The organism is Paenibacillus artemisiicola, from assembly GCF_017652985.1.
Lineage (GTDB): Bacteria > Bacillota > Bacilli > Paenibacillales > Paenibacillaceae > Paenibacillus_Z > Paenibacillus_Z artemisiicola.
The window spans coordinates 170,831-228,501 of sequence record NZ_JAGGDJ010000003.1 but is presented as its reverse complement, the minus strand read 5'-3'; the positions used below and the strand labels follow the sequence as shown (position 1 = coordinate 228,501).

At 61.8% G+C, this 57,671-nt stretch carries 55 protein-coding genes and 1 other annotated feature (2 of these 56 running past the window's edge); of the genes, 2 read left to right on the top strand and 53 right to left on the bottom strand.

The window, feature by feature from the left end; all coding sequences use genetic code 11:
• The 17 genes from I8J29_RS06935 to lspA all read right to left on the bottom strand — a co-directional run.
• On the bottom strand, positions 1-148 hold the 5' end (the start) of the coding sequence (locus tag I8J29_RS06935; protein ID WP_208846928.1) for an ABC transporter permease. Its footprint begins 2,786 nt before the window's first position; the window shows 148 of its 2,934 coding nt (coding positions 1-148); its start codon is at positions 146-148; its stop codon lies beyond the left edge, outside the window.
• A gap of 3 nt (positions 149-151) precedes the next feature.
• The gene (locus tag I8J29_RS06930) at positions 152-1,237 is read right to left on the bottom strand and encodes an efflux RND transporter periplasmic adaptor subunit (RefSeq protein WP_208846927.1); all 1,086 of its coding nucleotides are present in this window, start codon (positions 1,235-1,237) and stop codon (positions 152-154) included.
• Positions 1,203-1,967: an ABC transporter ATP-binding protein gene (locus tag I8J29_RS06925; RefSeq protein WP_208846926.1), complete on the bottom strand. Its 765-nt coding sequence runs from the start codon at positions 1,965-1,967 to the stop codon at positions 1,203-1,205. The genes I8J29_RS06930 and I8J29_RS06925 overlap by 35 nt, the downstream gene beginning before the upstream one ends.
• A 236-nt stretch (positions 1,968-2,203) precedes the next feature.
• On the bottom strand, positions 2,204-3,055 hold the full coding sequence (locus I8J29_RS06920) for an ABC transporter permease (RefSeq protein ID WP_208846925.1): 852 nt from the start codon (positions 3,053-3,055) through the stop codon (positions 2,204-2,206).
• Positions 3,039-3,878 carry an ABC transporter permease gene (locus I8J29_RS06915; protein ID WP_240545961.1) on the bottom strand — a complete coding sequence of 280 codons (840 nt, stop codon included), beginning with the start codon at positions 3,876-3,878 and terminating at the stop codon, positions 3,039-3,041. Before I8J29_RS06915 ends, I8J29_RS06920 begins: the two co-directional genes overlap by 17 nt.
• A gap of 5 nt (positions 3,879-3,883) precedes the next feature.
• Positions 3,884-4,873: an ABC transporter ATP-binding protein gene (locus I8J29_RS06910; RefSeq protein WP_208846924.1), complete on the bottom strand. Its 990-nt coding sequence runs from the start codon at positions 4,871-4,873 to the stop codon at positions 3,884-3,886.
• A 521-nt stretch (positions 4,874-5,394) separates the two neighbouring features.
• Positions 5,395-5,643, bottom strand: coding sequence for a hypothetical protein (locus I8J29_RS06905; RefSeq protein WP_090638245.1), 249 nt, complete (start codon positions 5,641-5,643; stop codon positions 5,395-5,397).
• Between the two features lie 221 nt (positions 5,644-5,864).
• Complete coding sequence (gene pyrE, locus I8J29_RS06900; RefSeq protein ID WP_276316259.1) at positions 5,865-6,512, bottom strand: orotate phosphoribosyltransferase; 648 nt, start codon at positions 6,510-6,512, stop codon at positions 5,865-5,867.
• Positions 6,513-7,241, bottom strand: a complete 729-nt coding sequence (gene pyrF / locus I8J29_RS06895; RefSeq protein ID WP_208847150.1) for an orotidine-5'-phosphate decarboxylase — start codon at positions 7,239-7,241, stop codon at positions 6,513-6,515. It abuts the gene before it with no gap.
• 108 nt (positions 7,242-7,349) lie between these two features.
• Positions 7,350-10,571, bottom strand: a complete 3,222-nt coding sequence (gene carB / locus I8J29_RS06890) for a carbamoyl-phosphate synthase large subunit (RefSeq protein ID WP_208846923.1) — start codon at positions 10,569-10,571, stop codon at positions 7,350-7,352.
• Positions 10,558-11,703: a glutamine-hydrolyzing carbamoyl-phosphate synthase small subunit gene (carA, locus tag I8J29_RS06885; protein ID WP_208846922.1), complete on the bottom strand. Its 1,146-nt coding sequence runs from the start codon at positions 11,701-11,703 to the stop codon at positions 10,558-10,560. The genes carB and carA overlap by 14 nt, the downstream gene beginning before the upstream one ends.
• A gap of 33 nt (positions 11,704-11,736) precedes the next feature.
• Positions 11,737-13,026 (bottom strand): dihydroorotase, encoded by a 1,290-nt coding sequence (locus I8J29_RS06880; RefSeq protein WP_208846921.1) that lies wholly within the window; start codon positions 13,024-13,026, stop codon positions 11,737-11,739.
• A gap of 25 nt (positions 13,027-13,051) precedes the next feature.
• Positions 13,052-13,954 carry an aspartate carbamoyltransferase catalytic subunit gene (locus I8J29_RS06875; RefSeq protein ID WP_208846920.1) on the bottom strand — a complete coding sequence of 301 codons (903 nt, stop codon included), beginning with the start codon at positions 13,952-13,954 and terminating at the stop codon, positions 13,052-13,054.
• Positions 13,955-13,967: 13 nt separating this feature from the next.
• Positions 13,968-14,498 (bottom strand): bifunctional pyr operon transcriptional regulator/uracil phosphoribosyltransferase PyrR, encoded by a 531-nt coding sequence (gene pyrR, locus I8J29_RS06870; RefSeq protein ID WP_208847149.1) that lies wholly within the window; start codon positions 14,496-14,498, stop codon positions 13,968-13,970.
• Positions 14,499-14,782: 284 nt separating this feature from the next.
• The gene (locus tag I8J29_RS06865; RefSeq protein WP_208846919.1) at positions 14,783-16,018 is read right to left on the bottom strand and encodes an LL-diaminopimelate aminotransferase; all 1,236 of its coding nucleotides are present in this window, start codon (positions 16,016-16,018) and stop codon (positions 14,783-14,785) included.
• Between the two features lie 111 nt (positions 16,019-16,129).
• Positions 16,130-17,038, bottom strand: coding sequence for an RluA family pseudouridine synthase (locus I8J29_RS06860; RefSeq protein ID WP_420831104.1), 909 nt, complete (start codon positions 17,036-17,038; stop codon positions 16,130-16,132).
• A 19-nt stretch (positions 17,039-17,057) separates the two neighbouring features.
• Positions 17,058-17,582, bottom strand: coding sequence for a signal peptidase II (lspA, locus tag I8J29_RS06855; RefSeq protein ID WP_208846918.1), 525 nt, complete (start codon positions 17,580-17,582; stop codon positions 17,058-17,060).
• Positions 17,583-17,762: 180 nt separating this feature from the next.
• On the opposite strand from lspA, the gene I8J29_RS06850 reads away from it, so the two are divergent.
• Positions 17,763-18,497 carry a TraR/DksA C4-type zinc finger protein gene (locus I8J29_RS06850; protein ID WP_208846917.1) on the top strand — a complete coding sequence of 245 codons (735 nt, stop codon included), beginning with the start codon at positions 17,763-17,765 and terminating at the stop codon, positions 18,495-18,497.
• Positions 18,498-18,610: 113 nt separating this feature from the next.
• Here I8J29_RS06850 and I8J29_RS06845 read toward each other — a convergent pair whose 3' ends face one another.
• The 35 genes from I8J29_RS06845 to mraZ all read right to left on the bottom strand — a co-directional run bounded on the left by I8J29_RS06845 (position 18,611) and on the right by mraZ (position 56,555).
• Entirely contained in the window at positions 18,611-18,943 is a 333-nt protein-coding gene (locus I8J29_RS06845; protein WP_208846916.1) for a DUF5665 domain-containing protein, read from the bottom strand.
• 125 nt (positions 18,944-19,068) lie between these two features.
• Positions 19,069-22,173: an isoleucine--tRNA ligase gene (gene ileS, locus I8J29_RS06840; protein ID WP_208846915.1), complete on the bottom strand. Its 3,105-nt coding sequence runs from the start codon at positions 22,171-22,173 to the stop codon at positions 19,069-19,071.
• A gap of 62 nt (positions 22,174-22,235) precedes the next feature.
• Positions 22,236-22,535, bottom strand: a binding site (T-box leader).
• Positions 22,536-22,607: 72 nt separating this feature from the next.
• On the bottom strand, positions 22,608-23,102 hold the full coding sequence (locus I8J29_RS06835) for a DivIVA domain-containing protein (RefSeq protein ID WP_208846914.1): 495 nt from the start codon (positions 23,100-23,102) through the stop codon (positions 22,608-22,610).
• 91 nt (positions 23,103-23,193) lie between these two features.
• Positions 23,194-23,976, bottom strand: a complete 783-nt coding sequence (locus I8J29_RS06830; RefSeq protein WP_208846913.1) for a YlmH family RNA-binding protein — start codon at positions 23,974-23,976, stop codon at positions 23,194-23,196.
• Positions 23,973-24,239, bottom strand: a complete 267-nt coding sequence (locus I8J29_RS06825) for a YggT family protein (protein WP_208846912.1) — start codon at positions 24,237-24,239, stop codon at positions 23,973-23,975. The genes I8J29_RS06830 and I8J29_RS06825 overlap by 4 nt, the downstream gene beginning before the upstream one ends.
• Before the next feature lie 7 nt (positions 24,240-24,246).
• Positions 24,247-24,699 (bottom strand): cell division protein SepF, encoded by a 453-nt coding sequence (locus tag I8J29_RS06820; RefSeq protein ID WP_090638293.1) that lies wholly within the window; start codon positions 24,697-24,699, stop codon positions 24,247-24,249.
• Between the two features lie 51 nt (positions 24,700-24,750).
• Complete coding sequence (locus I8J29_RS06815; protein WP_208847176.1) at positions 24,751-25,473, bottom strand: YggS family pyridoxal phosphate-dependent enzyme; 723 nt, start codon at positions 25,471-25,473, stop codon at positions 24,751-24,753.
• On the bottom strand, positions 25,470-26,321 hold the full coding sequence (gene pgeF / locus I8J29_RS06810; protein ID WP_208846911.1) for a peptidoglycan editing factor PgeF: 852 nt from the start codon (positions 26,319-26,321) through the stop codon (positions 25,470-25,472). Before pgeF ends, I8J29_RS06815 begins: the two co-directional genes overlap by 4 nt.
• A 96-nt stretch (positions 26,322-26,417) precedes the next feature.
• Entirely contained in the window at positions 26,418-26,693 is a 276-nt protein-coding gene (locus I8J29_RS06805; protein WP_090638300.1) for a YlmC/YmxH family sporulation protein, read from the bottom strand.
• A 208-nt stretch (positions 26,694-26,901) separates the two neighbouring features.
• A complete protein-coding gene (gene sigG / locus I8J29_RS06800; RefSeq protein ID WP_090573745.1) occupies positions 26,902-27,684 on the bottom strand; it encodes an RNA polymerase sporulation sigma factor SigG in 783 nt (260 codons plus the stop codon).
• Between the two features lie 178 nt (positions 27,685-27,862).
• Positions 27,863-29,101, bottom strand: a complete 1,239-nt coding sequence (locus I8J29_RS06795; protein WP_208846910.1) for a hypothetical protein — start codon at positions 29,099-29,101, stop codon at positions 27,863-27,865.
• An 11-nt stretch (positions 29,102-29,112) separates the two neighbouring features.
• Entirely contained in the window at positions 29,113-29,952 is an 840-nt protein-coding gene (locus I8J29_RS06790) for a hypothetical protein (RefSeq protein WP_208846909.1), read from the bottom strand.
• Positions 29,949-30,638 (bottom strand): ATP-binding cassette domain-containing protein, encoded by a 690-nt coding sequence (locus I8J29_RS06785; protein WP_208846908.1) that lies wholly within the window; start codon positions 30,636-30,638, stop codon positions 29,949-29,951. Before I8J29_RS06785 ends, I8J29_RS06790 begins: the two co-directional genes overlap by 4 nt.
• Positions 30,631-31,032 (bottom strand): GntR family transcriptional regulator, encoded by a 402-nt coding sequence (locus I8J29_RS06780; protein ID WP_208846907.1) that lies wholly within the window; start codon positions 31,030-31,032, stop codon positions 30,631-30,633. The genes I8J29_RS06785 and I8J29_RS06780 overlap by 8 nt, the downstream gene beginning before the upstream one ends.
• 199 nt (positions 31,033-31,231) lie before the next feature.
• Positions 31,232-32,089: a MetQ/NlpA family ABC transporter substrate-binding protein gene (locus I8J29_RS06775; RefSeq protein ID WP_208846906.1), complete on the bottom strand. Its 858-nt coding sequence runs from the start codon at positions 32,087-32,089 to the stop codon at positions 31,232-31,234.
• Between the two features lie 40 nt (positions 32,090-32,129).
• Entirely contained in the window at positions 32,130-32,795 is a 666-nt protein-coding gene (locus tag I8J29_RS06770; RefSeq protein WP_208847147.1) for a methionine ABC transporter permease, read from the bottom strand.
• Positions 32,796-32,800: 5 nt separating this feature from the next.
• The gene (locus I8J29_RS06765) at positions 32,801-33,805 is read right to left on the bottom strand and encodes a methionine ABC transporter ATP-binding protein (RefSeq protein ID WP_208847146.1); all 1,005 of its coding nucleotides are present in this window, start codon (positions 33,803-33,805) and stop codon (positions 32,801-32,803) included.
• 197 nt (positions 33,806-34,002) lie between these two features.
• Positions 34,003-34,725, bottom strand: coding sequence for an RNA polymerase sporulation sigma factor SigE (sigE, locus tag I8J29_RS06760; protein ID WP_090638315.1), 723 nt, complete (start codon positions 34,723-34,725; stop codon positions 34,003-34,005).
• A complete protein-coding gene (gene spoIIGA, locus I8J29_RS06755; RefSeq protein ID WP_208846905.1) occupies positions 34,704-35,708 on the bottom strand; it encodes a sigma-E processing peptidase SpoIIGA in 1,005 nt (334 codons plus the stop codon). The genes sigE and spoIIGA overlap by 22 nt, the downstream gene beginning before the upstream one ends.
• A gap of 322 nt (positions 35,709-36,030) precedes the next feature.
• Positions 36,031-37,170, bottom strand: coding sequence for a cell division protein FtsZ (ftsZ, locus tag I8J29_RS06750; protein ID WP_208846904.1), 1,140 nt, complete (start codon positions 37,168-37,170; stop codon positions 36,031-36,033).
• Positions 37,171-37,186: 16 nt separating this feature from the next.
• Positions 37,187-38,431 carry a cell division protein FtsA gene (ftsA, locus tag I8J29_RS06745; protein ID WP_208846903.1) on the bottom strand — a complete coding sequence of 415 codons (1,245 nt, stop codon included), beginning with the start codon at positions 38,429-38,431 and terminating at the stop codon, positions 37,187-37,189.
• Positions 38,432-38,662: 231 nt separating this feature from the next.
• A complete protein-coding gene (locus I8J29_RS06740) occupies positions 38,663-39,427 on the bottom strand; it encodes a cell division protein FtsQ/DivIB (protein WP_208846902.1) in 765 nt (254 codons plus the stop codon).
• A 93-nt stretch (positions 39,428-39,520) separates the two neighbouring features.
• Positions 39,521-40,801 carry a UDP-N-acetylglucosamine 1-carboxyvinyltransferase gene (gene murA / locus I8J29_RS06735; RefSeq protein WP_090638328.1) on the bottom strand — a complete coding sequence of 427 codons (1,281 nt, stop codon included), beginning with the start codon at positions 40,799-40,801 and terminating at the stop codon, positions 39,521-39,523.
• A gap of 15 nt (positions 40,802-40,816) precedes the next feature.
• Positions 40,817-41,722: a UDP-N-acetylmuramate dehydrogenase gene (gene murB, locus I8J29_RS06730; protein ID WP_090638331.1), complete on the bottom strand. Its 906-nt coding sequence runs from the start codon at positions 41,720-41,722 to the stop codon at positions 40,817-40,819.
• Between the two features lie 201 nt (positions 41,723-41,923).
• Positions 41,924-43,030, bottom strand: a complete 1,107-nt coding sequence (gene murG / locus I8J29_RS06725) for an undecaprenyldiphospho-muramoylpentapeptide beta-N-acetylglucosaminyltransferase (RefSeq protein WP_208846901.1) — start codon at positions 43,028-43,030, stop codon at positions 41,924-41,926.
• A 6-nt stretch (positions 43,031-43,036) separates the two neighbouring features.
• Positions 43,037-44,134: a stage V sporulation protein E gene (gene spoVE, locus I8J29_RS06720; RefSeq protein WP_208846900.1), complete on the bottom strand. Its 1,098-nt coding sequence runs from the start codon at positions 44,132-44,134 to the stop codon at positions 43,037-43,039.
• 46 nt (positions 44,135-44,180) lie between these two features.
• Entirely contained in the window at positions 44,181-45,617 is a 1,437-nt protein-coding gene (gene murD, locus I8J29_RS06715; protein ID WP_208846899.1) for a UDP-N-acetylmuramoyl-L-alanine--D-glutamate ligase, read from the bottom strand.
• Between the two features lie 577 nt (positions 45,618-46,194).
• On the bottom strand, positions 46,195-47,151 hold the full coding sequence (gene mraY / locus I8J29_RS06710; protein WP_208846898.1) for a phospho-N-acetylmuramoyl-pentapeptide-transferase: 957 nt from the start codon (positions 47,149-47,151) through the stop codon (positions 46,195-46,197).
• Positions 47,152-47,154: 3 nt separating this feature from the next.
• Positions 47,155-48,573 carry a UDP-N-acetylmuramoyl-tripeptide--D-alanyl-D-alanine ligase gene (locus tag I8J29_RS06705; protein ID WP_208846897.1) on the bottom strand — a complete coding sequence of 473 codons (1,419 nt, stop codon included), beginning with the start codon at positions 48,571-48,573 and terminating at the stop codon, positions 47,155-47,157.
• The gene (locus tag I8J29_RS06700) at positions 48,573-50,063 is read right to left on the bottom strand and encodes a UDP-N-acetylmuramoyl-L-alanyl-D-glutamate--2,6-diaminopimelate ligase (RefSeq protein ID WP_208846896.1); all 1,491 of its coding nucleotides are present in this window, start codon (positions 50,061-50,063) and stop codon (positions 48,573-48,575) included. The genes I8J29_RS06705 and I8J29_RS06700 overlap by 1 nt, the downstream gene beginning before the upstream one ends.
• A gap of 106 nt (positions 50,064-50,169) precedes the next feature.
• Positions 50,170-52,110: a stage V sporulation protein D gene (locus I8J29_RS06695; protein ID WP_208846895.1), complete on the bottom strand. Its 1,941-nt coding sequence runs from the start codon at positions 52,108-52,110 to the stop codon at positions 50,170-50,172.
• 259 nt (positions 52,111-52,369) lie between these two features.
• Complete coding sequence (locus I8J29_RS06690) at positions 52,370-54,622, bottom strand: penicillin-binding transpeptidase domain-containing protein (protein WP_208846894.1); 2,253 nt, start codon at positions 54,620-54,622, stop codon at positions 52,370-52,372.
• A 9-nt stretch (positions 54,623-54,631) separates the two neighbouring features.
• Positions 54,632-55,024 carry a cell division initiation protein gene (locus I8J29_RS06685; protein ID WP_208846893.1) on the bottom strand — a complete coding sequence of 131 codons (393 nt, stop codon included), beginning with the start codon at positions 55,022-55,024 and terminating at the stop codon, positions 54,632-54,634.
• 97 nt (positions 55,025-55,121) lie between these two features.
• Positions 55,122-56,057, bottom strand: coding sequence for a 16S rRNA (cytosine(1402)-N(4))-methyltransferase RsmH (gene rsmH, locus I8J29_RS06680; protein ID WP_208846892.1), 936 nt, complete (start codon positions 56,055-56,057; stop codon positions 55,122-55,124).
• A gap of 60 nt (positions 56,058-56,117) precedes the next feature.
• Positions 56,118-56,555, bottom strand: a complete 438-nt coding sequence (gene mraZ, locus I8J29_RS06675; RefSeq protein WP_208846891.1) for a division/cell wall cluster transcriptional repressor MraZ — start codon at positions 56,553-56,555, stop codon at positions 56,118-56,120.
• 293 nt (positions 56,556-56,848) lie between these two features.
• On the opposite strand from mraZ, the gene I8J29_RS06670 reads away from it, so the two are divergent.
• Positions 56,849-57,109: a hypothetical protein gene (locus I8J29_RS06670; protein WP_208846890.1), complete on the top strand. Its 261-nt coding sequence runs from the start codon at positions 56,849-56,851 to the stop codon at positions 57,107-57,109.
• Between the two features lie 55 nt (positions 57,110-57,164).
• On the opposite strand, the gene I8J29_RS06665 is transcribed toward I8J29_RS06670, so the two are convergent.
• A protein-coding gene (locus I8J29_RS06665) for a DUF4349 domain-containing protein (protein ID WP_208846889.1) crosses the window boundary here: on the bottom strand, positions 57,165-57,671 show its end. It continues 621 nt past the right edge of the window; the window shows 507 of its 1,128 coding nt (coding positions 622-1,128); its start codon lies off the right edge, out of view — the gene reads right to left on this strand; its stop codon occupies positions 57,165-57,167.

Below are 57,671 nucleotides of genomic sequence, written 5' to 3'. Positions count from 1 at the left end.
CCACCACCCGCTTCAGCGCCCCGTCCGCGTACATCGGGATGCTGGTCGCGAAGGCGACGGCGATGATCAGGCCCGCAAGGGAGCTGAGCGTCATCCAGCGCGTATTCCACATTTTGCGGAACAGAAAGCGAAATAGCTGGATCCCCATGCGCTACTTACCTACGACTTTCTGCCCCGGCGTCAACCCTTTGAGGATTTCCACTTCCGTCGCGGTTTGCTGGCCGACTTCCACGTCCACCTCGCGCTTGCCTTCCGCGTCGACGACTTGCACGTACGTGCGCGAACCGATGGAGCGCAGCGCGGACGGCGGGATGACGATGGCGTTTTCCTTGCGGTCCATGATGATGGAGATGGACAGCGGGGTGCCCCGGGTGACGCCGGCCGGCAGCGGCTTGTCGAGCGAGACGGTCAGAAAATCCTCCGGCCGTTCCGGACGCTGCGCGCCGCCGTTGCCCCCGTTCCCTCCGTTGCCGCCGCTTTCGTCCTCGTTCGAAACGACGGGAAGCTGCGTCACTTTGCCGGCGAATTCCCCGGCGTTGTTGATGTCGACGACGACCGGCATGCCGACCGCGACGCCCTCGAGATCTTCCGGCGCCAGCTTGGCGGCCGCCGTGAGCTTGCCCGTGTCGGCGATGATGCACACCGGGTCGTATGCCTTGATCGCGTCGCCCTTCGAGACGCTGAGGCTTACGATCGTGCCCGTGAACGGCGCCGTCAGCTCCGCTTTGGCGATCTCCGCTTCGGCGTCCGCGAGCGCCTGGCGCTTCTCCTCGAACGCGATCTTCGCCAGCTCGAACTCGATCGGGTCCATCTCGTCCTTCTTGCGCAGCGTGTCCTTCATCTGCAGCTCATCCTTGGAGAAATTCAGCTTGTCGGAGCGAAGCTGTTTGCGCATGTCATCGACGTCCAACGAGCCGATCGCCTGCCCGGCGGTCACCTTCTGGCCGATTTTTACGTTCAGGTCCTTCAGCCGTTTGCCGTCGAGCGTAAAATAAAGCGTCTCCTCCTGCGTGGCGATCATTTTGCCGATCTCCGTCCGCTTCGTCTCCAGCGTCGTCGTCGTCACCTCGTACTCCGGCTTCTTGGAGATTTGCGGCGGCGCGATTTCCGGCAGCACCTCCTCGCTCGCCTCGTCCGGCAGCAGCGAGCAGCCAGTCGACGCCAGCAGCACCGAACCGCCGATGACGATCGCGGCCGCCGCCTTAAATGAACTTCCCGTCAACCATTTCGTAAACATGATCGGCAACCTCCAAAATCGTGGGATCGTGCGTTGTCATACAAATCGTTACTTGCTCGGTACGGATAATCGTTTGGAAGACCGACATGATCTGCGCGGCCATCTGCGAATCCAGCTCGGCCGTCGGTTCGTCCGCCAGCAGAAGGCTCGGCCGGTGGGCGATCGCCTTGGCGATGGCCACGCGCTGCTGCTCGCCGCCGGACAGCTCGAACGGCCGGTGATGCATCCGCTTGGCCAGGCCGACGAGCTCGAGGCAATGCTCCACCCGCGGCTTCCACTCGGCGCCGGGCACGCCCGCCATGCGGAGCGACAGCTCGACGTTCTCGTAGGCGGACAGCAGCGGCATCAGGGCGAACGCCTGGAAAATAAAGCCCATGTCCTTGCGCCGCACTTTCGTGCGCTGGTCGTCGCTCATCGCGTGGAACGGCAAGTCGTTGAAAAAAATATGTCCTTTCGACGGCTGGTCGAGCCCGCCGATCATGTTCAGCAGCGTCGTTTTGCCGGAGCCGGAACGTCCGCGCAGCATGACCAGCCGCCGGGGCTTCAACTCCATATCAATGCCCTTCAGCACGTGCAGCGGTTGTCCGCCGGCCTGAAAGGTCCGTTCGACACCTTCGACGACGAGCAGCGGTTTCGCTTGGACGTCCGCGACCGCCGGCCCGGGTTCTTCCTTATGTACGTCGTTTCGGGCAGCTTCGGCCGCGATTTGCTTGCTCTTCCTCCATCCCATTCGACCGCGAAACCCCCTTCCCATGAGAAAACTCTAATCTTACTACCGAATAGACGGTGCATGGGAACAAAAGGTTACACTGGAAAGCGCCTTTAAAAGAAATTAATGTACTAAAAAAGCGCCCGTCCGCCGCGGCCGTGACCGGGCCGCGCGAACGGGCGCTATCGTTAGCGCTTTTTTTCGACATTTCGGGCGCGAGGCTGCGGATCGGTTTCGGCCGAGCCGCGGGCAGCGCCTTATCCGCGGAGCACGATGGCGTTGCCCGAGGCGTACCGCTTCAAGCCGAGCCGGAACGCGAGGACGGCGGCCGCGCCGAAGAAGAGCGCGGCGGCGACGGCCTTCCACGCGAACGCGGGATCGGCGTCCCGCATCAGGCCGATCGGCAGGAAGCTGATGAATCCCGCGGGCAGCGCCGTGAAGAGCAGCGCCTTCGCCAGCCCTTTGAAGATGTCGGACGGGTACGTCGACAGCGCGACGAAGCTGTTGAACACCTGCTGCGCGAAGCCCTCCGCGTTGCCCATGAAGAAGGCGAGGCTGCCCGCCAGGACGACGACGCCCATGAAGATCGTGCCGCTGATCAAGAGCGCCGCGGCGAACAGCAGCACGCCTTTCGCGGAATGGTCGCCGACCCAGGCGTAGACGACGAGCCCGAACGCGAAGTCCCCCGCCGCCGTCAGCGACATCCGGCTCGCGAGCACGTGCAGCAGCACCGGCTTCGGCTGCGACAGGTAGACGTCCAGCTGGCCGCTCGCGACGATCGGGGCGATGCGGTTGAAGTTGCCGAACAGCAGGTTCGCCCAGCCGAAGCCGCCGGCCCCGACCGCCCACATCAGCATGACGTCGTTCAGCCCCCAGCCGTTCACGACCGGAAACTTCCCGAAGAACAGGCTCCAGAAGAACAGCCACATGAAGTTATTGATGAACATCATCCCCGCCATCAGGAAGAAGCTCGCGCGGTATTCCATCGCGGAGGCCAAATTCACCTTCCAGCAGGTAAGCAGGAAAGCGAGCGTGCCCGCCGCCCGTCTCGCCCATGACGGAGGGTTCTCCGCGCCGAACCGCGCCCGCTCGTTATCCGCCGTTGACATGCAGCTTCGACACTCCTCTCCTGTAGATCAACAGCACCGCCGCCGTCAGTACGGCGATCCACGCGGCTTGAATCGCGAACTGCTCCCCGAGCGGCGCAGACCCGAAATGGACTGCCGTCCGCGCGGGGAAATACAGCATCGCCTGAAACGGCAGCCAGGCGCACGCGCGCCGCAGCGGCTCCGGCATCAGGTCGAGCGGCAGGAGCATGCCGCCGACGGTGAACTGCAGCTTGTGCAGCACGAACTCCATCCCCCGCGTCTCCTCGACCCAAAAGGCGCACAGCGCGACGATCATGTTCAGCATGAACGCGATCGTGAGCGCGCCGAGCGTGAGCGAGAACAAGCCCAGCCAGCCGAGCCCGAACGCCGGCGGACCGACGCACAGCCAGGCGACGGCGCCGCCGACGGCGAGATGGACGAAGAAACGGAAGACCGCTTCGGCCATGTACGCGGCGTAATGATAGCCGACGTACGACAGCGGCCGGATCAGCCGGACCGCGATATCGCCGCTCTTCACTTCGTTCTCGATCAAGCCGCACAGCGCGGGCACGCCCATCGTGATCGCCTCCGTGAAGACGAGGTACCAAATGATCTGCTTCAGCGTATAGCCGTCGATGACGCGCGTCCGGTCGCCGCCGTACGCCGCGGACCAGAGCTGGACGAACACGAACAGGATGATGAACATGAAGCTCGCGCGCATCAGAAAATCCGTCTTGTACGCCAGCTGCTGCCGCATCGTGATCCGGGCGACCGCGGCGGCCTTCAAGCCTCTGGCGGACAGCAGCCTCGGCCGGTTATCCGCCAAATCGTTCGCGATGCTCATGGCCGCTACCCTCCCGTTCCGTAAATATGGGTGATGATTTCCTCCATCGGCGGGTCTTCGACGGTGACGTCGTCGAGCCGGTACGCGCCGATGACCGCGCCGAGCACGGCTTCGATGTCGGTCGCCGCCAGATCGACGGCGAGCTTGAGCCGCCGGCCGTCCCGTGCGATAACGCTCGTGCCGCGGAGCGGCGGCAGCGCGGACGCGTCGGAGCCCGCGGCCATCGTGAGCGAGATGATTTTGCGGTTCAGCACCTCCCGCTTCAGCCGGTCGACGGGCGCATCGAGCAAAATGCCGCCGTGGTGGATGACGACCGCCCGCGAGCACAATTCCTCCATGTCGCCCGCGTCGTGCGAGGTCAGGAACACCGTCGTCCCCTCCGTCCGGTTCGACTCGCGGATCAGCTCGCGAATTCGCTGCTTGACGACGACGTCCAGCCCGATCGTGGGCTCGTCGAGGAAGAGCAGCTCCGGCCGGTGAAGGAACGACACCGCGATTTCGCAGCGCATCCGTTCGCCCAGCGACAGCTTGCGCACCGGCGTGTGCAAATACGGGCCGAGCTCGAAGCGCGCGATCAGATCGTCGCGCCGGCGCCGGTAGTCGCGGCGGTCGAGCTCGTAGATCCGGCTGACGAGGTCGAAAGTGTCGATCGGCGGCAGATGGTACCACAGCTGCGATTTCTGGCCGAAGACCGCGCCGATGCGGTAAGCCAGCTTCTCCCGTTCGCGCCACGGCGTGAAGCCGAGCACCTTCGCCTCGCCCGAGGACGGATGCAAAATGCCCGTCAGCATCTTGATCGTTGTCGATTTGCCCGCCCCGTTCGGCCCGAGGAACGCGACCATCTCCCCCTGCTGCACCGTCAAATCGATGCCGCGCACCGCGACCTTCTCTTCCCATGCCGGCTTCAGCAGCGACCGGAAGCTCCCGGCCAAGCCGGCGTCCTTGCGCTTGACCGCGAACACCTTGCGCAGCGCCTGCGTCCGAAGTGCGACCACGCGTTTCCCCTCCTTTGTCCTTTGTCCGCGGCGCTTCGACGGAGTAAAGCAAAAAAGACCTCCGCGCAAGCGCCGCCCAGTCCTGCTGGGTGGAACTTGCCGAAGGTCTTTTATCCCTACGGTGTGGCGGACTATCGTCCATGCCCGGTTTCGCTCGGTTCGCCTCGAAGCGGATCCCTAGAAACCCTTCCATTTAATGTAACATATTACCATCGCCTCCGCCGGCTGGCAAGAGGTTTTTTCTTTTTTCCTTCCTAAATTTGCTCCGCGCAGGTTTCGACGGGGGACGGGAAAATGACCGGAGGGATGTGCGGGCGCGAAGCAGCTTCAGCGTATGCTTACGAAGCCGGTGAATGCCGCATAATCATACGTGTCAACAAGAATGCATGCCATTCACCTTGAGCGTTCGCCTTTGTAGTCTAACATCAACCGATTCATCCGTTATCTAATCAAGATGTCAGACTACAACAGCGAGCGGAGCCCCACGCATCCCGCAGGTCATTTTCCTCTTCCGCCCCCGTTCAAGCCGCGTGCAGCAAGTCCTCCATCATCGTGATCAAGCGCTGCCGCATCTGCTGCAGCTTCGCCGCCACGCGCTCCATCGCGGATTCGTTGCGCGAATCTATCGCATCGAAGGCTTGGCGCAGCTGGCCGTACGCCTCGTCCATCTGCAAAATTTCGTCGCATTTCTTCAGCTCCCGGTCGTAAATCCGCACCCGGTACAGGAGGTCTTCCGTCGAATCCATCAGTCGTTTGTAGAATAGGTTCATCTTCGCTTCCTCGCATTCTAGTAATCTATTTGGCGAAACAATCCATTGTATGCTGCAAGTTAGCTAAATATAACCCGTCGGCGGAAGAATGAAACACGGAAGCTTGGCGACGCAAAAAAAACAGGACCCGCCATGATGGGCGGATCCTGTCGGATGGAGCGGCTTCTACGCGCGATATGCCCGAATCTCCGGCAAGCGGTCACCTGTCAGCGGATGGCCGCTTACGCGCCGAACGCTTGCGGGTTTTCCCGCCACGCCTGCAGCAGGGCGACGTCGCTCTGCTGGACGATGCCGTTCTCGAGCGCCACGTCGATGAGCGCCGAATAATTCGACAGCGTCGCGAGCGGGATGCCCGCTTCCGCGAACGCCACGGCGGCTTGCGGGAATTGGTAGGTGAAAATCGCCACGACGGCCTGCACCTCGCAGCCGGCGTCGCGCACCGCGACCGCCGCCTTCAGCGAGCTGCCTCCGGTAGAGACCAAATCCTCGATCAGCACGACCTTCTGGCCGGGCTCGAAATGGCCTTCGATCTGATTCGTTTTGCCGTGGCCCTTCGCTTTGTCGCGGACGTAGAGCATCGGCAGGTTCAGCTTCTGCGCCACCCAGGCCGCGTGCGGAATGCCGCCGGTCGCGATGCCCGCGACCGCCTGGCAGTCCGGATACTGCGCGCGGATGATCGTCGCGAACCCTTCCGCGATCAGCTCGCGGATCGCCGGGTACGACATCGTCAGGCGATTGTCGCAGTAGATCGGCGATTTCATGCCGGACGTCCAGGTGAACGGATCGTTCGGGCGCAGCGCGACCGCGTTGATTTGCAGCAGCCCTTTCGCGATGTCTGTCGGCAGTTGTTCCAGCGTGGATGTTGTCATCTACATCAGCTCCTCGATAATGGTTTCCAAAGCTTCTCTCGGGCTCGGCGCCGCCGTGATCGGCCGGCCGATGACCATGTAATCCGTGCCTTGCGCCAGCGCCTCGCGCGGCGTCATGATGCGGGACTGGTCGCCGATGTCCGCGCCCGCCGGACGGATCCCCGGCGTAATCGTACGGAACGACGGCCCGCAGGCTTCCTTGATGAGCCGCACCTCCTGCGGGGAGGCGACGACGCCGCCGAGTCCCGCTTCCCGGGCCAGCCGGGCGTAACGGACGACCGCGTCCGCGACGGAGCCGTCGATGCCGATCTCGTCGTTCAGCACCGCTTGACTCGTGCTCGTCAGCTGCGTCACGGCGATGACGAGCGGCCGGCGCAGGCCGGGCTCGGCCGCGAGGGCGGCTTCCACGCCTTCCATCGCGGCCTTCATCATGGCCGTCCCGCCGGCCGCGTGCACGTTGAACATATCGACGCCGAGCTTCGCGATGCTGTTCGCGCCGCCTTTGACCGTATTCGGGATATCGTGCATCTTCAGGTCGAGAAACACCTTGTACCCGCGCGCCTTCAGCTCCGTCACGAAGCCCGGCCCGGCCGCGTAGAACAGCTGCATGCCGACCTTCATGTAGCACGGAATGCCCTCCAGGCTCCGCACCAGCGCTTCGGCCGAAGCGGCGCCCGGATAATCGAGCGCCACCATGACGCGGCCCGCGGCTTCTTCTCTGCTTAGCATCAACTGCTCCGCCTCCTTCGATTCGCTTGCTCTATGCATGGCGAAAGCCTGCTTGGGGGCAGGCTTTCGCGGCCGTTTGGCGGCCATGGCGATCGGTTCGACCGCCGGTTATTTTTGCGCCGACAGCACCGGCATCGGACGGGAGGAGAAGTTGATCGTCTCCAGCATGTTCAGCAGGGCGCGGACCGTATCGAGCGAGGTCATGCAGACGACGCCGTTCTCGACCGCTTCGCGGCGGATGCGGAACCCGTCGCGCTCCGGCGTCTTGCCTTTGGTCAGCGTGTTGACGACGAAGTGCGCGCGGCCGTCGCGGATCAGATCCAGGATGTTCGGCGAGCCTTCGCTCAGCTTGTTCACGCGCTTCACGCGCAGTCCCGCTTCCTCCAGCGCCGTCGCCGTGCCGCCCGTGGCGATGATGTTGTAGCCCAGCTCGTAGAAGCCGCGCAAAATGTCGATCGCTTCCGGTTTGTCCTTGTCGGATACCGTCGCGATGATCGAGCCCGTCGGCGGAATGCGCATGCCGGCGCCCACGAGGCCTTTGTACAGCGCCTTCGCGTACTGCTCGTCGCGTCCCATGACTTCGCCCGTGGACTTCATCTCCGGCGTCAGCGTCGGATCGACGCGGCGCAGCTTGGCGAAGGAGAAGACCGGTACTTTGACCGAGACGAAATCCTCTTCCGGCCACAGCCCTTCGGTGTAGCCAAGGTCCGCCAGCTTCTTGCCCAGAATCGCCTGCGTCGCCAGGTTGGCCATCGGAATGTTCGTCACTTTGCTGAGGAACGGCACCGTGCGCGAGGAGCGCGGGTTCACCTCGATGACGTACACCTCGTCCTGGAAGATGACGAACTGGATGTTCACGAGGCCGATGACGTTCAAGCCGCGCGCGATCTTGATCGTGATGTCGATCATTTTTTGCTGCAGCTCTTTCGAGATCGCCTGCGGCGGATACACCGCGATCGAGTCGCCGGAATGCACGCCCGCGCGTTCGACGTGTTCCATGATGCCCGGGATGAGCACCGTCTCGCCGTCGCAGATCGCGTCGACTTCCGCTTCCTTGCCCAGCATGTAACGGTCGATCAGGACCGGATGCTCCGGATTGATCTTCACGGCTTGCACCATGTACGTCAGCAGCTCCTCGTCGGAGTAGACGATTTCCATGGCGCGGCCGCCGAGGACGTACGACGGACGCACGAGCACCGGATAGCCGAGGCCTTGCGCGGCGGCGACGGCTTCGTCCACGGACGTGACCGTCGTGCCCTTCGGCTGCGGAATGTTCAGCTCGCGCAGCAGCGCTTCGAACTTTTTGCGGTCCTCTGCCGCGTCGATGCTCTCGAGGCTCGATCCAAGGATGCGCACGCCGGCTTTCGTCAGCGGCGCCGCCAGGTTGATCGCCGTCTGGCCGCCGAACTGCACGATGACGCCGATCGGCTTCTCCTGCTCGATGACGTTCATGACGTCCTCGAAGAAGAGCGGCTCGAAGTACAGCCGGTCGGACGTGCTGAAGTCGGTCGAGACGGTTTCCGGGTTGTTGTTGATGATGACCGCTTCGTAGCCGGCTTTCTGGATCGCCCAGACCGCATGCACCGTGGAGTAGTCGAACTCGATGCCCTGGCCGATCCGGATCGGGCCGGAGCCGAGGACGAGCACCTTCTGCTTGTCGGTTTCGGTCACTTCGTTCTCGACCTCGTACGTCGAGTAGTAGTACGGCGTCGTCGCTTCGAATTCGGCCGCGCACGTGTCGACCATCTTGTAGACCGGCTTCAGGCCGAGCTCCAGACGGTACGCGCGGATGTCGTATTCATTGGTGTACGTCGATTGATTGCCTTCCCGGCGGATCTCCGCGATGGAGCGGTCGGAGAAGCCTTTGCGCTTCGCCTGGTAGAGCAGCTCCTTCGACAGGACGGCGGCGCCGCGAAGCTGCGCTTCGAATGCGACGATGCCCGCGATCTTGTCGAGGAACCACCAGTCGATCTTCGTGAGATCCTGCACGTCCTGCAGCTCGCAGCCGCGGCGGAACGCTTCGGCCACGAGGAACATGCGCTCGTCGTCCGGCTTCTGCAGCCGCAGGCGCAGCGTCTCCTCGTCCAGCTCCGCGGCATCCTTCAAGTGGATGCGGTGCGTGCCGATCTCGAGCGAGCGGACCGCCTTGTGCATGGACTCTTCGAACGTCCGGCCGATCGCCATGACTTCGCCGGTCGCCTTCATTTGCGTGCCCAGCTTGCGGTTGGCCGACGTGAACTTGTCGAACGGCCAGCGCGGAATCTTCGAGACGATGTAGTCGAGCGTCGGCTCGAAGCAGGCGTACGTCTGGCCCGTGACCGGGTTGACGATTTCGTCGAGCGTGTACCCGACGGCGATCTTCGCCGCCATCTTGGCGATCGGATAGCCCGTCGCCTTGGACGCCAGCGCCGAGGAGCGGCTGACCCGCGGGTTAACCTCGATGACGTAGTATTGGAAGCTGAACGGGTCGAGCGCGAACTGCACGTTGCAGCCGCCTTCGATGTTCAGCGCGCGGATGATTTTGAGCGAAGCCGAACGGAGCATCTGATACTCGCGGTCGGACAGCGTTTGGCTCGGCGCCACGACGATGGAATCGCCGGTATGTACGCCGACGGGATCGAAGTTTTCCATGTTGCAGACGACGATGCAGTTGTCGTTCGCGTCGCGCATGACTTCGTATTCGACTTCCTTCATGCCCGCGATCGATTTCTCGATGAGGCATTGGCCGATCGGGCTGTAGCGGATGCCGGACGCGACGGTTTCGCGGAGCTCCGCTTCGTTGGCGCAGATGCCGCCGCCCGTGCCGCCGAGCGTGTACGCCGGGCGCACGATGATCGGATAGCCGATTTCATTGGCGAAGTCCAGCGCCTCTTCGAGCGTCGTGACGATGACGCTGTCCGGTACAGGCTGCTCGAGCTCGCGCATCAGATCCCGGAACAGGTCGCGGTCTTCCGCTTTCTCGATCGCCGTCAGCTGCGTGCCGAGCAGCTGCACGTTCTCGCGCTCCAGCACGCCCGCGCGCGCCAGCTCGACCGCCATGTTGAGGCCGGTCTGGCCGCCGAGCGTCGGCAGCAGGCCGTCGGGGCGTTCCTGGCGGATGATCTGGGTTACGAAGTCGAGCGTGATCGGCTCGATGTAGACTTTGTCCGCCATGTTCGTGTCGGTCATGATCGTGGCCGGGTTGCTGTTGATGAGCACAACCTCGTAGCCTTCTTCCTTCAACGCTTGGCAGGCTTGCGTGCCGGCATAGTCGAATTCGGCCGCCTGGCCGATGACGATCGGGCCGGACCCGATGACGAGGATTTTTTTCAGCTTGTTATTTCTGGGCATACTGCAGCTCTCCTCTCAATGATGCCGCCATTTGCGCTTGACGCGATTTCTGCGGGTTGTTTCGTTTCGTGGTGCGGATCATGTCCAGGAATTGATCGAACAGGTAGCTGCTGTCGTACGGGCCCGGCGCCGCCTCCGGATGGTACTGCACGGAAAAGGCCGGGTATTCCGCATGCTTCAAGCCCTCGATCGTCCGGTCGTTGTTGTTGATATGCGTCACGACCAGCTTCGTGCCCGCGACGGATTCGTCGAGCACCGTGTAGCCGTGGTTCTGCGACGTGATATAGCAGCGGTTCGTCTCCAGCTCTTTAACGGGATGGTTGCCGCCGCGATGGCCGAATTTCAGCTTCGACGTATCCGCGCCGCACGCGAGCGCGAACAGCTGGTGGCCGAGGCAGATGCCGAAAATCGGATATTCGCCGAGCAGCTCTTGAATCATCTTGACGGCGTGCGGCACGTCTTTCGGGTCCCCGGGGCCGTTGGACAGCTGGATGCCGTCCGGATTCAGCTTGCGGATCTGTTCCGCCGTCGTGTCGTGCGGCACGACGACGACGTCGCAGCCGCGCTTCGTCAGCTCGCGCAGAATGCCGCTTTTCGCGCCGAAGTCGACGAGCACGATCCGTTCGCGGTCGCCGGGGCTCGTGAACATGCTCTTCGTCGACGTGCGCGCCACTTGGTCGCGCATGAGCGGGGAGCCCGACAGGCGTTCCTGGAGCTCTTCCACGCGTTCGGCGCCCGTCGTCAGGATGCCCTTCATCGTGCCGTGGTGGCGGAGGATACGGGTGAGCATGCGGGTATCGATATCGCTGATGCCGATGATGCCGTGCTCTTTCAGGATGCCGTCCAGCGTATATTGCGCCCGCCAGTTGCTCGGAACCGGCTCGTGGCGGCGCACGACGAAGCCGTGGATGAACGGCGCCACCGTCTCGAAGTCGTCGCGCGTGATGCCGTAGTTGCCGATGAGCGGATACGTCATCGTCACGATCTGGCCGCAGTAGGACGGATCCGACAGCACCTCTTGGTAACCCGTAATGCCTGTATTAAATACGACTTCGCCGGTCGACTGCCCTTCGGCGCCGAAGCCGAGGCCCGTAAACAGCGTGCCGTCTTCCAGTAACAATCTTGCTTGCATCCGTATCCACTCCTGTCTCAAGTTGCGTGCTCTTTAGCGTGCCGTCCAAACGATCTTGCCGCCGACGAGGGTCGTCTCCGGCCAGCCGTACAGCTTCCAGCCGCCGAACGGCGTGTTCTTGCCTTTGGAAGCGAAGGTTTCCGGATCGACCTCGCGTTCGCGTTCCAGATCCACGATAGTAATATCTGCAGGAGCCCCGGCTTTCAAAACCCCGCTTGCCAGCCCGAACACGCGGGCCGGGTCCGACGTCATCCGGCGCAGCAGGAAGCCGAGCGTCCATTTGCCCGTGCGGACGAATTCGGTGTACAGCAGCGGGAACGCCGTCTCGAAGCCGACGATGCCGAACGGCGCGAGCTGCATGCCGCGAGCCTTCTCCTCCGCGCTGTGCGGCGCGTGGTCCGTGACGACGATGTCGATCGTGCCGTCTTCCAGTCCTTCGATGACCGCTTGCACGTCGCGCGGCGAGCGCAGCGGCGGGTTCATTTTCCAGTTGGCGTCCATGCCCGGGATGTCTTCGTCCGACAGAACCAAGTGATGCGGGCATACCTCGGCGGTGACGTTGATGCCGAACTGCTTGGCGTGCCGGATGAGCCGCACCGACTGCTCGGTGCTGACGTGGCAGACATGGTAGTGCACGCCCGTCGCTTCCGCGAGCAGGATGTCCCGGCCGACGTGGATCGCTTCCGACTCGTTCGGAATGCCCTTCAGGCCGTTCGCCGCGGCGAACTTGCCTTCCGTCACCGCCGCGCCGACGACCAGCGAGTCGTCTTCGCAGTGGGCGATGACCGGCATGCCCATCGAAGCCGCCAGCTTCATGGCGTCCTTCATCATCTGGGCGTTCTGCACGCCGACGCCGTCGTCCGTGAAGCCGATCGCGCCCGCTTCCTTCAGCGCCGCGAAATCGGTCAGCTCGCGTCCCAGCTCGTTCTTCGTGATCGCCGCGTACGGGAGCACGTTGACGATGCCCGCCGTCGCCGCTTTATCGAGAATGAACCGGACGGTATCCGGCGTGTCCGTGACGGGACGCGTGTTCGGCATGCAGGCGATCGTCGTGAAGCCGCCCGCCGCCGCGGAGCGCGCGCCGCTCGCGATGTCTTCTTTATATTCGAAGCCCGGCTCGCGCAGGTGGACGTGCATGTCGATGAACCCTGCGGATACCAGCTTGCCCTGCGCGTCGATCGTGTCGTGCCCCTGCGTGTCCGGCAGGCCCGCGGACGCGTCCGCGATCTCGGCGATGACGCCGTCCGCGATGCGGATATGCTTGGTCTCCGTCTCGCCCGTCGCTTCGTTCCAGACCAATCCGTTCAAAATCCATGCTGCCATGTCTGTTCTGTCTCCCTTCGAACTTTTAAGTCAGTGCCCGTTCGATGACGGCCATCCGGATCGGCACGCCGTTTTGCATTTGCGGAAAGATGCGCGATTGTCCGTGCTCCACCAGCTCGTCGTCGATCTCCACGTTCCGGTTGATCGGCGCCGGGTGCATGATGATGGCGTGCGGCGCGATGCGCGATGCCCGGTCGACCGTCAGGCCGTATTGCTCCCGGTACGCTTCCGGCGTGCTCATCATACCCGCTTCGTGGCGTTCCAGCTGCACCCGCAGCATCATGATGACGTCGGCGCGCAGCGCTTCCTCCATCGTGACGAGCGGCGCGTCCAGCTCCGGCGCCGCCATGCTGGCCGGCGCGCAGAACTGCACGTTCGCGCCGAACTTGCGCAGCGCGTACAGGTTCGAGCGCGCGACGCGGCTGTGCAGGATGTCGCCGACGATGGAGACCGTCAGCCCGCGCAGCTCGCCGAACTGCTTGCGCATCGTATAGAGATCGAGCAGCGCCTGGGTCGGATGCTCGTTGTTGCCGTCGCCCGCGTTGATGAGCGGCACGTTGATTTTGGCCGCCAGCTCGGCCAGCACGCCGATCGGCTTCAGCCGGATGACGCCGGCGTCGATGCCCATCGATTCCAAGGTGCGCACCGTATCGTAAATCGATTCGCCCTTCTGCACGCTCGAGACGGCGGCGGAGAAGTTGAGCACTTCCGCGCCGAGCCGCTTCTCCGCGACTTCGAACGAGAAGCGGGTGCGGGTGCTGTTCTCGAAGAACATGTTCGCGACGAACTTCCCTTGCAGCACCGGATCGATCTTCGTCGCGTGGTGCTCCCAGTGCGCGGCGCGGTCGAGAATCGACTCGATCTCGTCCCGGCCGAGCTCTTTCAGCCCGAGCAGGCTTCGGTCTCTCGTTAGCGTTGCGGTCGTCATGCGTCCGTCCCCCTTAGTGGATAATCGTCACTTGATCGTTCTCGTCGACTTCCTGCAGAGACACTTCGATCTGCTCTTGTTTCGAGGTCGGCACGTTCTTCCCGACGTAGTCCGGCCGGATCGGCAGCTCCCGATGCCCCCGGTCGACCAGCACGGCCAGCTGGATCGCTTGCGGCCGTCCCAGATCCATCAGCGCGTCCATCGCCGCCCGGATCGTTCTGCCGGTATAGAGCACGTCGTCGAAAAGGATGACCCGTTTGTCCTTTACGCCGACCGACGAGCCCGCCGCGGGACGTTCGGCGCTGCCCTTCTCGCGATCGTCGCGGTACTGCGTGATGTCGAGCTCCTGCACCTCGACGGGGCGTCCTTCGATTTCCCGGATTTGCTCGGCGATCCGCTGCGCCAGATAGATGCCGCGGGTACGAATGCCGACGATCACGCAGTTGTCGATGCCTTTGTTCTTCTCGACGATTTCATGGGCAATCCGCGTGAGCGCGCGCCGGATCGCCGTTTCGTCCATGATGACGCGATGCTGCTCATCCATTGGTTTCATGCGCCTCCTTGCTTGACTGCGAAGTTCCATGGCCACAAAAAAACTCCTTGCGGCATGCGCAAGGAGTTCGTCGTTTTGGATAGTCAATCTTATCGGGTTGGACAAAACGCCACCGCGAGCGAGCGTCAGTGGGTAGGGTTGTCCCCGGATTCGATTGATAAAACGATTCACGTTACCTTGCCAGCCTCTCTGGACTGAGTTAAAGGTACTACGGTTTATCAAAAGAATTATGTCACATTCGACAAGCAATGTCAATCGGTCGGTTGCCGATCGAATTACAGGCTCAGCTTGGTGATCCGTTCCACCGCTTTTTCCGTGTTTTCGCGGCTGCCGAACGCCGTCAGTCGGAAGTAGCTTTGACCGGCTTGACCGAAGCCGACGCCCGGCGTGCCCACGATGTTCGCTTCCGACAGCAGCTTGTCGAAGAACGCCCAGGAGTCCAGGCCGCTCGGCGTTTTCAGCCAGATGTACGGCGCGTTCACGCCGCCGAACACTTCCAGGCCGAGGGAAGCCAGACCGTCGCGGATGATGCCGGCGTTCGTCATGTAATAATCGATGATGGACGCGATTTGCGCTTTGCCTTCCGGCGTGTAGACCGCCGCCGCGCCGCGCTGCGTCACGTACGAGACGCCGTTGAACTTCGTCGTGTGGCGGCGGTTCCACAGGTCGTTCACGAGCACGGCGTTGCCGTCGGCGTCCTTCGCCTTCAGCTCGCGCGGCACGACCGTGTACGCGCAGCGCACGCCCGTGAAGCCGGCCGTCTTGGAGAAGCTGCGGAATTCGATCGCGACTTCCTTCGCGCCTTCGATCTCGTAGATGGACCGCGGCACGTCCGCCTCGCGGATGAACGCTTCGTACGCGGAATCGTACAGGATGATGCAGTTGTTCGCCTTGGCGAAATCGACCCAGCGCTTCAGCTCCGCTTTGGAGAGCGTCATGCCGGTCGGGTTGTTCGGATAGCAGAGGTAGATCAGGTCGACCTTGCGGTCCGGCAGGCTCGGCGTGAAGTTGTTCGACGCGTCGCATTTCAGGTACACGATGTTTTCGTATTGGTTCGTTTCTTTATTGAACAAGCCGGATCGGCCGGCCATGACGTTCGTGTCCACGTAGACCGGATACACGGGATCCTGCACGGCGACGACCGCGTCCTGGCTGAAAATTTCTTGAATGTTGCCGACGTCGCATTTCGAGCCGTCGCTGACGAACACTTCGTTCGTCGCGATGTCGATGCCGCGCGCCTTATAATCGTTCTCGATGATGGCGTCGATCAGGAAGTCGTAGCCTTGCTCCGGGCCGTAGCCGCGAAACGACGACGGATTCGCCAGCTCGTCCACCGCGCCGTGCATCGCTTTGGTGATCGCGTCCGGGAGACCGCGCGTCACGTCGCCGATGCCGAGGCTGATGATTTGGGCGTTCGGATTTTCCTGCATGAATTTCGTGCGTCGTTTCGCGATTTCGGAGAACAGGTAGCTGCCCTGAAGATTCGTATAGTTGTTATTGATTTGCGTCATGCTCGATTTCTCACCCTTCGATTCGAAGTTTTACGATTTGGTTCCATCATAGCGCAAGGCAGGCGGGTGCCATATATAGAATATGGTGAAAAGTTTGCACTAATTTCGGAATCAGCGCTGCCGCAATATCGTCAGCTCATGCTCCATGTCGGCCGGAATCGGCGCCTGGAATTCCAAATACTCGCCGCTGCGCGGATGCACGAACCCGAGCACGGCGGCATGCAGCGCCTGGCCTTTGAGGCCGATCGTCTTGCTTCGCCCGTACACCGGGTCTCCCGCGAGCGGATGGCCGACGTACTTCATGTGGACGCGGATTTGATGCGTCCGCCCCGTCTCCAGCTGCAGCTCCAGCAGCGTATAGTCGCCGAAGCGCTCGAGCACCTGGAAGTGCGTGACCGCTTCCTTACTGCCCTTGTGCGTGACCGTGAACAGCTTCCGGTCCTGCGGATCCCGGCCGATCGGCGCGTCGACGGTGCCGTTCTCGTGCGGCATGTTGCCGTGGACGAGGGCCATGTATTTGCGCGTGACGCTATGCGCCTTCAACTGCTCCGCCAGCGACAGATGGGCCAGGTCGTTCTTCGCGGCCATCAGGAGGCCCGATGTGTCCTTGTCTATGCGGTGCACGATGCCCGGGCGCAATACGCCGTTGATGCCGGACAAGTCCTTGCAGTGGTGCATCAGCGCGTTGACGACCGTGCCGGAATAATGGCCGGGCGCCGGATGAACCACCATGCCCCGCGGCTTGTTAAGGACGATGACGTCGGAGTCCTCGTACGCGACGTCGAGGGGGATGTCTTCCGCGGCGAAGACCGCTTCCTCCGGTTCAGGCACAATAACCGTGACCACGTCGGCCACGGCTAGTTTGTAATTCGCTTTCGCTTCGCGGCCGCCTACCAGCACCGCGCCGCTCTTGATCCAATCCTGCACTTGCGTGCGCGATACCGCGCCGTCCTCCATGCTTTCGGTTACGAATTTGTCCAGCCGTTCGCCAGCCGACGATTCGCCGATTTCGAAGACCATCGCGTCCTGGTCTTGCTCATCACCGGATAAATTGATGGTTTTCGGATCCATTGCTTTCTTGTCCATTGGAATTGGAATCTCCGTTCTCTTTCTTGGATGACAGCAGCGCATCCAGCAAAATCAGCGCCACGCCGACGCAGATGCCGGAATCGGCGATGTTGAATACCGGGAAGACGTAGCTGCCGAACGTGAATTGCAGAAAATCGACGACTTGTCCGTACAGCGCCCGGTCGACCAGGTTGCCGACCGCGCCGCCGAGCACGAGGCCGAGACCGGACAGCAGCAGCGCTTTACCGGAGTTGCGGTTCTTCGCTATATACCAGACGATCCCGATGACGACCACGAGCGTGATGCCGATGAACAGAAGCCGCTGCTCCTGCAGAATGCTGAACGCCGCCCCCTTGTTGCGGATCGAGGTGATGACGAAGAAGTCGCCGATCACGCTTCTCGTCTCGTTCAGGACGAGACTGTGTTCTACCCATTTCTTGGTTGCATAATCCACCACAAGCACGAATACGGCCAGCCAATAGTAGTAAAATTTCACGGCGTCTGCCCCCTTATCCCCCACATTGTAGCATATTTCCGCGATGCCGGGCCAGCCGAATCCGCCCGCGACGCTGCCAGCGCAACCATGATTGCCCGCCTCTAAAAACGGCCCCCGCTGCAAAAGCTAACGGCACGACAACAACGTCAATCCGTTCCGAGGAAAGAGGGGGTACAACCGATGACGACGACGCATCTGACGAACGCGCAGCTGCGCGGCCTGCGCAGCCGGCTGAACGTGGACAAGGCGGCGGCCGAACAGCGCCTCGCCAGCAGCCAGCATTACGGCTTGGGCGATTCGCTGCGCGACGAATCCGGCGATTTGTCCGCCTACGACAACCATCCCGCCGACGCCGCCACCGAGACGTACGAGCGCGGCAAAGACATCGCGCTGCACGAGCAGGAAGAGCTGCATCTGAACCGCATCGAAGCGGCGCTGGCCGCCATGGACGACGGGAGCTACGGCGCTTGCCGCGTCTGCGGCGAACCGATTCCGCTCGCGCGGCTCCAGGCGATTCCGGACACCCTCTATTGCGTGGCGCATTCTCCGAGGCAGGACGTCTCCGACCGACGGCCGGCGGAAGAGAGCTTCCTGCAGCCTCCGTTCGGCCGGACGAGCCTGGACGATCACGAAGACGGGTATAACGGCTTCGACGGCGAGGACGCCTGGCAAATCGTCGAGAGCTGGGGCACGTCCAATACGCCGGCGATGGCCGAAGGCCGGGATATTACGTCGTACGACCAGATGGCGATCGAGTCGGACGAATCGGACGGTTACGTGGAGCCGTTCGAAAGCTTCGTCGCCACGGACATCACCGGCAACCGCCGCTTCATCGTCCGCAACGAGGCGTACAACCACTACTTGGATAACGAGGAAGGCGAGCCTCTGCTCGACGGGGAACAACAACGGGAATAGAAACGGCCAAATAAAGCAGCGACGCCGGGCGGATATGCGCGGCGCCGCTGTTTTTCGTACTATTTCCGCCGCTTCGTCGTCCCGGTATCCGCCCAAGCCCCCGCGGCCCTCGCCTAATACGTCTTCCCTTCCAGCTGATGCTGCACGATGCGCACGATGTCCGCGATGTAATCGCCGATGATCGGGAGATTCAACGCCCCGAGCACCTGAAGCACGTAGAGGATGGTGGACGCGAATATCGTAAAGCCGACCGCGATGCCGACGCCCCGCGACAGGCCGCCGAGCGCGTTGCGCCAGAACAGCGAGAACGGCCGGTTCAGCAGCTGCACGTAATCGGCGATCTGGGTGCGCTCCATCTGGGCCGTCAACGTTTCAAGCCGCTTCTCCAAGGCATCGAGCGAATGGCGGACGCCGTTCAGATCTTCGTGGTTTTCGGTCGTTGTCATGACGATCCTGTCCTTTGCTTGGCATTCGGTAAACGAAACGACGCCCACGCCGCGTGCGGCCGAGCGGCAAAAAGCCGTCGGCCGCCCGCGCGTGAGCGTTCGGTTTCTTTGCTGCTATGCCGTTATCATGCCCCCGCGATCGCGATTCCAATCTCGCGGTCGCCGAGCGACACCCGCTCCGTCTCCGCCGCGGCGCCGTACTCCACGCCGCTCAGCAGGACGTTCTCGAACAGGACGTTCCGGAACGCGTCGAGCGCCGCGCGCAGCTCCGCGTCGACGTCGAGCGTGAGCTTCACGCGCAGCTCGATCGGCAGATCGAGCTTCTTGCGCGTATCCTGCACCGCGCGGATGACTTCGCGGACGAGGCCTTCCTGCTCGAGCTCCGGCGTGATGTCCGTGTTGATCGCGACCGTCAGCTGGTAGCCGGAAGCGGACGCGAAGCCGGACTTCGCCTGCTTCTCCACGAGCAGCTCGTCGAGCGCGATGACGAAGCTTTCGCCTTCGAGCGACGTATACGACAGTTCGCCCGCTTTGACGATTTCGCTCGTCTCGTCCGGCAGCAGCGATTTCAGGTACGTCTGGATCGGGCCGACGTGCTTGCCGTATTTTTTGCCCGCGACCTTCAGGTTCAGTTTGAACGTGAAGTCGACGAAACCGCTGTCGCCGCTCGCGATCGTGATCGTTTTGACGTTGATCTCGTCCTTGATGATGTCTTCGTACGGCGCGAGGTCGAATTCGTTGTCCAGCGCCACGATAAGCTCGGACAGCGGCTGCCGCGTCTTGATGCCGGTTTCGTTGCGCACGTTGCGGGCCAGCTCGACGATCTGCCGCGCCGTCTCCATGTCGCGCTCGAGCTTCTCGTCGATCGCGTGTTCGTCGGCCTTCGGATAATCGGCCAGGTGCACGCTGCCGCCTTCGCCGAGGTTCGTGTACACGTCCTCCGCCAGCATCGGCGCGAACGGCGCGATCAGGCGCGCCAGCGTCGTCAGCACCGCGCGGAGCGTGCCGTACGCGTCCAGCTTGTCGTCCGTCAGGCCGCTGCCCCAGAACCGGTCGCGCGAACGGCGGATGTACCAGTTGCTCATCTCGTCCACGAAGCCCTCGATCGCCTTGGCCGCGTTCAGGAAGTCGTACGACGCCAGACTCTTGTTGACGTTCGCGACGAGGCTGTTCAGCCGCGACACGATCCAGCGGTCCAGCTTCGCCGACGATGCGCGGGCCGGCTGGGTCGCCGGGTCGTAGCCGTCGATGGACGCGTAGAGCGCGAAGAAGGCGTGCGTGTTCACGATCGTATCGATGACCTTGGACTTCGCTTCGCCGACGATGCCGCGCGAGAACCGCTTGCTGTTCCAAGGCGCGCTGTCCGCCAGAAGCGCCCAGCGGAACGCGTCCGTGCCGTACTCGTCGATGATCTCCCAAGGGTCGATGACGTTGCCTTTGGATTTGGACATCTTTTGGCCGTTTTCGTCCAGGATGTGGCCGGTCGAGATGACCGCCTTGTACGGCGCGCGGCCGTTATACAGCGTGGACACCGCCAGAAGGCTGAAGAACCAGCCCCGCGTCTGGTCGATGCCTTCGCAGATGATATCGGCCGGATATTGCTCCGCGAACGTCTGCTGCTTCTCGAACGGCTGATGATATTGCGCGAACGGCATGGAGCCGCTGTCGAACCAGACGTCGACGACTTCGGACGTGCGCGTCATGACGCCGCCTTCGCAGTGCGGGCAGCGCAGCTTCACGTCGTCCACGTACGGCTTGTGCAGCTCGATGTCCTCGGAGATCGGCGAGACCGACCGCGCGGCCAGGTCTTTCCGGCTGCCCGGCGCATGCTGCCCGCCGCACTTCTCGCAGATCCAGACGTTAAGCGGCGTGCCCCAGTACCGGTTGCGGCTGATGTTCCAATCGACCAAGTCCTCGAGGAACTTGCCGAAACGGCCTTCGCGGATATGGGACGGGTACCAGTCGACTTCGCTGTTGTTCTTGATCAGTTGGTCCTTGACCGCGGTCGTCTCGATGAACCAGCTGTCCGTCGCGTAGTAGATGAGCGGCGTTTTGCAGCGCCAGCAGAACGGGTAGCTGTGCTCGTAGCGTTCCTTCGAGAACAGCAGGCCGCGCTCGCTCAGCATTTTGACGATATCGACGTCGCATTCCTTGACGAAGCGGCCGGCCAAATCGGTGACGGCTTCGACGTAGCGGCCGGCGTTGTCGACGACGCTCAGGAAGCTGACGCCGTTCTGGCGCGCCACCTTGTAGTCATCGTCGCCGTGCGCGGGCGCGATGTGGACGATGCCGGTACCGCTCGAATCGCTGACGAAATCGCCGGGGATGATGAAGTGCCCGTTCTCGACGGCCGCGTAGCGGAACGGCGGCTCGTATTTCAAGTTCAGCAGCTCCGAGCCCTGCAGCGACGACAGCACCTCATAGTCGCCCTTCACGCCCTTCATGACGCTCTCGACGAGCGCTTCCGCCACGATGTACGTCTCGCCGTCCTTGCGCACGCGCGCGTACGTCAGGTTCGGATTCACCGCCAAGGCCACGTTGGCCGGCAGCGTCCATGGCGTCGTCGTCCAGGCGAGCACGAATTCGTCGCGGCCGTCGAGCTTGAATTTCACCGTCGCGCTGAGATCCTTGACGTCCTCATAGCCCTGCGCGACTTCATGGGAACTCAAAGTCGTCTGGCAATGCGGGCAGTACGGGCTTACCCGGTGGCCCCGATACAGCAGGCCCTTGCCGTGGATGGCGGACAAAATATTCCACACGCTCTCGATATAATCGTTGTTCAGCGTGATGTACGGATCGTCCATGTTCGTCCAGTAGCCGATCGCTTCGGTCAATTCGCGCCATTGGCGTTCGTACTCGAAGACGCTGCTTTTGCATTTGTTGATGAACGCTTCCACGCCGTATTCCTCGATGTCCTGCTTGCCGGAGATGCCGAGCTGCTTCTCGACGCCCAGCTCGACCGGCAGGCCGTGCGTATCCCAGCCGGCTTTGCGGACGACGCGGTAGCCGTCCATCGTCTTGTAGCGGCAGATGAAGTCCTTGATGACCCGGCCGAGCACGTGCCCGATATGCGGGGCGCCGTTCGCGGTCGGCGGTCCTTCGTAGAACACGAAGTTCGGCTTGCCCTCCCGGTTGTCGATCGACTGCCGGAACGTCTGCTCCTCTCTCCACTTGCCGAGCACCCGCAGATCGCGGCTTCTCGCTTTTTCTTTCACGTCGATGCGCTGCATGCTTCATTTCCCCTCTCATGGTTTTCATCGTGTCTTGGCAAACAAAAAAAGCCCCGCCCCCGCAAAGGGACGAGACTTGGCTCGCGATACCACCCTTGTTCCGATCGCCCGTCATCCTCGCCGCGTCCGGGGACAAAGCGAAGGAAGCCGAAGAATCGGCACCTTAGTCACGGATGCAACCTGCCATCCGCGTTCCGGGTAACGGCGGAAATCCGGCGGGACTTACTGCTTGCATCCATGCGCAAGGTTCGGCGCCGCTTCTCGGAGAGGATCTTCCGCAATCGTCCGAACGCCGGCTTTCAGCAAGCGCCGGCTCTCTGGGGAACGTTCGAATGCGTACTCGTTCTCGTCAACGAAATCGTCGTATAAATCGATTATTACCATATATACGCCATTCCGATACATTTGTCAAACTTCCGCAGCGAAAAATCGTATTATCCGCGGCTGCTCTCGCTTGCGAGCGACGGCGGGCTATCCAGGGAATCCCAGCCTTCCTGGGACAGGAGCTCGAGCTGCGCTTCCACCAGCGTCCGGAATCGGGCCCGGTAGATCGACGCCTGCTTCTTCAGCTCTTCCACTTCGAGCGCGACCTTGCGGGACTTGTTGAGCGAGTCGTTGATAATGCGGTCCGCGTTCTTCTCCGCTTCCTTCACGATCAGCTGCGCTTCCTTCTTGGCGTTGTTGCGGACTTCGTCGGCGGCTTCCTGCGCCACGATGATCGTCTTGCTGAGCGTTTCTTCGATATTGGCAAAATGGTTCAATTTCTCTTGCAGCGCCAGCGCTTGATTCTGAATCTCTTTGTTTTCGCGAATCAGCGCTTCGTAGTCCTTGATGACCTGGTCGAGAAATTCGTTCACTTCATCTTCGTCGTAACCGCGCAGACGTCTGCCAAATTCCTTGTTATGTATGTCCAATGGCGTTAACGGCACCGGCGCACCTCCTGAATGTTTACAAGTTAAGGGCTAGATGCCCGATTGTACATTCTTCTTTCGACAGGTGGAGCCAAATTCCTGCAAAGTCCTAGATAATTTTCCCGATTCGGACCCGGATCCGGCCTTTCTTGGTGACGCCTTCGACCTCCAGCACCTTGAAGCGTCCAAGCCCCTGCATCGAGACGACGTCGCCCGCTTTGAGCGGCGCGGACGGATCCTCTTCGACCTTCCAATTGACGCGGCACCGTCCGGCGCGGATCGGATCCACGATCTTGGACCGGCTGATGCGATGCACGTCGCTCGCGATGCCGTCCAGACGCAAAGAAGCCACCGACAGGTTCATCTCTTCCATGGCCGACACGGCCGGACGCAGCCGCTCCATAGGAAGAACGTCCGTAAGGACGTGAACGCGGTGGACTTGTCGCAAATGAATATTGATATAGCCGGCAATCTCCTCGGCGACGAGACAGTGGCAGCGGTCCTCGTGGACGTGCAGATCGCCGATCCGGTCCCGCTTGATGCCGAGACCGAGGAGCGCGCCCAGATAATCCCCGTGGTCCAGCTCCAAATGCCCCTGCGTACCGCCGGTCACTTCGAGCAGCGCGATATGGGCCGGCTCGTCGTCCAGCACCCGATAGTCCGGCGCGAGGAGGGCGCGCTTCCGTTCGGCGCCTTCGTAGCCGCCGTCCAGCCGAATCTGCACGTCGGGATTGCGGTTCGCGAGCGACAAGAGAATGTCCGCCTGCCGCGGATCCAAGAAATCCGTGCGCTTCAGCTCGTGGCCGAACGCGGCGCGGTCGATCCATTCCGACGCGCGGTCCACGAACGGACGCTCGTCGGGATGGAAATGGACGTAAAGATCTTGCTTCATAGGAACATATCCAGAATCGCGATCAGTCCGTACGCCACGAAACGAAGCGCGAACAGCGCGACGATCGGAGAAATGTCGATAACGCCGCCGATCGATGGAATAAATCTGCGGAACGGCGACAAATACGGCTCGACCAGCTTGCCGAGCAGTTCGCCGATGAAGCTGTCGCGGACCCCGGGCAGCCAGGACAGCAGCACGTAAGCGATGATCATATACTGGTAAATCTGGGTAATCGTCCAAATAATACTGGCCACGTCAGACAATTCAAGGTCACCTCATTTTATTGTAGTCTTGCTCCTCAGTCAGCATTTCCGAAATCGCACCTTGAATTTCGACCGTATCCGGCGTGCAAAGAAAAATATTAGGCCCCAACTTCGAGATGCCGCCGTTCAGCGCGTAAATCGTGCCGCTCAGAAAATCGACGATCCGCACGGCCTGGTCCGAACGCACGCGCTGCAGGTTGACGACGACGGACCTCCGCGAACGCAGATGGTCCGCGATATCCTGCGCCTCTTCGTAGGAGCGCGGTTCGTTCAGAATGACGCGGACGTTCTTCTGCGAATGGATGCTGACGATATTATTGCCCTTCGAAGAAGCTTTACGTGCTTCGAAGGGAGAAGTTTCAACTTCTTGTTCGTCATGCGATTCGACCCGTTCGCGCTCCACGACTTCCTCTTCCTCCTGAAGCCCGAGAAAACTCATGAACTTGTTCATCATGTCAATCGCCTTCCTTCGTATATGATGGCTGCTTCCGCCGGCCGGCTCGCCGCGGGATCAGCTCTTTCCTACCAATACGGTTCCGAGCCGGAGCCAGGTGGCCCCTTCCTCGACGGCAATTTCGAAATCCCCCGACATGCCCATCGACAGCCCGCGCACCGGCTCCGCCAGCACGGCGCTGCCGTTCAGTTCATCGCGCAATTCCCGGAGCCCCCGGAAGACGGGTCTCGTTTGTTCGCCCTCCGCGTCCAGCGGCGCCATGGTCATCAGCCCGGCGGGCCGGATGTGCCGCATCGACGCCAGCTCTCTTGCGAACGGCAGGAGCGCCTCCGGCGCAAGGCCGTGCTTGCTCTCCTCCCCCGAGACGTTCACCTGCAGGAAGCAGGGAACGACGAGGCCGAGCTGCTCGGCCCGCCGGTTGATCGCTTGCGCGAGCGACAGCCGGTCGAGCGAGTGAATGTATGTAAACTTCCCGATGACGTCCTTCACTTTGTTCGTTTGCAGCGACCCGATGAAATGCCACACGGCTTGTCCGGCCGGCGCGTGCGCCCGGTCGGCGTCCCAGCCGCCGCCCGTGATGGCGTTCCACTTGGGTGCCGCGTCCTGCCAGCGGTTCTCGCCCATGTGCGTCAGCCCGTGCCGAAGCACGGCCTGCGTCTGCTCGACGCCTACGTATTTGGTCACCGCGATGAGCTCGATGTCCGAACGGTCGCGGCCGCTTCTGGCGCAGGCCGCCTTCAGGCGCCGTTCGACCTCGTCAATGCGCTGTGCTAATGTCACGCTTTCAAATCCCCTTCTGTCATGCCGATCCAGCTGACCATTCTGCCCGTCGCTCCGCCCTCCATCCGGTGGGAGAAGAACAAATCCGTGGAGCAGCCGGTGCACCAATCTGAACATTCGATACGACTCGGCAAAATTCCTGCTTTTATCATAATCTGTCGGTTCAATTCTTTCAAGTTTATCCGGGCTTTTCCGTTTTCGGTCGGCGTTACCAGGCCCTCGTTCTCCAGCCCTATCCGTTCCATAAGGGGTATTACCCGGTCCAGCACGACTTCATTCACCTCGTAGCAGCATAAGCCGATCGAAGGTCCGATCGCGGCTTCGACGTCCGCGGGGACGCAGCCGAAATTCGCCGTCATCGCCTCGACCGTCTTGCGGGCGATTTCCTGCACGGTGCCCTTCCAGCCGGCATGCGCCAGCGCGACGACGTCCTTGACGGGATCTCTAAAATAGAGCGGCACGCAATCCGCGTAAAACGACGTGAGCAGCACGCCGCGCTCGCCCGTGATCATGGCGTCGGCGTCGCCGACCGCCGTGCCGCGGCTCTCCCGGCCCTTGCCGCGGTCGCCTTTGCCGACGACGTACACGCGGTCCCCGTGCACCTGCTCCGCGCAGGTCCATGCTTCGAACGGCCAGCCGAGCGCCTCGGCGAGCATTCTGCGGTTCGCGACGACGTCGGCGTCGGCGTCGCCGACGTGCAGGCCGCAGTTCAGCGACGTCCAGGGCTCCGCGCTGACGCCGCCCTGCCGGCCCGTGAATCCGGCCGTGACGCCGGCGTGACGCTCGCTCCAATGCGGCAATAAAAAAAGCGAAGGTCCCTTCGCCTCGCGCTTTACAAATGGTTCCATCGGTTGGCTTCACCTCTGCTTTAGTGTACCATGCGGCCGCCCTCCGCGCGAGCGCCGGCGCGCCCGCCCGGATGCGCGGCCTTCCGTTTCCCGCCTTCACCGGACCCCGACGTCGTCTTCCTCCGCCCGGTAGACCTTCGCGTCGTCGATGCGCACGAGCACGACGTCCGTGCCGATCTTCACGATGTTGCGCCACGGGATGATGACGTCCGTGCCGTTGCCGAACATGCCGAAGAACCGGGAATAGCTCGGCACGACGATGGAATCGATCCGGCCCTGGCGCAAATCCAGCTCCAAGTCGCTGATCTGGCCTAGCTTGCGCCCGTCCACGATATTGATGACGTCCTTCGTTTGAAAATCGGATATTTTCATCTTCCGTTCACCACGCTTCCCGCAGGACTGATGCCAAACAGGCCTATGCTTTCAGTATATGTGCCCGCCCGGCAAAATGTCCTGCTTGGCAGGAATTATCGCGCCCCGCGGCCTTCCGATAGACTAGAACGCCGTCAGCCAACCTTAACGCGGGGCGCAATAAAAAAACGGCGCGGAGGCGCCGTTATCGCGTGCGAAGGGAAACTGCTCAGGTCTTCACGTGTTTTTGCATTTGCTGGATGGCCGATTTCTCGAGCCGGGAGACTTGCGCTTGCGAGATGCCGATTTCGTCGGCGACTTCCATTTGGGTTTTGCCTTCGAAGAATCGCATCGAGAGAATCATCTTCTCGCGTTCGTTCAATTTGTGCATCGCTTCCCGGAGGGCGATCTCCTCGATCCAGGAAACGTCCTTGTTCTTGTCGTCGCTGATTTGGTCCATCACGTAGATGGGATCCCCGCCGTCGTGGTAGATCGGCTCGAACAACGACACCGGGTCTTGGATGGCGTCGAGCGCGAACACGACGTCTTCTTTGGGCACGTTCAGCGCCTCGGAGATTTCGAAGATCGTCGGCTCCCGCGAATTCTTGTTCGTCAGGCTGTCCCGGACCTGCAGCGCCTTGTAGGCGATATCCCGCAGGCTGCGCGACACGCGGATGGGGTTGTTATCCCGGAGGTAACGGCGAATCTCGCCGATGATCATCGGAACCGCGTACGTTGAAAACTTCACGTTCTGGCTGAGATCGAAATTGTCGATTGCTTTCATGAGGCCGATGCAGCCGACTTGGAAGAGATCGTCGACGAATTCCCCGCGGTTGTTGAACCGTTGTATCACGCTGAGCACAAGCCTCAAGTTGCCATTGACTAATTTCTCTCTGGCTGCCCATTCGTTTTGCGTTTGCAATGCCGTAAACAGCTCGCGCATTTCGGCATTCGTGAGGACAGGCAGTTTAGCGGTATCCACTCCACAGATCTCGACTTTATTTCGGGTCAACGTGATTACCTCCCAAGGAGAAACATTAATGTTCAGTATCTCCCCGGACCCCCAATTTATTCCCCCGCGAAACAGAAGAAGAAGCCCGTCCCGACAAGCATAAACCGGGCAAAAAAACAAGCCCCCGGCGGACAGCCGGAGGCTTGCGGAACCGCGCCGGGCGCATCGTCCGGGCGCTTTAGGATTTGAGGCCGAAGCTGTACAGCGTCATCGGCTCGAGCAGCTCCCGCTGCCGCTCCGGGCTGCCGTCTACGGTCAGCTTGCCCGTGTACGACGCCTTCCCGTCGGCAAGGTTCACGATCAGAATCTCGCCGTCCGCGTTCACGCGGTTCAGCACGTACAGCCGGTCGCCGTAAATAAAGCGCTGCATGGACGAGGCCGCTCCGCCGGTCAGCGCGAGCGGAACGTCGAACGTCTCGCCCCGGGCGCCGCTCGCCAGATCGTCGCTTCGCAGCGTCAGCTTCCCGCCGGCCGTCTTAAGCGTGACCAGCTTCCCGCCGGCCAGCATGCGGGCCGTATTCGCTTCCTCCCCGCCCTCCGCGGGAATCGGAGTCAGCTTGCCGGTCTTGTAATCGAGCACGAGGACCTGCGAGCCGAGCGTCTTCTCCGTATACGTGCCGTCCTTGTCTTTGCCCGCTTGAACGGTCCTTTCGGACAGGAGCGCGTACGGCGAAGGCGAGGCGACGCCCGCGCTCGTGTCGTGGATCGCGTATTTCTCCTGCTTGCCGGCGCCTTTGTCGGCGTCCTTGGCGATCGTCTCGTCGCTCGCGATGCCTTCCTTGTCCAGATCGACCGTGAGCAGGTGGATTTCCGTCTCCATGCCTCCGGCCCGGCCGAGGCCGGTATCCTTGGACAGCGTAACCAGCAGCTTCGCTTGGCCGTCCAGCATTTGGACGTCGTAGACGTACAGGTACGAATACTTCTGCTTGCCCGGCATGATCGCGTCGAAACGCGTTTTTTTGCCGGTCGTCAAGTCCTGCGCGGCGATGGCGATCGAATAGGCGCTCAGATTCGAAGCGGGATTCCGCTCCGCGGCCTTCGCATCCGCATAGAGCAGCGCCTTGTCGTCCGCGTAGAACCCGTTGGTGCTGATTTTGCCCCGCATGAAACCGCGGTGGTCCTTCTTCAGCCGGACCAGGTCGGGGCTGTTATCGGTGAAATCATTGTTCAGCTGCGCCAGAAACGACCGCCGTTCATTGTAATGGGAACCGTTCGTGCCGATCTCGACCCGGTGATACATGCCGTCATCGATTCGCGTATCGGCCTTCAGGACCAATTGCGACGCTTCCTTCGGATCGCCGGATACCGTCTGGATGCGGAATTCCGGCAAGTCCCGCGCGGCCGCGCCGACGTAGTACGTCCCGATGCTCGCGGCGACGAAGACCGGAAGCGCGATGGAAAACCAATATCTTCTCATGGATACGCCCCCTATACCGATACCTTCTTGGTGATGAGATGAAGTCCGAGCCCTACCGTGACCGCGGCGACGATCGCGAGCAGCGCGAGCTCGATGCCGTAAAACTCGCTCGGATACAAGTACGTGTCGATCTTCCTGCCGAGGATGAGGTAAGGCAGCATCAGGAAGAGGAACGCGCCGGCGACGTACAGGACAGCGGCGGCCGCGCCTTTCAGCCGGTAGCTGCGCTCCAGCAGCACCCCCGTGAAGCAGACGAGCACGACGATGGCGCCGATGCCGTAGATAAGCAGAAAATCGGTAAACGTGCCCGGAATGATCAAGGCCAGCAGCGAGGCGCCGCGCACGAGCTCGAATACCCCGGTCGGTTCGAACAACTCCGTGCCGCCGGCGGATACGAACAAGCGGTTCTCGAGCGGCAGCAGCGCAAGCTGCAGGCCGATGAACGCGAACACGAACAGCAGGATCGCCGTCAGCTTGGCGAAGTAGATGTTGCGGCGCGCGGTCGGCAGCATGAGCAGCCGATAGACGAAGACGTTTTTGCCGTACCATTCTTTATACCAAATCATGAAGACGTAAAGGGCGAGAATGCCGGCGCACAGCGCGATCGGTCCGTAGATCCACATGCCGGCTTGGCTGACGGCATCGAGGAACGAATACTTGCCGTTCGCCTGCACGAACGCGTCGAGCGTGCTGTTGCTCGTTCGGATGCGATCGTTTACTTGATTGCCGTAACGGTTCGCTTCGCGGATCATTCCCGCGCACTGGACGATCGCCGTCAGCGCGGCCAGCCCCGCCAGCAGTTTCCAGAACCGCATGATTTCCCAATGGACGAGCTTCAAATAACGATTCATCCGCGATACACCTCTCTCATGACGTCCATGACGGACTTGCCTTCCTCCTGCCGGACGGTTTCGGTATCGAACTCCCGCCGCACGACGCCGTTCTCGAGCAGGACGACCTTGTCGATCAGGTGCTCGATGTCGTTGATTTCGTGCGTCGTGATGATGACGCCGCGGTCCTCGATCAAGTGGCTCGCGAACACGGACGCGATCTGCTCGCGGCTGAACATGTCGATGCCGGAAAACGGTTCGTCCATGAGCACGTAATCGACGTCGAGCGCCAGGCCGAGCAGCAGGTTAAGCTTGGCGGCGTTGCCCTTCGACAGCTCGCCGACCCGGTCGCGGCCGTTCAGCTTGAAGAAGCCCTTCAGCTCCTCGGCGCGCTTCGCGTTCCAGCTCGCGTAGTAATCCGCCATGAAGCGCACGCAGGCGTCGACGGTCATGCCGGGCGGCATCATGATGGCGTCGGGGATGAACGCGATGCGTTCGTACAAGCGGCTCGAGACCGGCTGCCCGTCGATCCGGATCGCGCCCTCGGAGATCGGCGTCAAGCCCATGATCGCCTTCAGCACCGTCGATTTGCCCACGCCGTTAATGCCGATCAGGCAGGTGATCTGCCCCTTCTCCGCCGTGAAGGACACGTCCTTCAGCACATGCTTGCGGCCAAACCGCTTGCGGATGCTCTTGACCTCAATCATGGGCCGTTCCCTCCCCGCCTTGCTTGGCATAGCTGTCCTCGATCCGGACCTTGACGATCGCGAGCAGCTCGTCGACCGGTACTTGAATCTTCTGTATGGAAGCGACGAACGCATCGACCGCATCCGCGATGAGCTCGCCCCTTATCGACTTCAGCACCCGTTCGTCCGACGTGATGCGGCTCGGGGAATTTCCTTCCGTGACGATCAAGCCTTGTTCCTCCATTTCCTTGTACGCCTTCTGCGCCGTATTGGGGTTGATTTGCAGCGTGCCCGCCAGCTCCCTGCGCGAGGGAATGACCTGTCCGCTCGCCAGGCGGCCCGTCGCGATTCGTTCCTTGAAATGCCGGACCACCTGCAAGTAGACGGGGTCGCGGTTATTGAATTTCACTTCCAACGGTTGATCCCCCCTGCCGCTCGTAACTTCCTGATATTAGTGTGTGTACTACGTGGTTCATACACTCTATGTGTACTATACCCGTAATACACGCGGCCGTCAATCCTTCACCCGAAATAAACGTCGTCCCGCGCCTTCCCGGCAACGAAAAACGCCGCCTTCCCGCATGGGAAGACGGCGCAAGCGCATGCGCGGCCGATTACTTGAACGCCGGCACGATCGAGCCTTTGTATTTCTCTTCGATGAACGCTTTGACCTCCGGCGATTGCAGCGCGGCGGCCAGCGCCTTGATGCCCGCGGAATCCTTGTTGTCCAGACGGGCGGCGAGGATGTTCACGTACGGCGAGTCGCTGCCTTCGATGAACAGCGCGTCCTTCGTCGGCACGAGGCCCGCTTCCAGCGCGTAGTTCGTGTTGATCAGCGCCAGGTCGACTTCGTCCAGGACGCGCGGCAGCGTCGCCGCCTCGACCTCGGTGATCTTCAGCTTCTTCGGATTGTCCGTGATGTCGCGCACCGTGCCGGCTACGCCGACGCCGTCCTTCAGCTTGATCAAGCCGTTTTCCGCCATCAGCGCGAGCGCGCGCCCGCCGTTCGTCGGATCGTCGGGGATGACGACCTTCGCGCCTTCCTTCAGCTCGTCCGCGCTCTTCACCTTCTTGGAATACGCGCCGAACGGCTCGATATGCACGCCCGCGACGCTGACGAGGTCGTAGCCTTGATCTTTATTGAACTGCTCCAGGTACGGCATATGCTGAAAGAAATTCGCGTCCAGCTCCTTCTCGTACAATTGCGTATTCGGTTGAATGTAGTCCGTGAACTCCATAACCTCCAGCTTGATGCCCTGCTTCTCCAGAATCGGCTTGACGACGTTCAAAATCTCGGCGTGCGGCACCGGAGAAGCGCCTACCTTGAGCGTAATCTCCTTCGTGCCGCCCTCATTGCCGGCACCGGCGGACGGATTGCCGTTCGCCGCCCCGTTGTCGCTTGATTTCGCCCCGCATGCCGCCAATACCGCGATCATGACGAACGCCATGACGGCCAAACTGATTTTCTTCATCTCGGTTCCTCCATTCGGTTGTTTGCGCTAAGCTGTTTTCTTACTTCCGGCTGAACCGGCGAACGAGATAATCGCCGGCCATCTGCAGGAGCTGGACCAAGACGATCAATAAAACGACGGTCACCAGCATGACGTCCGTTTGGAACCGCTGATAGCCGTAACGATAGGATAGCACGCCCAACCCGCCTCCGCCGATGACGCCGGCCATCGCGGTATACGAGACGAGCGTAACGGCCGTGATCGTCACTGCCGCCAGAAGGCCCGGTCTCGCTTCGAGCAAGAGCACGCGCCGGATGATGTCCAGCTTCGAAGCGCCCATGGATTGGGCGGCTTCGATGACGCCGCGGTCGACCTCGCGAAGCGACGTTTCCACGAGTCTCGCGAAGAAGGGGGCCGCCGCGACGACGAGCGACGGAATCGTGCCCTGCACCCCGAGCGACGTACCCGTCAGCCATTTCGTCAACGGAATGAGCAAAATCATCAAAATCACGAACGGCACGGATCGCAGCACGTTCACGACGACGGACAACGCCGCGTACACGGCCGGCTGCGCGAGCAGCTGCCTGCGCGAGGTCAAGAACAACGCCACGCCGAACAGCAAGCCGAGCACGACCGTAAGCAGCAGCGACACGCCGAGCATAGTGAGCGTGTCTTTGGACGCCTGCCAAATCTCGGCGGGATCGACGTTCTCGAACGACATCGACAACCGATTCATGCCACTTCACCCACTTCCAGCCCTTTCGTCTTCAGCGCGGCGATGATGGCTTCGATTTCCCCGGGGTCCCCGAGAAATTCGATCACGAGCTGGCCGTACGGCGTGTTCTTCATCCGCGACACCGTGCCCTGCAGGATCGTGAACTGTACCGAGGTCGACTTGGCCGCATTGAACAGCAGCGGCTCGTACGTGATGTCGCCGATGTAGTTGATTCGGATCAACCGGCCTTTCCGGGTCGCGAGCAGCTCGCGCGGATCGAACGTGTCCGCTACCTGGCTGACGAATTCCTTCGTGGTCGGATGCTGGGGCTTCAAGAAGACGTCCACGACGTCGCCAAGCTCCACGATTTCGCCGCCGTCGATGACTGCCACGCGATCGCAGATCGAACGAATGACGTGCATCTCGTGCGTAATGAGCAGAATCGTAATGCCCAGCTTCTTGTTAATGTCCAGCAGCAGCGAGAGAATCGCGTTCGTCGTCTGCGGATCGAGCGCCGACGTGGCTTCGTCGCAGAGCAGCACGTCCGGATTGCTGGCCAGCGCCCGGGCGATGCCGACCCGCTGCTTCTGCCCGCCCGAGAGCTGCGCGGGGTACATCTCCGCGTGCCGCTCCAAGCCGACGAGCTGCAGGAGCTCGTCCACTCTGGCGCGGATCGCGGCTTTGGGCAGCTTCGCGAGCTTGAGCGGGAACGCGATATTGTCCCGCACCGTCGCCATCGCGAGCAGGTTGAAATGCTGAAAAATCATGCCGATGCGCCGGCGCTCCCGCTGCAGCCGGCCGGCCGGCAGCCCGGTCAGCTCGACGCCGCCGACCTTGACGGTACCCGTCGTCGGCTGCTCCAGCAGATTGACGGTCCGCAGCAGCGTGCTCTTCCCGGCGCCGGAATGGCCGATAATGCCGAAGATTTCGCCTTTGCCGATCGACAAATCGATATGTTTGATCGCTTCCACGGACGCGGAACCGGTTCGATAGGTTTTGCTTATGTCTGCAAGCTCGATCAGTTGAATAACCCCCTGCCATGCTTCGTTCGGCGGCGCAAGCGGTCCGGATCGGCCGGCGGCGCGCCTTCGCAAAAAAATGCACGAATTGCATTATAACCAACTGTACACGTCCCTGTCACTGGTTGAATCTGCTAGCCGCGCGCAAAAACGCCCGCGGCTCCCGGAATCCGGGGCTGCGGGCGTTCGCCGTTCACCGTTTAGACCATTTTGTTGAACTCCTTGCGGAGCCGCTTGATAATGCGTTTCTCCAGCCGGGAGATATACGACTGGGAGATGCCGAGCAGATCGGCGACGTCCTTCTGCGTCTTCTCTTCCCCGTCCGCCAAGCCGAACCGCAGCTCCATGATGATCCGTTCCCGTTCGGTCAGCTTGTCGAGCGCTTTATGCAGCAGCTTGCGGTCCACCTGCTCCTCGATGTTGCGATAGATCGTATCGTTCTCGGTGCCGAGGACGTCCGAGAGCAGCAGCTCGTTGCCGTCCCAATCGATGTTCAGCGGCTCGTCGAACGAGACTTCGGTCCGCGTCTTGCTGTTGCGCCGCAGATACATGAGAATTTCGTTCTCGATGCACCGCGAGGCGTAGGTCGCCAGCTTGATTTTCTTCTCCGGGTCGAACGTATTGACCGCTTTGATGAGGCCGATGGCCCCGATGGACACCAGGTCCTCGATATGGATGCCGGTGTTCTCGAACTTCCGGGCGATGTAGACGACGAGCCGCAGGTTGCGTTCGATGAGCATGGCCCGGATGGCGGAATCGCCGGAAGGCAGCTTCTCCAGCAAGTATTCTTCTTCTTCGCGCGTGAGCGGCGGCGGCAGCGCTTCGCTTCCGCCGATATAATAAATTTCCTCGCTCTTCAGGCCGAATAAAAACAAAACGCGATAATAATATAACTGCAGGATTAATTTCCATTTGACGAGCATGCTGCTCCATCCCTTCCCGAAGTACTGTGAATTGAATCGGTCGTGACGCTTCGATTTTGAAGAAGTGACGGATGGATGATCGCCCTGTACGTCCCGTCGGCCACAAGCTTGCCGGCATCCAAGCCGATCAGAACTTTTTTGGACTGAAACACGTCCCCTTCCCGCTCCACGATGACCAGATCCGGCTTGATCGCCAGCATGAACTGCGCCCCGGGATTTACGCCCCGGTAGGGCACGAGCCGCAGCCGATCCTGCCACGCGAAGGGCTCTTGCTCCGTCATGCCCGCGATCAGCTGATCCACCTTCGCTTCCCGGATATGGCGTAGCCAGGAGGCCGGAAGCGCATCCTGCCACAGCGAGGCTTCCATGACCATGACCGGCGTGCGGGTCAGCGGCTCGTAAAGCTGATTGCCCGTATCGATCAGGCCCACACAGCGATGCTCCAGGTCGTCGATTCTCACCCTCACCTCCGCGAGATGGGTTGTGACCAATGCGCGTTCCCGACGCTGCGTCAACACGGAACGGTAAATATAATAGCCGACCACCACGATGCACAGGACAAAGATCATCGTCGTGCTCAGCATGAAACTGGGTTTGCCATTCACGTACACGACGGTCTTCCACAGCCGGTTCGAGCTGTTCATGAACAAATAGTGGAAGCCGAGCACCGCGCCGGCAGCCGCGAAATTGACGCCGTAAAACGCGCCGATCAGACGGACGAAATGCTGAACGCTTCCAAAGCCGAAGGCGATAAAGAGCATCGCCAGGGACAGCAGAAGCTTAACGACGATCGTAAACAGAAACGACAGCGACGGAAACACGATCATGACGGCATACACGGAACCGACGCCGGCGGCGAGCAGCACCCGCCACCACTTGGCCCGGATGCTTCGCACCCAGGCGGTCAGCAGCAAATTGGATCCGTCGATCAACAGGTTTACCAGAAACAAAACGTCGATATAAACGGCATCCAGCGCGTTCACCTTCCTGCTGCAGATCCCATTGCCCGTTCCTCAAAACCTTTCTCGCGCGCGGCGCCGCGAAGCGAAGGCGGAGCCCGAGGGCCGCTTCGAAGCGGCGTCCCGCCCGTTCCCGCAGGTTCTCGCGAGGTTTTAGCGAGGAAGAGCGGCTTGTGTCTAGTATAGTTAAATCCTATTACAATGTCTGTCTAATCATGCCGTCAGGAGCGATCTTTTTTTGTCGACCCCCACCGCGCCGAACCGGTCCTCAAGCGGGCTCGACGCCGCCCCGTTCTAGCAAAAAAGCCGCTTTCCGTAGAACGGAAAGCGGCTAAAGTCCTTGCTATTAACGATCGTTATTGCGGCGGTTGCGCAGGAACGCGGGGATATCGAGCTGGTCGCTCGACGTCGGCGTGCCGAACGGCTTCGGACCGTTGCCCGATGCCGGTTGGCGCTGCGCTTCGCCGGCCGCGGCGGTCTCGGCCTGATTCGGCTGCTGGCCCGCGTTCGGACGGCGAAGCGGCGCGCTGGCGCGATGCTCGAAGCCGGTCGCGATGACCGTCACTTTGATCTCTTCCTTCAGGCCCTCGTCGATGCTCGCGCCGAAGATCATGTTCACGTCCGGGTCGGAGGCCGAAATGACGATCTCCGCCGCTTCGTTGACTTCGTACAGCGACAGGTTCGAGCCGCCGGTGATGTTCATGATGATGCCCCGCGCGCCGTCGATCGACGTTTCCAGCAGCGGGCTTTGAATCGCCTTGCGTGCCGCTTCCGCCGCGCGGTTCTCGCCGGTCGCGTTGCCGATTCCCATCAGAGCCGAACCGCGCTCCGTCATGATCGTCTTCACGTCCGCGAAGTCGAGGTTGATCAGGCCCGGCACCGCGATCAGGTCGGAAATGCCCTGTACCGCTTGCTTGAGGACGTTGTCCGCTTCGCGGAACGCTTCGAGCATCGGGGTTTTCTTGTCGACGATTTCCAGCAGCCGGTCGTTCGGAATGACGATCAGCGTATCGACCTTTTCCTTCAGCGCTTCGATGCCGAGCTCGGCTTGTCCGGAGCGCTTGCGGCCTTCGAACGTGAACGGCCGCGTCACGACGCCGACGGTCAGCGCGCCGCATTCGCGCGCGATCTCCGCGATGACCGGAGCCGCTCCCGTGCCGGTGCCGCCGCCCATGCCCGCGGTGACGAACACCATGTCCGCGCCTTTGAGCGTGTTCATGACGGTCTCGCGGGATTCCTCCGCGGCTTTCTTCCCGACTTCGGGATTCGCGCCCGCGCCGAGGCCGCGCGTCAGCTTGTCGCCGATCTGCAGCTTCTGTTCGGCTTTCGCCATATGCAGCGCTTGGGCGTCGGTGTTCACCGTAATGAATTCAACGCCCCTCACGCCGTTCTCAATCATCCGGTTGACCGCGTTGCTGCCGCCGCCGCCCACGCCGATGACTTTGATTTGAGCCATTTGTTCCATCTCGAAATCAAATTCCAACATGCTGTTGTTCCCCCGATCAAATAAATTCGCTAAACATATTTTTCAAACGCTCGAAAATGCCGGGCTTCGAGGGAGTATTGGCTGCGCTTGCCTTCTTGCTCGCGCTTTTCTTCGGCGCGGCTGCGGGGCGGCCCCTCATATACTTCGACACGTATTGGATCATGCCGACCCCGCTCGTGAATGCCGGGTCGCGGACGCCGATGTAATCGGGCACGGCGATGCGGACGCTCGCTTCCAGCTCGTGCTGGGCCAGCGGCAGCGTGCCCGCCATGGTCACGGTGCCGCCGGTCAGCACGTAGCCGTTGACCTTCTCGCCGTAGCCCATGCGCCGGACTTCCTGCCGGATCAAGTGGAAAATCTCCTGCATCCGCGGTTCGATGATGTTGGCCAGGTCGACCTGGGAAAATTCCTTCTCCACGTTGCTGCCCATGCGCATGACCTTGAACCGCTGGTCATCCGCGGCATCGTCCACCAGCGCGCAGCCGAACTTCTGCTTGATCTTCTCCGCCTGCTCCGTCTGGGTCCGAAGTCCGTACGAAATGTCGCTGGTCACGTATTCGCCGCCGACCGGCAGCGTGGACGTCGCGACGATGCTCCCTTGTTCGAAAATGGCGATCGTGCTGGAGCCTGCGCCGATATCCGCAAGCACGGTGCCCATCATTTTCTCGTCTTTGGTCAAGGACATTTGGCCGGACGCCAGCGACATCAGAATGATGCCGGCAATCCGCAAATTGGCTTTCTCCACGCACCGGACCAAGTTATGTATGGCCGTCTTCGCTCCGGTCACGACGGTCGCTTCCACTTCCAAACGGACGCCGATCATGCCCCGCGGGTCCGATATGCCTTCAAGCCCGTCCACTAAATACTGCTTCGGCACCAGATTAATGATTTCGCGATCGGGAGGCACGGCGACGACTTTAGCCGCTTGCAGGACGCGTTCGATGTCTTCTTCGCCGATTTCGCGGTCTTCGTTGGAAATCGCGACGACGCCGTGATTCGTCTGCAAGCCGATATGGTTGCCCTGAATCCCTACATATACATCGGATATTTGAATATCGACCATTCGCTCAGCGTGGTCCACGGCGTTGCGGATCGATGCGACGGTCTGGTCGATGTCGACGATAGCCCCTTTGCGAATACCTTCTGAGTCGGCAGATCCAACTCCAATAATATTAATGACGCCGTTAGTAACCTCGCCAATAATAGCCCGAACCTTGGATGTACCGATGTCCAAACTCACGATGATGTCATTGCTGCTCAAACTCTGGCACCTCCGTTTCAACGTTAATAAGGAACAATGTAATGCCGTGCCCGTGCATGCATTTCTTCTTATTCAACGCAGTGCTCATTTTCCCTCTTTTTTCTACAATTTTTTCACCGTTTTCTTTATGCCGACGGCGCGTCGTTACGCAGATCCGGGGACTTCGTTTTCGAAAAAAAAGCAAAAAGGGCAAATAAATCTACATAAATAAAATTCTATCATTCTTTGGAGCTATTGAGTAGTCTCTTTTTGCGTAGTGGCGGGATTTTCCGCCTCTTCGGGGATGAACGGCGCGTATTTGTCCGCCAGCAGAAGCGTGATGATTCCGGGCGGCTGGATTTCGATGACGGCGTTCATCGTCGCGATCTTATCCTGCAGCAGCGAGACCGCCGTGATCACCTCGAAACGCGTCCGGGTATAAATTTTGATCCGGTCCGGGTAGGACGTCGACGGCGCGGGGATGATTTCGGAAAAATCGGAGAGCGACTGCTCCGGAATCGCCGCCAACGCCTTGCATAATGCTCCGAGCACGGGGTCGCCGGATTTCCAGCCCGAAAGGATCGGCTTGTCCACCACCAAGTCGGATCCGGACGGAACCGTCGTGCCGTTCGCCAAAACCGCCGCCATTTCGCCTTTATTCGACAAGGAATAGGCGACCGTTTCGTATTCTTGAACCCGTATCGTGATGCCGCCGGGGAACGATTTGGCGACGGCGACGTTCTTCACCGGCTTCAACGCGCGGACTCTCGCCTCGATCTTGCCGGCCGACGTGCCGAAGAACGAATCGCCCGCGACGATGCCCGCCGCCTTGCGGATTTCCGACGCCTGCAGCACCTTCTGGCCTTCGACGGTCACGGTCGACACTTTGCTGATGGAGGAGTTGAAGAACAGCACGCCCAGCAGCACGATAAAGAGCAGCACGAGCACCGCCAGCAGCTTCTTGCCGCCTCTGCGCCGCTTGACGGGTTCCCGCAGAACGGGCATCTTCTCTTGCATGGCTTGTCCCCTATTCGTATAAACGCAAACGGCGTCCCGCCGCTTGGAGGCTGGAGCCGTTCACGCGTTTTCTATCTTGATCCGCAAGCGTCCTTAAGGGACGACCGTATTGTTCGGTACGGGCGAAAAGCGGGTAATTCTGGCGCCGAGCCGGCCGAGCATCTGCTCGATCCGGTCATAGCCGCGGTCGATGTGGTGCACCTGCTCGACGACGGTTTTGCCTTGCGCGGCAAGCCCCGCGATGACGAGCGCGGCTCCCGCCCGCAGGTCCGTCGCTTCCACCGTCGCGCCGTACAGCCTGGATACGCCGCGAATGAAGGCGGAGCTCAGATCGACGCGAATGTCCGCTCCCATGCGGGCCAGTTCATCCACGTGCTTGAACCTGCCTTCGAAGATCGTTTCCTTCATGACGCTGACGCCGTCGGCGAGCGCGAGCAGGACCATGACCTGCGACTGCAAATCGGTCGGGAACGCCGGGTACGGCGAGGTGACGATGCGATCGATCGCTTTTGGCCGCAAAGCGGCGCCCACTTTGATTATATCACCGTCAACCGCTATTTGAACACCTGCGCGGCGGAGCACATGGATGAGAGAGGTCAGATGCGAAGGGCAGGTATTGAGCAGCGTCACCTCTCCGCGCGTCGCGGCGGCCGCGACCATGACCGTACCCGTCACGATCCGGTCCGGGATGACCTGGTAGGCGCAAGGCGTCAGCTTCTCTACCCCTTCGACGGTAATCGTATCCGTGCCGGCGCCGATGATCTTCGCGCCCATCCGGTTCAGGAAGTGCTGCAAATCTTGAATCTCCGGTTCCCGCGCGGCATTGCTGATCGTCGTCAGCCCTTCCGCCAGGACCGCGGCCATCATGATGTTCTCCGTTGCGCCGACGCTCGGAAAATCCAAGTGGATCTCCGCGCCTTTCAGCTTTTTGGCATAGCAGACGATACGGCTTCCGTCCTCTTCGATCTCCGCGCCGAGCGCCTGCAGGCCGCTTAAATGCAAGTCGATTTTCCGTTCGCCGATCGCGCACCCGCCCGGCTGATAAATCGTTACTTCGCCGAATCTGGCCAAAAGCGGTCCCATCAGGAAGATGGACGAACGCATCTGGCGCATGAGCGCTTCGGGGATATGGGACGAATGCAGGCCGGTCGTGTCGAGCCGCACGGTTTGGTCGTCGTGCTCCGCCCGACAGCCGAGCTCCCGCAAAATGCCCAGCATGACGTCGATGTCCAGCAACCTGGGCACCTGATCGATCGTCACTTCTCCTTCTACCAGCATGCTTGCAGCTAAAATCGGCAAAGCGGCATTTTTAGCGCCTTGGATAACAATGGTTCCTGAGAGAGGTTTCCCGCCTTCAATCACCAATTTGTCCAATTTATCACCTCCGAATTACCGCTCACCCACGACCAGTACCTCGGCTATCAGCTCAATGCCGTATTTTTCTCGAATGGTGCTGCGTATGGTCGTCATCAGGGTGAGGACATCTTCAGCTGTCGCTTGCCCGGTGTTGACAATGAAATTGGCGTGCTGCGTGGAGACTTCCGCCCCGCCCTGCCGCAATCCTTTGAGCCCCGCCTCTTGGATGAGCCTGGCGGCATAATCGTTCGGCGGATTCCGGAAGACGCTCCCTGCGCTCGGCAGTTGGAGCGGCTGGGTCAGGAGGCGCCGCTGTTTGTACGCGGCCATCGCTTCCGCGATCGCCTTGCGGTCCCCTTCCTCCAGTTGAAATACCGCGCCCGTCACGATGCCAGGCCGTTCGTGCAGGCAGGAATGCCGATAGGAAAACGCCATGTCCTCTGCCCCGAAGCGAACCAATTCCCCTGTTTCCAGCACAATGTCAGCTGATTTGAATATACGTGACACGTCAGACCCTAGAGCGCCTGCGTTCATATAGACGGCTCCGCCGACCGAACCCGGAATTCCCCCCGCGAATTCCAGTCCCGTCAATCCTTCCTTGCCGGCCAATACCGACAGCTTCACGAAGGAACATGCGGCGCCCGCGTACGCGAGCGTCCCGTCGAATCGCGCATAATCGAATGCTTCGCCCGGTTGAATGACGACGCCCCGGATGCCTTTGTCGCTGACGAGCATGTTGGAACCGCGTCCGAGATTGGTCCACTTCAGGCCGTGCCGATGCAGCAACCGGACCGCCGCTGCCAACTGGTCCTGCGTATGCGGAATGATCAGCACGTCCGCCGGCCCGCCGATTTTCCACGTGGTATACGCGGCCATCGGCTCGTTATACTTGACGCTTCCCGCGTCGATCGTTTGCAACTCCGCCAAAAACTGCTCCATCTGTCGAACCTCCTTCTGCTGCAAGCGATTGAAACCTCCAAGCGTTCGCCCCTTCTTCCGGGCGGCAATTGCCCTGCTCTTAGCCGCGGCTTGCGCGGGGTGAGCCGGGGCGAATGCCCTCCGGATGACGGTCACGATTATGCAGTATACTATGCCTTCCCGCATAGGAGTGTGACAATCGCCCATTTGACAGGCACCGGGCTATTTCCCGGTCAATCGCCGCAATTCGCGCACGATGGCCGGCGCCGAATCCGGCTTGCCCAGCGCCTTCGCCGCCGCGCCCATTTCCTCATGGACGAACGGGTTGTTCATAATGCGGCCGATCCGCTCGAACAGGACCGCGCCGTTCAAGTCGCGTTCAAGAATCATCTCCGCCGCGCCCGCCTCCGCCAGGCTGCGGGCGTTCGCTTCCTGGTGGTTGTTCGTTACGTTCGGGGACGGGATGAGGATGGACGGCACGCCGAGCGCCGTCAGTTCCGCCAAGGAAGACGCGCCGGACCGTCCGACGACGAGCCGCGAAGCGGCGAGCACCTCCGGCATCCGGTGCAGGTACGGCAGCACCTGCAGCTTGTCCGTCGGCTTCGTCGCTGCGGCTTCGATGCGGCTCTTCGTGCCCTCGTAATAGCTTTCGCCGGTCACAAACACAAAATGGACGTCTGGCAGCCGCCCGAGGAGCGGTACCATGTCCACCATCACGTCGTTTATCGCTTTGGCCCCGCGGCTCCCGCCGACCAGCAGCGCGATCCGGCTGCCCGGCGGAATGCCCAAGAGGGCGAAGCCTTGTTCTTTATCGGCACGCGCGACGTTCGTCGCGCACGGATTTCCGGTATATAGCGTGCGGCTGGCTCGCCGGAACTGCCCTTCCGCCTCCGGAAAGCTGACCGCGACGGTATCCGCGTACCGGGAGAGAAACCGGTTGGTCAACCCGGCGATCGCGTTCTGCTCGTGAATCAGCGTCGGAATCCCGAGCTTGGCCGCCGCGTAGAGCACGGGGCCGCAGACATAGCCGCCCGTGCCGACGACGGCGTCGGGCTTGAACGCGCGGAGCAGCTGCTTGGAGCGGGCGACGCCTTTCAGAAACCGCATGACCGTCCGCACGTTCTCATAAGATAGCTTTCGTTTGAAGCCCGTGATTTCGACGGGTTCGAACGCAATCCCCTGCGCGGGGACGATTCGGCTCTCGAGTCCATTCGGAGACCCGATATAGAGCAGCGACGAATCCGGCGCCTCTTCCATGACCTGCTTGCCGATCGCCAGCGCAGGATAGATATGGCCGCCGGTTCCCCCGCCGGACAATACGATACGCATGATGACTCACCTCGAAAAACGGGAAATATTAAGCAGAATGCCCAGCGCCGTCAAGAGCAAGGTCAGCGACGAGCCGCCGTAGCTGACGAGCGGCAGCGTGATGCCCGTGACCGGAAGCATGCCGATGACGACGCCGATATTAATGAAGACTTGCACGGCAACGATGCCGATGATCCCGACCGCCAGCAGGCTGCCGAACGAATCCGGCGCCGCGATCGCGGTGCGCATGCCGCGCCAGAGCAGAATGCCGAACAGCAGGATGATGGCCGAGCCGCCGATGAAGCCGAGCTCTTCCGACAGAATCGAGAAAATAAAGTCCGTTTGCGGCTCCGGCAAGTAGTTGAACTTCTGGCGGCTCATGCCGAGCCCCAGGCCGACGAGCCCGCCGGGTCCGATCGCGTACAGCGATTGAATCGACTGGTAGCCGGCGCCGAGCGGATCGGCCCACGGATCCAGGAACGCCGTGATCCGCTGCAGCCGGTACGGCGCCGCGGCGATCAAGCCGCCGAGGCCGGCGACGCCGACGAGGGCGAGCGAGCCCAGATGCCGGAGGCGCGCGCCGGCCGTGTAGATGATCAGGAGCGAAGCGCCAATCATGACGGCCCCCGTGCCGAGGTCCGGCTGCAACATGATGAGCCCGAACGCCAGGCCGAGTATGCCGAGCGGCGGCAGCAGCCCTTTCGCGAACCGCGTCACGGCCTGCTGCTTCTCCGACAGCAGCTTGGCGAGGAAGATGACCATCGCCAGCTTCATGAATTCCGATGGCTGAATGCCGAAGGAGCTGATGCCGAGCCAGCTGCGCGCCCCGCCTCGGACGACGCCGATGCCGGGGATCAGGACGATCAGCAGCATGCCGAAGCAGACGAACAGCCCGAGCTTCGCCCACTTCTTCCAAATCCAATAGTCCGCGTTCATCGTGGCGATCATGGCCCCGATCCCGAGCGCGGCGAACAGCAGCTGCCGTTTGACGTAATAGAACTTGTCCCCGTAATCGTGAAACGCCAGTACGGCACTCGCGCTGTACACCATGATGAGACCGATGGCGAGAATGAGCAGAATCGCGATAATCATCCACATATCCGGGGCGGACCTGGCTTTGGCCATAGCGCAAAACACCTCTTGCAAGCGGAAGTAGGGACGAGCCCCCTACTTACAAGTTATGCGCCGATTCTTTAAAAATGCGCCCTCGGATCTCGTAGGACGAAAACATGTCCCAGCTCGCGCAGGCCGGCGAAAGAAGAACGGTATCGCCCGGCTCCGCGAGCGCGGCCGCTTCGCGGACCGCAAGGCGGAGGGTGCTCTCGGCGTCCTCCTCAGGTTCGACGACTTTGACCGCCGTTAAACCTGCCAGCCGCGCCACGTCCGCGATCTTGCCGCGCGTCTCGCCCAGCGCGACGACGGCCTTCGCCCGGTCGCGGAAATGCGGCAGCAGCTCCATGTAGTCCGAGCCGCGGTCCAAGCCGCCCGCGATCAGCACGACCCGCTGCGGGAACGAACGCAGCGCGATGATCGTCGCGATCGGATTCGTCGCTTTGGAATCGTTGTAATACGCCGCGCCCGCATGCTCGCGGACGAACTCTAGGCGGTGCTCCACGCCGCGGAAATTCCGCAGCGGCTCCGCCAGCGCGCCCGCGGGCGCGCCGGCGGCCAGGCAAGCTCCGATCGCGGCCAGGGCGTTGGCGGCGTTGTGCCGGCCCGGAATGCCGAGCTCGGCCACGCCGGCGATGTCGCGCTCGCCGCCCTCCCGGTCGCGCCAGACGATGCGGCGTTCGGCGCCGTCGTCCGGCTCCTGCGAATCCGCCGGGTACGGCGGCGTCACGCAGAGGCCGTAGTCCAGCTCGCGCGCCGTCGAGAACGGGATGACCCGCGCGCCGAGCGTGCCGGACGCCATCAGGTCGCGGCAGACGGCATCGTCGGCGTTCAGCACCGCCGTGTCGTCCTTGGTCTGGTTGGCGAACAGCTTCGCCTTCGAGGCGATGTAGTCGTCCATGTCGCCGTGATAGTCGAGATGCGTCTCGGCGATGTTCAGCAGCAGCGCGATCCGCGGCCGGAATTGATCCGTGCCTTTCAATTGGAAGCTGCTGAGCTCCGCGACGAGCCAATCGTCCGCTTCCGCCGCCTGCGCCGCTTCGCACAGCGGCGTGCCGATATTGCCGGCGACGATCGGCTTCAACCCGGCGGCTTCGAGCATTTCGCCGATCCAGGTCGTCGTCGTCGTCTTGCCGTTGGACCCGGTGATGCCGATGATCGGCGCCGGCGACAGCAGGTACGCGACTTCGACTTCCGTCACGACCTCGATGCCGAGCCCGAGCGCTTGCGCGACGGGCGGCGACGAATACGGGATGCCCGGGTTTTTCACCACGAGCGCCGTCTCCGGCGTGATCAGCCTTTCCGGATGACCGCCGCATAGAACAGAAACACCCAAAGCGTCCAGCTCGTCCGCTTCGGGGCATGATTGGCGATCCTTCTTATCGTTGACGATGACGGTCGCGCCCAGCTTATGGAACAGCTTGGCGACGCTCAGCCCGCTCTTGGCCAGGCCGAGCACGATCACCTGTTGATCCTTGTACAAGGATGGGTGTTTCATGGTTTCAGCTCCCTTTTGAATCCCCCGCGGGCGGGGGAACCGAGGGCTTTGCCCTCTGGACTCCCTTTTCTCTCACTAAATTCTTAAAAATTTCAACCTAGGGCCATCCCCCTAAGTCCCCCTTGGAAAGGGGGATTCCGAGGGTTTCACCCTCTGGACACCCACCCGAATGGCAGAACGATTGGGGTGCAGAGGCGCTCCTGCACCTGGCACGGCGTAGGCACGATGTCCCTGCGGGCCAACTTTACGTTGGCGCTCCCGGGGTACACGAAAGGCTCTTGTACGCTAGCGAAGCCGCCTGACTAGGCGAGCTAATACTGGCCCCCACTCACCTGGGGCGACTCTTTAAATCCTAGGCGAGCGGAGCGACCGGAGTGTCGGTTTGGAGTCGGAATGCTACGAAGTAGGCGAATGCTGCATTCCCTGTCTCCGACAGTGAACGCAAACCAATCGCCTTTGTCGCCTTTGTAGTCGAATTTCCCCATTTCTGAATAACCCAATTCAAGAAATCCGACTACAACAGCGAGCGAAGACCCAAACCGACCGCAGGTCGCACCCTTCTCACCATGTTCAAAAGTCACCGCCCCAGGTACAACCCGATTGCCGCGAACACCGCGCCGACGAACCAGAACACCGTGACGACCTTCCATTCGCCCCAGCCGGACAGCTCGAAGTGATGGTGGATCGGGCTCATTTTGAAGATCCGCTTGCCGCGCAGCTTGAACGAGCCGACCTGCAGGATAACCGAGAGCATCTCCAGCACGAAGACGCCGCCGATGACGACCAGCAGGATTTCCGTCTTCGTCAGGATCGCGACCGCCGCCATGCCGCCGCCGATGCCGAGCGACCCGGAGTCGCCCATGAACACCTTCGCCGGATGGGCGTTGAAGACGAGGAAACCGAGCAGCGCGCCGATCATCGTGGCCGAGAAAATCGCCGATTCGTGCTCGCTCGCGTGCAGCGCCAGGATCGTGAACGCCGTGAACGCCACGGCGCCTGTCCCGCCGAGCAAGCCGTCCACGCCGTCCGTGAAGTTGACCGCGTTGGTCGTGGCGAACAGCATGATGACGACGAACGGATAATAGAACCAGCCGAAATCGATCGTCGTCGACGTGCCCGGAATGCCGATAACGGTGCTGTGGTGCATGTGATGAAGAAGAACGCAGATGATGACCGAGAACAAGAGCTGGCCGAACAGCTTTTGGAACGCCGTCAAGCCGAGCGAGCGCTTAAACGCGATTTTGATGTAATCGTCGAGAAAACCGACCAAGCCGAAGCCCAGGCACGCGATGAGCAGTACCCAAAACTCGTTCGTCTTGTCGGAGAATTTCAGAAACGCGAGCAGCACCGCAAGCAAGATGATGATGCCGCCCATCGTCGGCGTGCCCTTTTTCTTCAAATGGCTCTGCGGGCCTTCCTCCCGGATCTGCTGGCCGAACTTCAGCCGCCGCAGCAGCGGGATGAACAGCGGTCCGAACAGGACCGAGAGCAGGAACGAGGCGCCGATCGACAACAGGATGACTTTAACGTCCATGATTCACCTCTGCGCCTCCCGCTGCAGGGCATGGACGATGTCTTCCATGCGCATGCCGCGCGAGCCTTTCACCAAGACGAGGTCTTCCGGCGCGAGCCGCGCCAGCAGCCACTCCGCCAGCGCCCCCTTGTCGTCGAACGCGCGTACCCGCTCCTCGCCGCCATCGGCGGCGAACTGCTTCGCGGCCGCCGCCGCCGTATGCCGCGACAGCGTACCGAACGCCAGCACGGCATCCGCCTTTGCCGGCGTGACGTACGCGCCGACTTCGCCGTGCAGCTCGAGCTCCTGCGGGCCGAGCTCCAGCATGTCGCCGAGCACGAGCCATTTGCGCCGGTAGCCGGTCAAGCCGGCGACGAGATCGATCGCCGCGCGGACCGAGGTCGGGCTGGCGTTGTACGCGTCGTTCAGCACCATGGCGCCGTTCGCCGCCCGTCCCGCCTCGATGCGCATCGCGGTCAGCTTCAGGCCCGCGAAGCCTTGCCGGATGACGGCCGCCGGCACGCCGAGCCGCGTCGCCGCGGCGATGGCCGCCAGCGCGTTCGAGACGTTGTGCCGGCCCGCGGCCGGCAGCTCGACGCGCTGCAGCCCGGCTTCGCCCTTGACGTCGAACCGCGAAGACGTCGCGTCGACGCCGATATGCTCCGCGACCCAGCGGCTCCCGTCCTCGAGGCCGAAGGTCTGCACCTCGACGCCGTCCGGCAGCCGCGCCGAGCGGATGCCCTCGGCCAGCAGCGGCTCGTCGCCGTTCATGATCAGCAAGCCGCCGGGCCGGAGGCCCGCGACGATCTCCAGCTTCGCCTGCGCGATGCCGGCCCGCGAGCCGAGCTGCTCCAGGTGCGAATCGCCGATGTTCGTGATGATCGCGACGTCCGGCTTGGCCAGCCGCGTCAGAAAATCGATCTCGCCGAACTCGCTCATCCCCATCTCGAGGACGACGGCGTCGTAGCTCTCGTCCAGCTCCAGCACGGTCAGCGGCAAGCCAAGATGGTTGTTCAGGTTGCCGACCGTCTTATGTACCCGATACGTCCCGGACAGGACGGCCGCGACCATGTCCTTCGTCGTGGTTTTGCCGTTGCTGCCCGTGACGCCCACGACGCGCAGGTCGAGCTCGTCCCGGTAGTTCGCGGCCAGCCGCTGCAGCGCCGCCACCGTGTCGTCGACGAGAACAAGCGGCGCCTCCGCCAGCACGTCCGGCACCGCTTTGCTCCGCTCCCACAGCGCCCCGCCGGCGCCGGCTTCCAAGGCGGCCCCGACGTAATCGTGGCCGTCCACGCGCTCGCCCCGGATTGGAACGAACAGCATGCCCGGCTGAATCGTGCGCGTATTGATGGAGACGCCGACGATCGCGGCGTCCCCCCGGTTATCGTTCAACACCGTGCCGCCGCAGAGGGCGGCAATCGCGTTCAATGGTCGTTTTATCACTATGAAAGACTCCTTATCGCTTCTTTGGCCACCTCGCGGTCGTCAAAGTCGTATTTGACGCCTTGTACGTCCTGGTACGTTTCATGGCCCTTCCCCGCAATTAATACTACATCGTCGCGGCGCGCCATTTCAACCGCTTTTTGAATCGCGGCGCGGCGGTCCGCCAGCAGCTCGTAACGGTCCTTCGGCACGCCGTCTTCCAACAGGCCGGCCTCGACGTCGGCCAGGATCCGCAGCGGGTCTTCCGTCCGCGGATTGTCGGAGGTGACGAAGCTGTAATCCGCGTAACGGGCGGCGATGCGGCCCATCAGCGGCCGTTTCGTCCGGTCGCGGTCGCCGCCGCAGCCGAATACGCAGAGCACCCGGCCGACGGCGAATTCCTTGACCGCCTTCAGCACGTTCTCGAGTCCGTCCGGGGTATGCGCGTAATCGACGATGACGGCGAACGGCTGGCCCGCGTCGACGGATTCGACCCGTCCCGGAACGCCGGGCACCGCTTCGAGGCTCGCCTTGACGTGCCGCAGCGGGATGCCTTCGATGAGCGCGGCGCTGATCGCCCCGAGCGCGTTGTAGACGTTGTACTTGCCGGCCATCCGCAGCGTGATGTCGGCCGAGCCCGCGAACGTCTCCGCGCGGAACGTCGTCCCGTGCGCCGTGATGCGCACGTTCGACGCCCGCACGTCGGCATCGCGCTCGATGCCGTACGTGACGACCTCGGCGGCCGTGGCGTCGGCATAGCCGGGCGAGGCGGGATCGTCCGCGTTCAGCACCGCGAAGAGCCGGTCCTCCGGCGACGCGGCGAACTCGTTGCCGAGCCGGCTGAAGAGCAGCCCCTTCGCCGCCGCGTACCGTTCCATCGTCTGATGGTAATCCAGATGGTCCTGCGTCAGGTTCGTGAAGATGGCCGTCCGGTACCGGCAGCCTTTCACCCGGCCCTGCTCCAGCGCGTGCGAGGAGACCTCCATCACGCAGTAGTCCGTGCCGGCTTCCGCCATCGCGTTCAGCGAGCGCTGCAGCTCGAGCGCCTCCGGCGTCGTGCCCGACATCGGCACCGCGCGGTCCGCGTAGCGCAGCTCGACCGTGCCGATGACGCCGGGCGAATGGCCCGCGTCTTTCAGGATCCGCTCGATGAGATACGTCGTCGTCGTCTTGCCGTTCGTTCCCGTCACGCCAATCAGCTTCAGCCGGCGGCTGGGCTGCCGGTAAAAATGGTCCGCGATGACGGCCATCGCGTGGCGGCTGTCCTTCACAATGATTTGCGGCACTGGGGACGGCAGCTCGAGCAGCCGTTCCGCCACGATCGCCGCGGCGCCGTTCGCCACGGCCCGCGCGGCGAAATCGTGCCCGTCGACCCGATGGCCGCGCAGGCAGATGAACAGCGCGCCCGGGCCGGCCTGGCGGGAATCGATTTCGACGCCCGACAGCTCCGTTTCCCCTTCCCCGACAAGGACTGCCGTAAGCAGCAGAGAAGCCAACTCTTTCACCCGCATATCGCTCTGGTCCCCTCCCATGAGCAGTTGGAAGGCCGCGCGGGCCGCCGCTGGCGGCGCTTCGCGCGGCGCTATGCCTACGATCGCAACTTACTACTCATTATAGTCAGGGACTTTCGCTTTCATCATCGTCTTTCGCTAAATATATGCGGATGGTTGACCCTCTGTCGACGCGCGTTCCGGCCGCCGGCGACTGCCGGATGACCGTGTCGCCGCTGCCCGCGGACGTCAGGTTGAAATTCATGTTCAAATCTTCATAGATATCGGATACGGTCTTGCCGACGAGATTCGGCACGGTGACGATCGGCGTCTCGCCGTATTTGTAGTCCTTGTTGATCTGCTTCGTGCTCGGCTGCACGCCCATGTACGGCAGCGCGTCCGCCAGAATGTTGTGCACGATCGGCGCCGCCACGACGCCCCCGAATTGAATGCCCTGCGGGTTGTCGACCGCGACGTACACGACGATCTTCGGATTGTCCGCGGGCGCGAAGCCGACGAACGAGACGATATGCTCGTTCGGCGAATAGCGGCCGTTGATGACCTTTTGCGCCGTACCCGTCTTGCCCCCGACGCGGTAACCGTCGATGAACGCGTTGCGGCCGGTGCCCTTCGCGACGACGCTTTCCAGCGCGTTGCGCACCTGGGCGCTCGTATTCTCGGAGATGACCTTGCGGACGGCTTCGGGCTCGACCGTGCTGACCGTCTCGCCGGTATCCGGGTTGATCCAATCCTTCGCGACGTGGGGCTTGTAAAGCGTCCCCCCGTTGATCGCGGCCGACACGGCGGCGATCTGCTGGATCGGGGTCACCGAGACGCCTTGCCCGAACGACGTCGTGGCGAGCTCGACCGGACCGACCTGATTCAGCTTGAACAGGATGCCGTTCTCTTCGCCGCCGAGGTCGATGCCCGTCTTCTTGCCGAAGCCGAAGTTTTTAATATACTCGAAAAGCTTCTCTTTGCCAAGCCGGTTGCCCAGCGCGACGAAGCCGGGGTTGCATGAATTTTGCACGACCTCGAGGAACGTCTGGCTGCCGTGGCCGCCCTTCTTCCAGCAGCGCAGCCGCGCGCCGCCGATTTCGACCGCCCCCGGGTCGAAGAAATGATCCTGCGTCAGGTTGACCTTGCCTTCTTCGAGCGCGGCGGCCAGCGTGATGATCTTGAACGTGGAGCCCGGCTCGTAGGTCATCCAAATCGGCAGGTTGCGGTTGTAGATTTGCTGGTCGACTTCCTTATACTTGGACGGATCGTAGGTCGGCCGGCTGGCCATGCCCAGAATCTCGCCGTTGTTCGGGTCCATCGCGATCGCGATGATGTCGTCGGGATTGAGCTTGACCATCGCCTGATCGAGCTCGCGCTCCAGGATCGTCTGGATCTGCTTGTCGAGCGTCAGCTCCAGGTTCAGCCCGTCCTTCGGCGCCGTGTACGTGTCGGACGAGCCCGGCATCAGGTCGCCCTTGGCGTCGGAGAGAAACGAGACGTTCCCGTTGATGCCCTGCAGCAGCGCGTCGTATTTGGCTTCGATGCCCGTCAGCCCCTGATTGTCGATGCCGGTAAACCCGAGCACGTGGGAGGCGAAGCTGCCGAGCGGATAGTATCGCTTGTTGTCCTCCGCCACGACGATGCCCGGGAGGTTCAAATCTTTGATCTGCTGCGCTTTGTCCGTCGTGATTTTGCGGCCGCCGGGCTTGAGGTACACGATCAGCTGCTTCTTCGTGATCGTCTTGAACACCGCGTCCTCGGCCATGTCCAGCACGCTCGACAGCTTGGCGGCCGTCTCGCGCGCGTCCTTGACTTGCGCCGGGATCGCCATGATGGTCGGCGAACTAATATTATACGCAAGCACGCTGCCGTTTCGGTCCATGATCTCGCCGCGCTTGGCGGCGAACGGAATTTCCCGCCGCCACGAATCCTCCGCGCGAGCCGCCAGCTCCTCGCCCTTCCACAGCTGCACGTACCCGAGCCGAACGGCCAAAAGCCCGAATCCGAGAACGCCAATGAGAAGCGCCGTGAACAGCCGGCGCCGGATCGTTACGCTGGAAACCTTCACCTGTCATCCCTCCGAAAAGGCTCGTAAAACGGGGACGTTCGTCCAACCGTCTCCTAGTTCAAGCCTATTCGGACAAGTGGGGGGTTAGAACAAGCCCCGTCCGCATAAAAACGCCGCGCCGTCCGAGAGGACGGCGCGGCTGCCGGCGGATGGCCGCCCTTTCGTTTATCCGGCCGGCGTTATCAGGTGTTTGTCCGGCGTTCGTCCGGCCGCAGGCGCCGGGGCAGCACCCGCCGATAGGCAGGCCGTCGCCGACCGGCTAACCCCCGGCGTTCGTCTGTCCGTCGCCGCCGGCTTGGCCGTCGCCGTCCGTTCCGCCGCTGCCGTCCGTTCCGCCGTCCGAGCCGGCGCCCGATTCGGTCTGGCGCAGCATGTCCTCGTCCGGCGGCGTCAGATTGAGCAGCAGCACCGGCTTGCCGTTCAGCTTCGCCTGCGACTGCGACTTGACGAAGCCTTCGCCGTTCGCGACGCACGGGATGCCGAGGTTCGAGCACATCTGCATCGCGTCGCGAAGCGGCATGCCGCTCATATTCGGCGTCGTCAGCTTGCTCTGCTCCTGCGTGAGCAGGAAAATCTTCTGGTCCGGCCCGACGGCCGCGCCGGCCTTCGGAATCTGCTTCAACACCGAAGCGCCCGTGCCGACGACCGTGTAACCCAGCTTCTTCGCATCGAGCGTCTGCTTCGCCTGCGCGAGCGGCTTCTCCGTCACGTCCGGCACCGACACCGTCTGCTCCTCAGCCGGACTGTTCGCGGCCTCGCCCTTCTCGATGGTCGGCTGCACGCCGAGATGCTTCAGGCTCTGCTGCATGATCTGCTTGAAAATCGGCGCGACCGCCGAGCCCCCGGACGCGAGCCGATCGTTCGGCTGGTCCATGACGATGTAGAGGACAACCTTCGGATTGCCGACCGGCGCGAAACCGATGAACGAGAGCACGTACTTATCGTCCGCGTATTTGCCGTTGATGACCTTCTGGGCCGTGCCGGTCTTGCCGGCGACCCGGTAGCCTTCGATGTAGGCGTTGCGGCCGGAGCCGATCTTCTGGTCGGACACGACCTGCTCCAGGTACTCGTCGACCTGGTTGGCGGTCTTCTCCGTCACGACTTGGCGAACGACCTTCGTCGGGAAGACGGTTTTCTTCTTCGTGACCGGATCGTCGATCTCTTTCACGAGATGGGGCTCGAGCAGCTTGCCGCCGTTCGCGACGGCCGCCACCGCGGCCACCTGCTGGATCGGCGTCACCTGAACCAAACCTTGGCCGAAAGCCGCCGTCGCGTATTCCACCGGATACTCCGGGTTGACCGAACCGGCTTTTTCGCCTGCTAGCTCGATGCCCGTTTTTTTGCCGAAGCCGAAATCGTTGATGTAGCTCATCAGCTTGTCCGGCTTCAAGCCTTCATAGCCGAGTTTGACGAACTCGACGTTACTGGACCGTTTCAAGCCTTCCAGGAACGTGATCGTCCCCCAGTTTTGATGGATATCGTGAATCGTGCCGCCCGGTACTTTGATGGAACCGGATTTGTACAAGGTATTCGGATTGAACAGCCCTTCCTGCACGGCGCCGGCGAGCGTGACGATCTTGAACGTCGAGCCGGGCTCGTACAGGGACTTGATGGCATGATCGTAGAAATTCGCCTGCGGGAAGTTCCAATACGTGTTCGGATTGAAATTCGGCAGGTTCGCCATGCCGAGAATGTCCATCGTATCCGGATCCGCGGCGATCGCCGTGATGCTCACCGGCTGATACTTATCGTAGGCTTCCTTGATCGCGTCCTCGATATAGTGCTGGATGTCGTCGTCGATCGTCAGCGTGACGTTCTTGCCGTCCACCGCCGGCTTCATGTCGACCGTGCCGTTGTCGATGATGACGCCGTTGCCGTCGCGCTCGTATTTGATCGAGCCTTCCGTTCCCCGCAGCTGACCGTCGAGCGCCGCCTCGAGTCCCATGACGGCGTTCCCTTCCTTGTCTTCGTAGCCGATGACGTGGGAAGCCAGCGCCCCCTTCGGATAGAAGCGCTTCTTCTGATCGATCAGGTAGATGCCGACGTCCTTCTCCTTCGTCTGCTCGATCAGCTGGTCGCGGAAGCGGACGATGCGGTCGGCCACGTCCTTGTCGATCTTCCAGCCCTCCTGCCGCACTTCGCGCTGCTCGTAATACTCGCCGTTCTTTTGCTTCGCCTCGATGATGTCGCGCAGCGAGCTCTTGGACTTGCCGAGCACCGTGTTCAGCTTGTTGACGATGACGTCCTCCAGCTTCAGCTGGTGGATGATCTTCGGGTTCACGGCCACCGTGTACGCCGCCACGTCCATGGCCAGCACGTTGCCGTTGCGGTCCGTGATCGTGCCGCGCACCGGAACGAGCGTCTCCGATCGCGACCAGACCTCCTTCGCCTTCTCCGTCCAAAAATCCGCCTTCACGACCTGCACCCAATAGATGCGCCCCACGAGGAAAACAAAAAGGAGGGTAATAACCCCTCCGACCAGCAGCGTGCGCAGTTTTATCCGTTTCGTCATCGCGATCACCTATTTCGATGCGACGGGCGCGTCGCCGCCGGTCTGAACCTGAATGCGATCGTCGCTCATAACATAGTCTAGTCGGGCAGCCTTGTCCTTTAGGACCTTCGGATCGTTCGCGATTTCCCGCTTCGAAATCAGGTCGTCGATCTGCAGCTGCATCTGCGCCTGCTGCTTCGTCATCGTCGTAATCTTCTGTTCCATCTGATAGATTTGCGCGTAGCGAAAAATAATGACTCCGGCCACGACGACGCAGGCGAGAATCGTGAACAGGTACAGCAGCTTCTCCTGCACGGGAATCGATTTCCGCTTGACGACGACTTTCTTCGTCTCGCGGTACGAAGGCTTCTGCTCCGGCTTTCGCTTCGGCTGCAGGGCAAGATTTCCATTCATATAGGCCATTGGCGTTCCTCTCTCTCCTCATGGTTCGTTCTATCGCGCTCTTGCGGGGACAAGCTCTATGTGTCAGAACGATAAGTTTCGTATACGCAAACGTTTCTTACAATCTCTCCGCGACGCGCAGCTTCGCGGAACGCGCCCTCGGATTCTGCTCCAGCTCCGCCTCGCCCGGCACGATCGGCTTGCGGGTGACCAGCTTCAGCTTCCCGTCGCCGCCGCCGCAGACGCACATCGGAAAATCCGGCGGGCACGTGCATTTCCCGACGAATTTCGCGAACGTTTGCTTGCAAATCCGGTCTTCGAGCGAATGGAACGTAATGACGGACGCCCGTCCGCCCGGTTTGAGCACGTCGACCGTTTGCTCCAGCGCCGTTTCTTCCGCGCCGAGCTCGTCGTTCACCGCGATGCGGAGCGCTTGGAACGTGCGCTTCGCCGGGTGCGGACCCGTCCGCCGCGCGGCCGCCGGAATGGCGGACTTGATGACCTCGACCAGCGCGCCCGTCGTCTCGATCGGCGCCTGCTCCCTTGCCGCGACGATTTTGCGCGCGATGGACCGCGCGAATTTCTCTTCGCCGTAATTCGTTATGATGCGGGAAATCTCCCGTTCGTCCCAACCGTTTACGATGTCGTGCGCCGTCAGCATGCCGTCCTGATCCATGCGCATGTCGAGCGGCGCGTCGTGATTGTAGCTGAACCCGCGTTCCCCCTCGTCGAGCTGCGGGCTCGAGACGCCGAGGTCGAACAATACGCCGTCCACGCCGTCAATGCCCAAATCGCGAAGCACGTTCGCCAAGTAGCGGAAATTGCTTTTGACCAGCGTCACCCGCGCCAGGTAAGGCGCTAATCGGAGCTTCGCGTTGTCGTGCGCCCAATCGTCCTGGTCCAGCGCGATGAGACGTCCGCCCGGCCCAAGCCGCGAAGCGATGAGCTCGCTGTGACCGGCTCCGCCCAAGGTGCAATCCACGTAAATGCCGTCCGGCTTGATCGCGAGACCGTCAACCGCTTCTTCCTTGAGCACCGTTATGTGTTGAAACATGCTGTCATCCTCCCGGCTCTAAGGTCGCCGTCCCGCGGGCATGCGCGCCCCGGGAGCCGGCTAAAAGTTAAAATCGAAATCCACCAGCTTCTCCGCGATCTCGTTGAACGTCTCCTCGGATTGCTTGAAGTAGCTCTCCCAGATCGGCTTGCTCCAAATTTCCACCCGATTCGATACGCCAAGCACGATGCAGTCCCGCTCCAGCTTGGCATATTCGCACAGCGTATTCGGCAAGTTTACCCTTCCCTGTTTATCCAGCTCGCATTCGGTCGCGCCGGAGAAGAAGAACCGCGAGAACGCCCGCGCGTCCGACTTCATCATGGGCAGCGACTTCAGCTTCTGCTCGAGCTGGCTCCACTCGCTGAGCGGGTAGACGAACAAGCAGTTGTCCAGCCCGCGGGTGACGACGAATTGGTCGCCGAGCTGTTCGCGAAATTTAACGGGGATAATGATGCGGCCTTTGTCGTCGATGCTGTGTTGAAATTCGCCCATGAACATGCGACCGCTCCACCTCTCCCCCTAATTCCACCACTTGGCCCCACTTTCCGCCACTTGAGTTCATGTATTCGCCACCCCGGATAACAATTCCTGCTCGAGGCACTTGATTTCCGCAAATATTTTATGGGATTAATCTTGTTACGATTTTGAAACCTTTTCCCCTTGCCGTTCGTGTAAACTGAAATCGGATCCTTGCGCGCCGCGCGTACCGGCCGCAGCATGCGGCGTCCCTCCGAATCCGGCGGACGCCGCGACATCTCATCGGAACGATCTCCAAAGGGGGCAAGCCAAAGATGAACGGCACTACCGCCTTGCAAGATACGGTCAGCCTGCTCCGCGGCGTCGAGCATTACTGCTTCCAGGTCGCCTACTATTTGCTCGGCAACGATCTGGATGCGGCCGAAGCGGGCAAACGCGCGCTGCTCGCGCTCGCCCGCGACCGGCGGTTTCTGGACGGCGGCGAAGACGAACGGAAGCGGCTGGCCAAATCCGCCGCGATCGCCTGCGCCATGAAGCGCGCCGGAGCCGAGGCGGCAACGCAAAAAAGCGGGTAGTCCCGGTCGTCCTACGACCGGAACCGCCCGCTCCGTTTCCAATCCGTTGACCGGCTTACGGCGAACGCTCTTCGCCGCCGTCCGGTTTCGTGACTTCCAAGACTTCCGGGGTTTCCGGGAGCTTCCCCGCCGGACCCGGCGTCCCGTTCGCCCGCGCGGCCGCCCGGCCGGCGGCCTTTCGCCGGCCGCTCCGGTAGAACGCGTAGCACGGAACGGCGATGATCGCGATCGCCGCCGCCACCGGAAGCGCGCCGGCCGCGAACACGACGACGCCTTGCGCGGCGGCGTACAGCGCTTTCGCGCTGCTTTCGGCCGCGTCCGAGATCCGCTCCCCGAACCCGCGCTTCGCGGGATTCGCCGCAGCGACCGCCTCTACCGTCTCGTACATCCGCAAGTCGATCGTCGAATAGGCGACGTTCGCGTCCAGATAGCGGATCCTTCCTTTTATCTGCTCGATCTCCGTCTGCACGTCCCCGAGCTGCTGCGAGATTTGCAGCAGGTCCGCCGTCTTCGTCGCTTTCGCCATGAAGTCGAGCAGCCGCGCTTCGACGACTTGCCGCGC

What these genes read in the sequence shown, in the direction of transcription:
- I8J29_RS06930 (WP_208846927.1), bottom strand. Translation starts at nt 1,237, where the DNA reads ATGTTTACGAAATGGTTGACGGGAAGTTCATTTAAGGCGGCGGCCGCG.
- I8J29_RS06925 (WP_208846926.1), bottom strand. Translation starts at nt 1,967, where the DNA reads ATGGGATGGAGGAAGAGCAAGCAAATCGCGGCCGAAGCTGCCCGAAAC.
- I8J29_RS06920 (WP_208846925.1), bottom strand. Translation starts at nt 3,055, where the DNA reads ATGTCAACGGCGGATAACGAGCGGGCGCGGTTCGGCGCGGAGAACCCT.
- I8J29_RS06915 (WP_240545961.1), bottom strand. Translation starts at nt 3,878, where the DNA reads ATGAGCATCGCGAACGATTTGGCGGATAACCGGCCGAGGCTGCTGTCC.
- I8J29_RS06905 (WP_090638245.1), bottom strand. Translation starts at nt 5,643, where the DNA reads ATGAACCTATTCTACAAACGACTGATGGATTCGACGGAAGACCTCCTG.
- pyrE (WP_276316259.1), bottom strand. Translation starts at nt 6,512, where the DNA reads ATGACAACATCCACGCTGGAACAACTGCCGACAGACATCGCGAAAGGG.
- pyrF (WP_208847150.1), bottom strand. Translation starts at nt 7,241, where the DNA reads ATGCTAAGCAGAGAAGAAGCCGCGGGCCGCGTCATGGTGGCGCTCGAT.
- carB (WP_208846923.1), bottom strand. Translation starts at nt 10,571, where the DNA reads ATGCCCAGAAATAACAAGCTGAAAAAAATCCTCGTCATCGGGTCCGGC.
- carA (WP_208846922.1), bottom strand. Translation starts at nt 11,703, where the DNA reads ATGCAAGCAAGATTGTTACTGGAAGACGGCACGCTGTTTACGGGCCTC.
- I8J29_RS06880 (WP_208846921.1), bottom strand. Translation starts at nt 13,026, where the DNA reads ATGGCAGCATGGATTTTGAACGGATTGGTCTGGAACGAAGCGACGGGC.
- I8J29_RS06875 (WP_208846920.1), bottom strand. Translation starts at nt 13,954, where the DNA reads ATGACGACCGCAACGCTAACGAGAGACCGAAGCCTGCTCGGGCTGAAA.
- pyrR (WP_208847149.1), bottom strand. Translation starts at nt 14,498, where the DNA reads ATGGATGAGCAGCATCGCGTCATCATGGACGAAACGGCGATCCGGCGC.
- I8J29_RS06865 (WP_208846919.1), bottom strand. Translation starts at nt 16,018, where the DNA reads ATGACGCAAATCAATAACAACTATACGAATCTTCAGGGCAGCTACCTG.
- I8J29_RS06860 (WP_420831104.1), bottom strand. Translation starts at nt 17,038, where the DNA reads ATGGTCTTCGAAATCGGCGAATCGTCGGCTGGCGAACGGCTGGACAAA.
- I8J29_RS06850 (WP_208846917.1), top strand. Translation starts at nt 17,763, where the DNA reads ATGACGACGACGCATCTGACGAACGCGCAGCTGCGCGGCCTGCGCAGC.
- I8J29_RS06845 (WP_208846916.1), bottom strand. Translation starts at nt 18,943, where the DNA reads ATGACAACGACCGAAAACCACGAAGATCTGAACGGCGTCCGCCATTCG.
- ileS (WP_208846915.1), bottom strand. Translation starts at nt 22,173, where the DNA reads ATGCAGCGCATCGACGTGAAAGAAAAAGCGAGAAGCCGCGATCTGCGG.
- I8J29_RS06830 (WP_208846913.1), bottom strand. Translation starts at nt 23,976, where the DNA reads ATGAAGCAAGATCTTTACGTCCATTTCCATCCCGACGAGCGTCCGTTC.
- pgeF (WP_208846911.1), bottom strand. Translation starts at nt 26,321, where the DNA reads ATGGAACCATTTGTAAAGCGCGAGGCGAAGGGACCTTCGCTTTTTTTA.
- I8J29_RS06805 (WP_090638300.1), bottom strand. Translation starts at nt 26,693, where the DNA reads ATGAAAATATCCGATTTTCAAACGAAGGACGTCATCAATATCGTGGAC.
- I8J29_RS06795 (WP_208846910.1), bottom strand. Translation starts at nt 29,101, where the DNA reads ATGAGAAGATATTGGTTTTCCATCGCGCTTCCGGTCTTCGTCGCCGCG.
- I8J29_RS06790 (WP_208846909.1), bottom strand. Translation starts at nt 29,952, where the DNA reads ATGAATCGTTATTTGAAGCTCGTCCATTGGGAAATCATGCGGTTCTGG.
- I8J29_RS06785 (WP_208846908.1), bottom strand. Translation starts at nt 30,638, where the DNA reads ATGATTGAGGTCAAGAGCATCCGCAAGCGGTTTGGCCGCAAGCATGTG.
- I8J29_RS06775 (WP_208846906.1), bottom strand. Translation starts at nt 32,089, where the DNA reads ATGAAGAAAATCAGTTTGGCCGTCATGGCGTTCGTCATGATCGCGGTA.
- sigE (WP_090638315.1), bottom strand. Translation starts at nt 34,725, where the DNA reads ATGCTCGTCAAATGGAAATTAATCCTGCAGTTATATTATTATCGCGTT.
- ftsZ (WP_208846904.1), bottom strand. Translation starts at nt 37,170, where the DNA reads ATGTTGGAATTTGATTTCGAGATGGAACAAATGGCTCAAATCAAAGTC.
- I8J29_RS06740 (WP_208846902.1), bottom strand. Translation starts at nt 39,427, where the DNA reads ATGCAAGAGAAGATGCCCGTTCTGCGGGAACCCGTCAAGCGGCGCAGA.
- murB (WP_090638331.1), bottom strand. Translation starts at nt 41,722, where the DNA reads ATGGAGCAGTTTTTGGCGGAGTTGCAAACGATCGACGCGGGAAGCGTC.
- murG (WP_208846901.1), bottom strand. Translation starts at nt 43,030, where the DNA reads ATGCGTATCGTATTGTCCGGCGGGGGAACCGGCGGCCATATCTATCCT.
- spoVE (WP_208846900.1), bottom strand. Translation starts at nt 44,134, where the DNA reads ATGGCCAAAGCCAGGTCCGCCCCGGATATGTGGATGATTATCGCGATT.
- murD (WP_208846899.1), bottom strand. Translation starts at nt 45,617, where the DNA reads ATGAAACACCCATCCTTGTACAAGGATCAACAGGTGATCGTGCTCGGC.
- mraY (WP_208846898.1), bottom strand. Translation starts at nt 47,151, where the DNA reads ATGGACGTTAAAGTCATCCTGTTGTCGATCGGCGCCTCGTTCCTGCTC.
- I8J29_RS06700 (WP_208846896.1), bottom strand. Translation starts at nt 50,063, where the DNA reads ATGCGGGTGAAAGAGTTGGCTTCTCTGCTGCTTACGGCAGTCCTTGTC.
- I8J29_RS06690 (WP_208846894.1), bottom strand. Translation starts at nt 54,622, where the DNA reads ATGACGAAACGGATAAAACTGCGCACGCTGCTGGTCGGAGGGGTTATT.
- I8J29_RS06685 (WP_208846893.1), bottom strand. Translation starts at nt 55,024, where the DNA reads ATGGCCTATATGAATGGAAATCTTGCCCTGCAGCCGAAGCGAAAGCCG.
- rsmH (WP_208846892.1), bottom strand. Translation starts at nt 56,057, where the DNA reads ATGTTTCAACACATAACGGTGCTCAAGGAAGAAGCGGTTGACGGTCTC.
- mraZ (WP_208846891.1), bottom strand. Translation starts at nt 56,555, where the DNA reads ATGTTCATGGGCGAATTTCAACACAGCATCGACGACAAAGGCCGCATC.
- I8J29_RS06670 (WP_208846890.1), top strand. Translation starts at nt 56,849, where the DNA reads ATGAACGGCACTACCGCCTTGCAAGATACGGTCAGCCTGCTCCGCGGC.